Source organism: Acinetobacter sp. WZC-1, assembly GCF_052544965.1.
In genome coordinates this window covers 1,441,789-1,499,459 of record NZ_CP199370.1, presented here as the reverse complement: position 1 = coordinate 1,499,459, position 57,671 = coordinate 1,441,789, and the positions used below count along the sequence as shown (strand labels likewise).

The window sequence follows — 57,671 nt, the reverse complement described above, 5'->3', positions numbered from 1 at the left end:
ACAAGAGAAAGAAAGAGAAAAAAAACGCATAAAAGAATGATTCCGAAAGCTTCAGTATATGTCATGTGGAAATCCATTTTTTCTCCGTTCGCGCCTACGGACGCTCTAGTTCTACTGTTTAAAATCATAAGGGAGCTTGTAATCATGAAGAAGAGTTTCAATGTTTAAATTGCTACTCGTCACTCGTAGACACTCGTTTAGAATGCATTATTAAATCCCTGAACATCATTGGCACCATTCGTAACTTTAGCTTGTAAATGCGGTTCTACAACATTATTTGCAAGTTCTACTTTTTGCGGAATATTTCGTTGAGTAGCTTGTTGAACAGAGTCCGAACTACTGCTTTGATTATTGATTTGAGCATTGTTTTGTACCTGTACTGGTGATTTAGTATAGTCAAATAGTCTTTCACCATTTAACCATCTCTTACAGTCAGCTTGTGAAACAGTAGGCATTCTATTGCCCTGTTGATCAAAAGCATAATATTTACCATCATATTTTGAACAACCATTTAATCTAGGATAATCAACTACTTGAATCTTAGCTTGTGGTTTAAAATCATATGGTTTTGAAGAATCATAGCTAACGGCACCATCGTTTGTTATGGAAGCATTGTTTTTAGACATGTCATTAAACCACTGTACACATTCAGGCTTTTCGACATTCACACCTTTTCTACAATCTTGCTCAAGTACTAAAGGTTGTTGTGTTGACGAATTGGCTTGTGTTGGAATTTCCTGTTTTATGCTTTGCTCTTTCTTTGTTGTTTCTTCTTTTTTATCAGGTTGAGATTTTACCCAGAGCCAACCAGTCGCACCGATCACGAGAACAAGCATCCAAACTGCATTGATAATTTTCATCGGGATTTTGATTTTTCCGTGAGAATCATCACCACCATTGGAACTTTTATACATGCCAAAAAGGTTTTTCGGGTATGTAAATGTTCCAGAATCTTCAGCATCGGCTTTAGTTGATTTGGTATTTGGATTTAAGACGTGATAACGCCAAAGCCACCAAGTAGCCATCTTCATTCCCATTGGACGGTGCAAGTGATAGTGCATGCCAACCATATCTAAAACGTCAGCATGTAGAAGCCTTGGAGCTTGAGTAATAAAAATAATATCTAAAAAATCAGCATGTCGATGGGTTTGTAAAAACTCTACTTCAGGATGAAATTCATTCTTAACCGGATGCTTATATTTTTTTGAGAAATGCGTGATCTTTTGCGCTTCATCAATGACAACCAATGAACGTGCTGGATAGTCCTCAAATTTGTCTTTAAGCGGTTGTGCAGTATCTAAACGTAAACCATCAATATTACTAAAAATGTTCCATGGATCAGCTTCATTGACACGCTTAAATATCTCATTCACCGCCCAAAGGGTTTTACCTGAGCCTGGAGTGGCTGTAATTAAATAAATCATTTTATTTACCCTTGCTAAATGAAAGGTTTGAACTTGAAATCATTGCACGTGCAATAAGTGCTGAAATAACGATAGAGATACATTGATCTAAACCGCCAACACCAACTAGTGAGGCTAGATCACCAACGACAAAGAAATCAGACATAAATTTGCTAATTAAAAAATTTATAATTCCTAGAATAACGGTACCCGAAACAAGTGAAATACCAGCACCCTTGATAGCTCTATTTAAGAAACCATCACCAAAGCTATCTAATAACTGTTTTAATAATTTACCCATTTCTTGAAGCCCCTATAATGATGTAGCCTTGAATAGCCACTAAGAATCTAGATACACGCCAGCTTCATTTCATAAAACGTCTCGAAGTCCTTTGGCGACCGCTGGTCGTTAGCACCATGGCGACGTTTCACGTTGTAGAACATCTCAATATACTCAAATATATCTGATCTAGCTTCAGCACGCGTTGAATATATTTTCCGTTTAACTCTTTCTCGTTTCAGTAATTGGAAAAAGCTCTCTGCCACAGCATTATCGTGACAGTTGCCGCGACGGCTCATGCTGCTTTCCAAACCATGTTGCTTCAGAAAGGCTTGCCATTCATGACTGGTATATTGGCTACCTTGGTCAGAGTGAACCAATACTTTATTTGTTGGCGATCTACGCCAAACTGCCATCAATAAAGCATCAAGAACTAGCTCTTTAGTGATCATTGGTTTCATAGACCAGCCAACGACTAACCTTGAGAAAAGGTCAATCACAACAGCTAAATACAGCCAGCCTTCATGAGTACGGATATAAGTGATATCTGTTGCCCATGCTTGATTTGGCTGTGCAGGATTAAACTGCCGATCTAATGTATTGGCTTGAACAATAGGTTGATAGCCCTTTGAATATCCTGGTTTTCGATAGCCACGTTGGGATTTCAAGCCTTCCTGTCGCATCAGTCGATGTACACGATTAACTCCACAAGGCTCACCAATATCACGCAAGTCACAGAAAATCTTGCGATAGCCATATACACCGCCTGACTCTAACCAAAACTGTTTAATCAGGCCTGACAGTTGTTTGCTACGTTTGGCTGTAGCACTCAAAGGTTGTTTCAACCATGCATAATAGCCACTGGGATGAACCTCCAGTACCGAGCACATTCTATAAATTGACCAGACCTGCTGGTGATCCTTGATAAAGGCGTACCTCATTTTGACTGGCTGGCGAAGTACGCCGCGGCCTTTTTTAAGATATCACGCTCTTCTGTAACTCGTTGCAGCTCTTTCTTTAATCGAGCCAACTCTTTGGTTTGATCTTCAAGAGCAGTAGCTTGGGGTGTTTTAGGAAAGTATTTCTTAACCCAAGCATAAACACTATGGGTCGTTGTGCCTAATCTTCCCGCAACCTCTGCAACACTGTAGCCTTTCTCAATGACTTGCTGCGCTGCTGCAATCTTGAACTCTTCGGTAAATCGTTTGCCACTCATAAAAACACCTCTTAATTAGCTATTTTATCTAACTATTCGGTATCGACAAACTTAGTGGCTATTCACCTGCATATAAATAAGAGCATGCAACTAAAGCAGGTCGAGCAAATTCAAGGACTTTACACAAAGGTGTTAGATCAAAAGAGAAATTTACTGAAACACCAGATAATGAAATTGTGTGTTGTTCAGGTATTGGACATTGCCGAGATACTGAGAAACGATCAGTTCTAAATATTGAATTATCAAAGGGTTCAGGCTGTTCGGTTTCCACGTCATTATCGTTATCATTATTTTCTGGAGGTTCTTTTGTCCAGTCTAACCAGTCTTTAACTTTTTGATAAAATGGAACTTCCTCATTCTCTCTATGTTGATCAGTCTTTTTAGAATCTTCTTGATATTTTTCGTACCAAGCACACATTGTAGTTGCCCATTCACAAAATGCAGGCAAAGTAAATTCTTCACCAGCACTTGGTAGCGCAGGATCGTAAGTATCAGGAATCCCATCGCCATCAGTATCCTTATTAGGCTTTGGTTTAGTATCACCATTGGGTTGAGTTTCAGGCTCTGGAGCTGCTTTATCAATTGCATCAGAAGTAGTTTTAGGCGCAGTACCGCCCGCAGGATTATTAGGATTATATACATCAGGTAAAATTTGCGGAGCTTGTGGAGAATTATTAACTTTATCGCCAAGTTCTGTATCAGGTACAGGAATATATTCAGGCTCTTCATTAGGATTATTGGACTGCTCCCAGTATCCTGGACACGAGACAGCCTCATTTTGAAGCTGCCTCAAATGCTTCTGGGCTCATCCCATCAAGATGCGAATGACGTCTGATTCGATTGTAAAACATCTCGATATAATCAAACACATCTGCACGGGCCATTTCTCGAGTTTTATAGATTCTCTTTTTAATTCTTTCCTTCTTCAGGCTGCTGAAAAAGGATTCAGCAACGGCATTGTCCCAGCAATTTCCGCGACGACTCATACTCGGAACCAAATTATGCTTCTGACAGAATTTCTGCCAGTCTGCGCTGCTGTATTGTGAGCCCTGGTCTGAGTGTATGATCACAGGTTCATTGGGTCTGCGTCGCCATACTGCCATTAAAAGCGCATCCAATACGATATTCCTGGCAAGCGTAGGTTTCATTGACCAACCGATAACTTTTCTCGAATATAAATCAAGAACCACAGCCAGATATAACCAGCCTTGCCAGGTGCGAATGTAAGTTATATCAGTCACCCAGGAGGTGTCAGGTGTGTTTACGACAAACTCTCGATTTAAATGGTTTGGTGGAACAATCTGAGGACGACCGTGACTATGGCTTTTATGCTTCTTATATCCTCGAACAGCGGTAATACCATTGTTCTTCATGATCTTCAGCACACGATTAGGTCCACAGCTTTCACCCAGCTCTTTAAGATCCAGCGTGATGCGACGATAACCATAGATGCCATAACTGGCATCATAAGAAGAACGGATGAGCTGTAATAATCGCTTATCTTCAATAGTCCTGCCTGATTCAGGTTCATGCAACCAAACGTAATAGCCAGCACGGGCAATCCCAAGAACCCGACACATCGTTTTAATCTTAAATTGATGGCTGTATTCAAGAATAAACTGATACTTTACTCGGGCAGGCTTGCAAAGTACCTTGCGGCCTTTTTTAAGATATCCCGTTCCTCTTCAGTCTGTTTAAGCTGACTTTTAAGACGCAGGATTTCTTTCTTTGCCTCAAGCAGTTCATGTTCATCCGGGTTGCTGCGTAAAGGCTGTACTGCCTTTAGCCATTTATAAATGCTGTGCTGTGATACCCCTAAACGTTCTGCGACATCAGTGACAGAATATCCACGTTCAGTAATCAATTTAACAGCTTCATCTTTAAATTCCGGGGTGTATCGTTGTCCGCTCATAATGTTCTCTCCTATGCAAAAATAATAGACGATATTTGTCCAGGAGAGTGGTGGCAGTCCAATAATAGACGATATTTGTCCAGGAGAGTGGTGGCAGTCCATATACTTTGGGTTTTTGACTCTTAAAATATAGGCATAATCAGAATTGGCAGTACCGTAATAATAAAATTTTGCAGTCTCAGAAATAGTATGAATACGAAGTAGTTTTTTATTATATTTAGATGCATAGTAAGACCATGCAGCAGACTCTGAAACAAAGCTCAAATCATTCTGATTGGCAAATTGCCAAACATATTGATAACTAGGATCAGGATTATTTGAATCTTTTCTCTGTACAACCATACCATTTTTGATAAGCCAGCCAGCTCCAGAAATAACACCAGCAACAAGCGCACCAGCAATGCCCATCCTTACCATAGCAGCAACAGTAGAACCAGTAGCATAAGGAGTAACAGGAATTGATGCACGACGTTGCATTGTTTTATCTGCAATTCTATCAAGTGTGGTTGCTTGAATTACTTTCTCTAATGGGTCGTAAACAATTGTTTTAACATTATAATTTTTGGATGCAAATGCAAGAGATGGCATAAAACATATTGATAAGGACAATAAAAACACAAGGAATTTTTTCATTTTCATTTCCTTAGCAATAGATAAAAACAGACAGACATAAGAATTAAGTAGAAGAACCCGAAAGACATTTTTTTGATCTCCAAATAAAAATGGGGAGCGAACTCCCCAAGTTTATTAAGTACGGTTGAAGGCTTGTTTGACGTAGCCCCACACTTGGATTGTTGCGTTTGGAATGATCTTTGCTGCACCGATTAAAGCGATAACAGCAACACCAGTAGCAATTACAGCAGTACCCGCAGAAACGTCTGGCCCCTCAGCGAATGCACTTGTTGAAGCTACAACGGGAGTAGCAACAATCAGAACTTTTTGAGCGAAGTTAAGACCTTTTTTTGGAGTTTGGTTTTGATTTTTCATGATTATTTACCTTTAAATGCGTCATTTATGACGTTGTAGAGAAATACAGTTGCAAAGCAAACAGCGACTTGAGATAACAATAAATTCGCATCTGCAACCGATATATTCAGTAAGTTAAACTCAGGTTCAACTTGCTGAATCCAAGCGACACACGTGGAAACACCGTTAACTAATTGGATTGATTCACAAACGTATGCCATGTTCTAAAATCCTTTAAGCTGTTTTTTGAGCTTGTTTTTCTTCTAACTGGAGAGGTTTACCGTCACCAGTTGTTTTGTAATAAATGTTTCTGTCCATTGTCGATTGCTCGATTGGCAAATAAATTTCACGGCCACGATACGACAGATAAAAATCTTTCATATGATGATGATCTTCAATCACTTTGACGTTTTGAGAACAAGGAACCATTTTTTCTAAACCACGGTCGAAGCGTTCAGATTCGAAGATCAGGCGCATGTTCAGCCCCTTTTCATTCGGTGTTAAATCAACATTGATGAGTTTTGCTTTGAAGATAAGTTGAGACATGAGATTCACCTTAAGATACGAGTTTTAATTGACGTTGATTGAATGTAGAGACAGGCTCTATAAAGTTTGGCGGTACTTGAGTTTCGAAATTGATTTCTACGAGTTTGATAAACGGTATGACGTTGTTTTTAGAGTCAATATGTAGGTTTTGGTGGACTGCCACCACTCTCCTGGACAAATATCGTCTATTATTTTTGCATAGGAGAGAACATTATGAGCGGACAACGATACACCCCGGAATTTAAAGATGAAGCTGTTAAATTGATTACTGAACGTGGATATTCTGTCACTGATGTCGCAGAACGTTTAGGGGTATCACAGCACAGCATTTATAAATGGCTAAAGGCAGTACAGCCTTTACGCAGCAACCCGGATGAACATGAACTGCTTGAGGCAAAGAAAGAAATCCTGCGTCTTAAAAGTCAGCTTAAACAGACTGAAGAGGAACGGGATATCTTAAAAAAGGCCGCAAGGTACTTTGCAAGCCTGCCCGAGTAAAGTATCAGTTTATTCTTGAATACAGCCATCAATTTAAGATTAAAACGATGTGTCGGGTTCTTGGGATTGCCCGTGCTGGCTATTACGTTTGGTTGCATGAACCTGAATCAGGCAGGACTATTGAAGATAAGCGATTATTACAGCTCATCCGTTCTTCTTATGATGCCAGTTATGGCATCTATGGTTATCGTCGCATCACGCTGGATCTTAAAGAGCTGGGTGAAAGCTGTGGACCTAATCGTGTGCTGAAGATCATGAAGAACAATGGTATTACCGCTGTTCGAGGATATAAGAAGCATAAAAGCCATAGTCACGGTCGTCCTCAGATTGTTCCACCAAACCATTTAAATCGAGAGTTTGTCGTAAACACACCTGACACCTCCTGGGTGACTGATATAACTTACATTCGCACCTGGCAAGGCTGGTTATATCTGGCTGTGGTTCTTGATTTATATTCGAGAAAAGTTATCGGTTGGTCAATGAAACCTACGCTTGCCAGGAATATCGTATTGGATGCGCTTTTAATGGCAGTATGGCGACGCAGACCCAATGAACCTGTGATCATACACTCAGACCAGGGCTCACAATACAGCAGCGCAGACTGGCAGAAATTCTGTCAGAAGCATAATTTGGTTCCGAGTATGAGTCGTCGCGGAAATTGCTGGGACAATGCCGTTGCTGAATCCTTTTTCAGCAGCCTGAAGAAGGAAAGAATTAAAAAGAGAATCTATAAAACTCGAGAAATGGCCCGTGCAGATGTGTTTGATTATATCGAGATGTTTTACAATCGAATCAGACGTCATTCGCATCTTGATGGGATGAGCCCAGAAGCATTTGAGGCAGCTTCAAAATGAGGCTGTCTCGTGTCCAGGATACTGGGAGCAGTCCATGGAGGTAAGCTTTTGAATAACCTGCAAGAAGTAAATCTTTGACATAAGCATAAAATCTAGTTTCTGAATAACGCTTTTTCATAACATAGAAACCATGCGTTTCTAATGCACAATAGAAGTTAAATAGATTACGTGCTTTGGTATAGCGTACCTGTCCAGTTGGAGTTATCGACTTGTGAACATTGCATAAATTTTCATAAATTGAATCATGATCAAGAGCTTTCATAGAATGACCCTCAAGGGCTTTAAATATTTCAGAGTTTGCTTTGACCCATAGGTCTTTTAAAAAAGTAGGATTTTCACGTTGATAACGTATAAGTTGAAATAAATTAGTAGGTAAACCGAGTTCTTTTAGAACATACTTTTTGATACCTGTTTCAAAGCGGAGAAGCCCTTTCGCCCATGCTTGTAAATCAGGATCAGACATAACTTTGACAACACGTAAAGCGCACTTATCATTGGCTTTAGAAAGCTTGATTTGTTCTTCTAATTGGTTTTGAAATTCATTAAATTTGCCGTAAACCTTACGTGCATAGCGTTTTGAACGTTCAGAACCGAAGTAAATAGTGTTTTTATAAACAATCTCTTTTTCTGATTTACGAATATGTCTAGAGGACATATTGCGCATAAAATCGAGAACTTGAGCAACTTGGTTTTCATCTTTTAAACGAGCTGAATAAGTTGCATCAAGCTGTAAAACTTCGGTTTCTGAAATACAAAGCATGGAATAGAGCGTAGGATGAGATTCAGCAAGATAACCAAGCATTTCCATTGCACCCTCCTCAATCCAATCAGAACCATAAACGTTATGACCTTGCAAGATTTTTGCAGGGGAAGCCTTAAGTTCTACATGGGGGTAATAACGTCCTTCATGAAAGAATTTAAACGCCATAGCTGTATGCGATGTGGGTAATCGTTCCCAACCATGATTTAAAACACGATGTTGGGTAGTACCCTCCTCATCCTTGTAAACATCCCATGAACCAACTTTTTTAAGATCAAGATCCAGCATGTCAAAACCTAAAATGCAATGATTGCCATCTTCAGTGATATCAACCAAAGACGCATCTATAGGAATGTGCATTACGATCTTGTCTAACATATCTAAGTATCCACATGCATGCAAATATGCATAAGGCGAAACTTAACACAAATATGCAAGTATGCGCAATACATGCATGCAAAAATACATGTATGATTTTCCACATGTAGACTTATGGTATGAAAAAGATGGTTCAAAGCGTCAGAATTAACGATCAAGAACAGGAATTGTTAAGAAAAAAAGCAGTTGAATTGAACAAAGTTTTGATTCAAAAAGGACAGCAACCACTAAGAGATAGTGAATTAATACATATACTAGTTGATCAAGGGTTAGAACTTTTAGAGGTTTCTAGTAGCGGTACTGTAAAAATAATAAAGTAGTGAATACTCCCATTTTCGGGAGTTAAGTCCACACTAGAGATGGTGGACTTTTTTCGGGCTTTCCGCCTCTTCCTCGTCGTTGTCCTCGTACCTCGTCCGCCTCCTCGTCATCGGAGGCGCACGTATTAATAAATATGAGATACTTTAAGACATAAAAAATCTTAATAAAATCGTTATAAATGAGTATTAGTAAAATTAAGTTATTGTTTCGGCTCTGTATTTCGCATAACTTAATTTTATGTTAAATAGGATATCTGAGACTGTAGCCTACGCAATACTGTTTGCAGCTACAGCTCAGCAACGTGAATATCTGCGATTATAATTCACGTTGCTGAGTATCCCAAGTAACATAATATAAGTTATGCAGAAATCAGAATCTTGTCGATTGGCGAATTTGAAATGATCTTACGCCAATCGACAAGAATTGACCTAGACCCTGTTACTTGTAATGAATTCTAGTGAAAATGGATTTGATGGAATGATGGGAATTTTAGGAATTATTGATCAAAATTTGTATACCTTTTCCCGCATATTATAGGATGCGGGAAAATTCTTGCTCTGCTGATATGGTATGGAAAAAAATTATATCTTGTCGCAAGTTTCGCTTAATTAACTTCAACTCTTCGAGATTGTAGTTAATTAAGCGATTTAAGTTTCTTTCTATACATAGCCAATTCTAAAGCTTCATCTTCGGTTAATTCCCATGATTCATTATTCAAAAATCTATGCATTTGTGTATCATAAATTGCATAGATTTTTTTCTGAATATCATTAAAACCATATTGATTTCGCATTTTTTCTTCAAATTCATGCAGTTTTTTGATGGAAAATTTAGTTTTTATATCCGTTCTTAAATTCTCAATAACTTTAATCATATTTTTATCATCAAAGTCTTGATTCATATAGGCAATGAATAGCTCTTCAAATGTATTAAAAAGCTTTTTTTGTTCAATATCTTCAATATCTTGTTGAATAAATTTATTAAATTGATAAATTTCTTCTAAACTTAACTCAGCGTATGCTTCGACTGCTTTTTGCAAATTTGGTGATAAATTATCATTAATCACAATAAAATCCTTATATATCAGTTACATTCTATCTATATGATGATCTAGTTTGATAAAGAAAATTTTTAACTTGTCAATTTCATCATGATTATTAATTGGTACGGATTGAAGATAACTCAAGTAGTTTTCTAAAGAATTTCGAATAAATTCATAATCTTTTTTATTCAATGAACCAATATTTCTATTATATGAAACTGTTCTCCAAATCGGATTTTGTCTTCTAAAGTTCATTATATTGACCAAAATTCAGTTGCCTAAAAGTGAGGTAATACGCCAAATTGAGGTAACAAAAAAAAGCGTAAACTTTTAGGCAGGTTTAAATTATAGGATTAAATTCAATAAATTTCACAATAATATTGATTAAGAGTAACGTCAGTAAAAAAAGAAGTAACATCACAGGCAGTATTAAGCGCATTATTTAGTCCTAGATATAGACAAAAATTCAGTTATGAATAATTGGGTGCTTTGTAAGAAACCATTGAAGATGAATTGGAACTTTGATTTGAAGTCATCTGATTTTCATGAGAAATTTCATTGTAATGACTATTCGGTAATCCATCCTTATAAATTTCTCGCTTATATCTTGATGTTTCCATACGTGAGTTTTTTCTTGAAAGCATTCTGCAATCATCAATTTTCATATTGATAATTTGCCCATAAGAATTTCTTGCGTAACAATCATCATTTGTTTCAATAACCATCGCTACCCTTTTATCCTCATCCTGTTTTAGCTGATCCATTGGATCAATTTTTTGAGTGGATGAAGAAACAGGTTGTTACTTAACAGGTTCATTTATCTTTGGTTTATCATAAACAATCTCAGTTTCTTCATTCTTATGACCAAATAATGGATCTAGCCAAAAAGATCGAGCGACATAAGCAGGAATACAAATGAAAACTATAAAAATAACTAGCAAGTATTTAAGTGGAATACCGCCTTTATGAGTATCAATTTCTGTCGATGTATAATATTGATAAAGTTGTTTGGGAAACTTCCAAATCGTCTTATTTACAGCATCATCACGGGTTGATTTCGATACTAATACATGAGCTTCAGGAAACTCATAAATAGTTGCACGTTTCATTTTATAGACACGTCTTAAATATAAATGACAACCCACATCGGCTAAAACATAAGGTGCTAATTTTTTTGGACTTTGTGTTATTAGAAAAATATCAAATCCAAAATGACGATGCATACTTAATGAATATCCAATATCACGGACTTCTTCTAATTTTTCTTTGTCTTTAATCAAGTTTTTTTCAGCAAAAGCAGGATGTTCATGTGCTTCATCATAAAATACGGCTATTGGCATCTTAGACATTTCAGGATTAGAACGCCTAAAGTGATCTAAATCACGCCAATCTTGATTCGTAGGAATGGAAATTACACCAGGTATTTTTAAACCAATAATATTCGTAAAAACAATATAACCCTTGTTTAAATGTTCGAAAATAAGTTCTATAGATTTTAATGTTTTACCACTTCCGGGCGTTGCACTAATTAATGTAAGCATTTCACACCAATATTTATTTTAAATTTAGTTTTTGCTCGATCGGTCAGTCGGTTCCTCTTCCTCCTCGCAAAAACTAAATTTGTCTTGTCACAAGAAGACGCATAGATTTCAAATACATAACAGTTGTAAACGCCCCAAAAACAATTGAGATATATTTATCAAAGCCAAAAAGACCTAAAATCGAAATTACGGATGGTGCTAAACCTGTTAAGGCATCTCGCATAGAGTTTGAAAGGCTTGTCATAATTTCATTTAAGAAATACATAGAAAAAATTCCAACACCCAAAGAACTCAAAATTTTGAATACTAAACTTGCAGCAAAATATGAAAGCAATCGAAGAAGTACACCTGCCATTTCTAGCTCCTAAATAATCCTGCAAAAATAAAAGCAGCATGAAACCAAGCAGCTAAAATCACAAATGGACGAGCATCAGTTGAAAAATTACAAAGTGATGTATAAGGAATATCAATAGTTTTAGAAACTAAACCTAAATCCAAAGAAAATGATGCAGGTGGTGGGCATGAGGCATTTAAGCTAAATTGTGGTCCATCAGGTAATTTAGATTTATCTAACTCTTCAACTTTATAGTTTGGATCATCAGGAATAGCTGAATCGTCTTTAAACCAATCTATAAAAGAACAAACAGGTGTCGCCCAATCACAGAAATTAGGAAGAGAAAATCCATTATTTCCCGATGAACCACCTGAATTATCAGGAATAGGTTTAACAGAAGTATCTGTTGAATCTTCTTTTATATTTTTATCTGCAACATCATAATTAGGGTTATTTATTAACTCATAATCATCTACAGGTGTAAAAACATCAGTGACACCAACCCAAGTTGGTCTTTGAAAATTCGGAAGATTTCCCATCATATAATCCCCCAAATCTTTTTCAGATACTTCACGATTCGGTTGTGGATTGGACTCTTTAGTCTGTGATGTAAAAACATACCATTGCATACGATCAGAAATACCACCTACATAAGATCCATATATGTAGTCAGCATGATCTAATGAACCTTCTTCGAGCTTTTTAGGCAAAGTCCCTAATCGCTTATCTTTATAAATTGAAGATAGGTAATCCTCATAGCTGTAACAAAGAAAAGTCTGAGGTAGTGACGTTTTATATGTTGATTCATCAGGACGTGAACCATAAGCAAAATTACACGCATCATATGGCGAATTGAACCAATTAGTGGTATCTAAACTATATTGAGTATCCGATGTTTGTTTGGGGTAGTAAATTTTTCCATCTACATCATCAATAATAAAACCATCTGATTTTAGTGCAGCAGATACTGCAATCACTCCTAATAATGCTAAATTCTGAATAGCCACTAAGTTTGTCGATACCGAATAGTTAGATAAAATAGCTAATTAAGAGGTGTTTTTATGAGTGGCAAACGATTTACCGAAGAGTTCAAGATTGCAGCAGCGCAGCAAGTCATTGAGAAAGGCTACAGTGTTGCAGAGGTTGCGGGAAGATTAGGCACAACGACCCATAGTGTTTATGCTTGGGTTAAGAAATACTTTCCTAAAACACCCCAAGCTACTGCTCTTGAAGATCAAACCAAAGAGTTGGCTCGATTAAAGAAAGAGCTGCAACGAGTTACAGAAGAGCGTGATATCTTAAAAAAGGCCGCGGCGTACTTCGCCAGCCAGTCAAAATGAGGTACGCCTTTATCAAGGATCACCAGCAGGTCTGGTCAATTTATAGAATGTGCTCGGTACTGGAGGTTCATCCCAGTGGCTATTATGCATGGTTGAAACAACCTTTGAGTGCTACAGCCAAACGTAGCAAACAACTGTCAGGCCTGATTAAACAGTTTTGGTTAGAGTCAGGCGGTGTATATGGCTATCGCAAGATTTTCTGTGACTTGCGTGATATTGGTGAGCCTTGTGGAGTTAATCGTGTACATCGACTGATGCGACAGGAAGGCTTGAAATCCCAACGTGGCTATCGAAAACCAGGATATTCAAAGGGCTATCAACCTATTGTTCAAGCCAATACATTAGATCGGCAGTTTAATCCTGCACAGCCAAATCAAGCATGGGCAACAGATATCACTTATATCCGTACTCATGAAGGCTGGCTGTATTTAGCTGTTGTGATTGACCTTTTCTCAAGGTTAGTCGTTGGCTGGTCTATGAAACCAATGATCACTAAAGAGCTAGTTCTTGATGCTTTATTGATGGCAGTTTGGCGTAGATCGCCAACAAATAAAGTATTGGTTCACTCTGACCAAGGTAGCCAATATACCAGTCATGAATGGCAAGCCTTTCTGAAGCAACATGGTTTGGAAAGCAGCATGAGCCGTCGCGGCAACTGTCACGATAATGCTGTGGCAGAGAGCTTTTTCCAATTACTGAAACGAGAAAGAGTTAAACGGAAAATATATTCAACGCGTGCTGAAGCTAGATCAGATATATTTGAGTATATTGAGATGTTCTACAACGTGAAACGTCGCCATGGTGCTAACGACCAGCGGTCGCCAAAGGACTTCGAGACGTTTTATGAAATGAAGCTGGCGTGTATCTAGATTCTTAGTGGCTATTCATTTTGATCTAACTGGCGATATTACTATAGGTTTGACAAAAGAAGATTATAAAAATATGAACCTATTTGATGCCAAAGCCGTTGGTATTAATGGGTACTTCTTAAATTATCATGCACTCAAATGCGCAATCTCGAATGAAGATGCTTTAAAACTCATAGAATTGGGTATTAAAGTCATTTAGAAATCTCATAGTGAGACAAGAGTCCACCATTAGATAACGTGGACTTTTTTATTTAATCTGAGTAAGTAAAAGAGATACCTCTATCAGATAATTTTTTATTAAAAACACTGATAGCTTTCATACTAAATGTAAAATAAATCATTAATAATTTATCAATAACCGAAACATTAGGCATATTCCAATGAACTTCACGATCATCAAATTGTCCACGCCATGATGGATCATCCATTTTGGGTATAGGTGAGCCATAAGTCGATATTCGGTCAATAGCATAACGAATATTATTTAACTCATCGTCAGTAATAGAGACATTAGTTTGATGTGCAAACTTATTTCTAATTCGATTAAATAAAGTAAAAACTTCTGCTAATTCAGCAGGAAGTCCTAATTTTTTAGAAATAGCTAGCTTTATATCAAACATAATAAATTTGCCTCTACCTAAATCAAAAAAATCATTGCAATGCGTAATTTTATCGCACCAGATATTTAGAAATTCTTCAAGACAAAAATGCACCCTTAATACAGCACCTAAAATGTCCTTGGTTTCAATTAAAGCAAATATAGTATCTAAATTATAAGCTGCTGCTATATCACCGCCTGCTCTAGTATGCGTGGTTGTATTCATATGGATTCCAAATATAGAGCAAATTTAATAGTATTTTCTGCCATGTTCTTCTCTTTAAGCCATTCTGAAGTCGCATAACTTCAAATTATGTTAAATAAGATATTTGACGACGGTGCACTACACACTGCTATGGGTCGGCACCGCACATTGACAGCTTGAACTGAAGCGCTGTCAAGTGTGGCCTAAGTAACATAATATTCGTTATGCAGAAATCAGATCGCTACTCGACTTGCGTTTCAGTCGAGCCTACGCAAGTCTGCGTGGCTATGACCTTCTATGTCTGGATCAATCAAAAATAAGTGAATTGGCACATCGTATATTGGATCGGTAATACCCCCATTTTTAATTGAATTAATGGGTAGAAAATCCAAAGCCCCTGTTATTGTTTAAAAATAGGTGGACAGCCATTTACTGACATATGAGGCCGTTCATGATTATAAAAGTACTGCCAGCCAGTTGTATAGTCCTCAACTTCGCTCAGATCTCGAAATAAATACTGATTTAGACACTCATAACGTACTGTACGGTTAAATCGCTCAACATAGGCATTTTGCTGTGGATTGCCTGGCTGAGTAAATACATGCTCAATACCATGCTGATCACACCACGTTTCCATTAGCTCACTGATATATTCCGGACCATTGTCGCTTCTAATACGTTTAGGTTTACCTCGCCATTCAATCAATTGATTAAGCCCTCTCAGCACACGTTCTGCGGGTAATGAAAAATCAATCAATATATCCAGTGACTCGCGATTATAGTCATCAATCACGTTGTGTACTCGATAGCTACGCCCATCACTGAGTTGATCATGCATAAAGTCCATGGACCATGATTCATTCTTAGCTGTCGGTACTGCAAGGGATTCAGGCTGTTCCCGTTTAATGCGCCTCTTTGGCTTGATACGTAGATTAAGTTCCAATTCCTTATAAATACGATAGATACGTTTATGATTCCAACCATATCCCCTGACATTGCGAAGATACAAAAAGCAAAGTTTAAAGCCCCAGGTCTGATGGTCCCTGGTAAGCTTTATTAGCCAGTCTGCGATCACCACGTTCTGCTGCTTTAATTGAGCTGCATAGCGATAGCACGTTTGACTGACATCAAAGATCAGGCAGGCCTTACTCACAGAGACTTGATATTGCTCAACAGCTTGTTGAGCAAGTAGTTTACGTTGAGCTGGCCTCACAACTTTTTTGAAAGTGCATCCTGAAGGATATCTGTTTTAAGGCGCTCATCAGCATACATGCGTTTAAGGCGGGCATTCTCGGCTTCAAGCTCTTTCAGTCGGGTTATCATGGAATGATCCATACCGCCATATTTGCTCTTCCACTTGTAGAACGTAGCAGAGCTCATACCGTGTTCTCGGCACAAATTCGGTACCGGGGTACCTGCTTCTGCTTGTTTCAAAATACTCATGATTAAGCTGTCTGAATATTTAGATGTTTTCATGGAAAATCTCCTTAAATCAAGGGTATTCGATTTTCTACTTTTAAGTTCAATTATTTTTGGGGAGTATTACCGATCAGGCAATCGAAGCGGCAGAAATATCATCGTCAGGTGAAATTATTATTATTCTAAACCAGGGTAAAAATCTCATTATGAGACAAGAGTCCATCATTAGATAGCGTGGACTCTTTTTATTTTATTCAGTAAACGAAAACTCTATGGGTAATACCCCCATTTTTAATTGAATTAATGGGTAGAAAATCCAAAGCCCCTGTTATTGTTTAAAAATAGGTGGACAGCCATTTACTGACATATGAGGCCGTTCATGATTATAAAAGTACTGCCAGCCAGTTGTATAGTCCTCAACTTCGCTCAGATCTCGAAATAAATACTGATTTAGACACTCATAACGTACTGTACGGTTAAATCGCTCAACATAGGCATTTTGCTGTGGATTGCCTGGCTGAGTAAATACATGCTCAATACCATGCTGATCACACCACGTTTCCATTAGCTCACTGATATATTCCGGACCATTGTCGCTTCTAATACGTTTAGGTTTACCTCGCCATTCAATCAATTGATTAAGCCCTCTCAGCACACGTTCTGCGGGTAATGAAAAATCAATCAATATATCCAGTGACTCGCGATTATAGTCATCAATCACGTTGTGTACTCGATAGCTACGCCCATCACTGAGTTGATCATGCATAAAGTCCATGGACCATGATTCATTCTTAGCTGTCGGTACTGCAAGGGATTCAGGCTGTTCCCGTTTAATGCGCCTCTTTGGCTTGATACGTAGATTAAGTTCCAATTCCTTATAAATACGATAGATACGTTTATGATTCCAACCATATCCCCTGACATTGCGAAGATACAAAAAGCAAAGTTTAAAGCCCCAGGTCTGATGGTCCCTGGTAAGCTTTATTAGCCAGTCTGCGATCACCACGTTCTGCTGCTTTAATTGAGCTGCATAGCGATAGCACGTTTGACTGACATCAAAGATCAGGCAGGCCTTACTCACAGAGACTTGATATTGCTCAACAGCTTGTTGAGCAAGTAGTTTACGTTGAGCTGGCCTCACAACTTTTTTGAAAGTGCATCCTGAAGGATATCTGTTTTAAGGCGCTCATCAGCATACATGCGTTTAAGGCGGGCATTCTCGGCTTCAAGCTCTTTCAGTCGGGTTATCATGGAATGATCCATACCGCCATATTTGCTCTTCCACTTGTAGAACGTAGCAGAGCTCATACCGTGTTCTCGGCACAAATTCGGTACCGGGGTACCTGCTTCTGCTTGTTTCAAAATACTCATGATTAAGCTGTCTGAATATTTAGATGTTTTCATGGAAAATCTCCTTAAATCAAGGGTATTCGATTTTCTACTTTTAAGTTCAATTATTTTTGGGGAGTATTACCTATGCTTCTGTCAGTAAATTCTTTATTAAATACACTCAAGCATTTCATACTGAATATAAAGTAAATTAATGTCAGGCGATCAAAAACATTAACATTTTCCATATCCCAAGAAATCTCTCGATTACCAATCAATCCTACGCAGTCAGGTGTTCCAATTGTAGGAATTGTTTCAGAACCATACGAGGGAATTCTGTTTATTGCATGACGTATATCATCCAATTCTTGATCCGAAATTTCCATATTAGTGTTATGCGCAAATTTATTTCTTATTCTATTTATTATCTTAAAAACAGCTTGTAACTCTATAGGCAATCCAAGTTTTTTAGCAATAGCGAGTTTCATTTCAAATGAGACACGATCATTAAAGTCAAAGAAGTTTTCACATTTAGTTATTTTGCTACACCATACATTTAAAAACTCCTCAAGACAGAAGTGAATTCGTAAAACCGCACCAATTAGGTCTTTCGTATTAATAAGTGCATTTATTGTTCCTGTATTATAAGCAGCAGCAAGATCGCCACCTGCTCTAGAATGTGTGGATGTAATCATATTTTTCTCAAGTATTAAGTCATTCCGAAGTCGCATAACTTCATTTTATGTTAAATCGAACACCTAAAGCCTCGCCCTACACAATTGGTCATTGGCGCCACCTGACAGTTTGAACTGGATCGATGTCAAGTATATCTTCAAGAAACATAACATAGAGTTATACAAAACTAAATACCTCCAATTAAGTGACACAGGCATTTCCTCTGGACCTTTAATCAGATCATGATTTTTACGATATAAATCAATAAAAAAATCACGTATATCATTCAATATATACGTGATTTAATGATTAAGAAATGACAGGATCAGCGTTTGATCCACGAACCATCTTCCTGTGCATCACTGGTCACTTGTAATGTGCGTAAAAAGCCGGCCAACATGGTATAGACACCCAATGTAATTAAGACATCACAAATTTGCTCTTCACTGTAGAACTGACGTGCAAGATTAACAATTACGCCTGGTGCCACACCATCACGCAGTACGGCTTCACCCACCTGCAGTAACGCCAGCTGTGCTTCACTGAAGTTTTTTGCATCACTGGTATGTCCTTCAGCAATTGCTTTAATCTGAGCTTCTGTTACGCCAAATGCCTGAGAAATAACTACATGTTGATCCCATTCATAGCTTGCATTGATGCGTGAGCTAACCAGCAATACCAGTAATTCACGGTCTGTATCTGTCAGGCTTAAGCGTTTAAAAATTGCATCGATAACATCCATCAGCTCCACAAAACTTCCTGAGCTATGGGCCATCATGTGAAATAAGTTGAGTTTGGTTGGTAATTGCTCCCAGCGTTTGCGAACAGCTTCCGGTTTGGTTGACATATCCGGAAAACCAACATTGACTTTAGACTCGTAGTTAAAGCTCATCGTTTTGTCTCACTTTTTTGATGCTATTGAAGTAAAATCAGTATAGTCAGTCCTTAGCATAACAACAGTGAGTTTGTTCGTGTATTCTGTACAAAATTAGTTGATAAATCACTAAAAAAACTCAACAATTAATAAAGTTTTTTTAAATAGCTCCCTCTAAACAGAAAGGTAGCACAGTCTATTCATCTGCATTCAGCTCTCCCCGAATATTGATGCTTTTACAGTCTGTCGATATGCATCACATGAAACCGGATTCGACCTGTCTTTTTGGGTGTTATTTTTGCATAATGTTGCTGCAAACATCATAAAGACTTCAGCTCAACATGCGTCATTCCAGGTCAGATCTCAGTGTGCTGCTGCCTGCCTTAAGGTGGTTGAAACACTATAATTCAGCAAAATTCAAATCTGATTTACTTGCAGCACTGATTGTTGTGGCCATGCTTGTACCTCAGGGTATGGCCTATGCCATGCTTGCCGGGCTGCCACCAATCACTGGACTATATGCCAGTGTTCTACCCATGATTATTTATGCCATTGCCGGCGGCAGTCTGACATTGTCCATTGGCCCGGTCGCCCTGATTTCCATCATGACGTTTGCCACTTTAAATCCACTGTTTATGGTCGGTTCACCGGTGTATATCCAGGCAGCCTGCCTGCTTGCACTGATGGTCGGTATCATTTCCTTTTTGCTGGGCATATTCAGATTTGGTTTTTTAATCCGGCTCATCAGCCATCCGGTCATTAAAAGTTTTATTACGGCTTCTGCAGTTTTAATTGCCCTGAGCCAGGTTAAATTCCTGGTCGATCTGCCACTGCAGGCTGAGAATATTCACACTTTCATGGCCAGCCTGTGGCCATATTTACCCTATATCAGTACAGCAACACTGGGCATCAGCTGCGTTGCCATCCTTTTCCTGGTCTTAACACCACGATTGATACATTCCAGTCGGAATATCAATCGTTACTTCAAGCCTGCAACCATTAATTTCTGGATAAAGGCACTGCCTTTGCTGCTGATTTTTATCAGCATTGCCCTGATGCATGCTCTGTATCCGAATTCCGGCATTAAAACTGTCGGGGAAATTCCTTCGGGTTTCCCGCCACTGAGCATGCCTGTCTGGAACTGGAATCTTGTTTTCCAGCTTTTGCCTGGCGCCGCCATGATTTCAATGATCAGTTTTGTGGAATCCATCTCCATTGCTCAGGCAACTGCATTTCAGCAACGCAGTGAACTGAACAGTAACCAGGAACTCATTGCGCTTGGACTGGCGAATATCGGGGCCGGCATAACATCCGCCTTTCCGGTTACCGGCAGTCTATCACGGACCGTGGTCAATGCCGATGCGGGGGCCAGAACTCCGTTATCCGGTATTTTATCTTCCATTTTAATTGTGGTGGTCAGCCTGTATTTCACAACTGTTTTTCAACAGTTGCCGTTGGCCATTCTGGCAGCAACCATTATTGTATCTGTATGGAAGTTATTTGATTTTCAGTCATTTATAAAAACATGGCGTTACTCCCGGGCAGATGGTATTGCCATGTGGATCACCTTTGCCGGTGTGCTCTGCCTGGATATTTCAACCGGACTGATGATCGGAATCATCTCCACCTTTATTTTACTACTGTGGCGGATCAGCCGGCCACATATTGTGGTCATTGGACTGATTCAGGGCACACAGCATTTCAGGAATGTCAGTCGACATCAGGTCATGACCTACCCTGACCTTATTTCCATCCGTGTTGATGAAAGCCTGAGCTTTTTAAATGCCAATACCTTAAAAGAGTTCATCATTACCGAAATCAGTAAAAATCAGCATTTAAAGCATGTCATTATCAACTGTTCCAGTATCAGCAGCATTGATTTAAGTGCGATGGAAACGCTGGAGGAAATTAATGCAGAGTTGATTAAACTAAATATTTTTCTGCATTTTTCAGAAATCAAAGGCCCTGTCATGGACAGGCTGCAGCGCTCCAGACTGTTGCAGCATCTGCATGGGAAAATCTTTTTATCGCACTATCAGGCCATTGCTGAGCTGGAACATGACTGAAATCCGACTGTATCGGAAATGAAATATTCTGTCAGTCCGCATGTATTTCTTTTTAAAAAACTATAAAATATAAAAAAATTATTTATATTTTAATGAGATATTTTTTATGACTGTTTTGTGTATCGGGTCCGCCTGATTTAGGTATAAAATAGCCCCCTTATTTTTTTCATTTTCAGCATATTTTCAGTATTTTTTATAAGGCTCAGTTATGTTCTCAGCCCTGACGAAATTAAGTCTGGTTTCACGTATTATGATTGCCATCATCCTGGGTGGCCTGGTTGCGTATTTTTTTCCGAATGTTGCACCTTATGTGAGTTTTCTCGGTGATCTATTCATCAAGGCACTAAAGTCCGTCGCACCGATTCTGGTGTTTGTATTGGTCATGGCCTCCATTGCCAATTTCAGAGTGGGTGAAGGTGCCCGGGATCTGAAGCCCATTCTGGGGCTGTATGCAATTGGCATGCTGCTGGCTGCACTTAGTGCGGTCATTGCAAGTATAGTATTTCCAAGTACTTTATTTTTATCCATTAATCCTGAAATGCAGTTACAGCCACCTGGCAGTGTTTCTGAGGTGCTGAGAAATCTGTTTCTCAGTTTTATTACCAACCCGGTGACTGCCCTGCACGAAGCGAATTTTATTGGGATTCTGGCCTGGGCTGCAGGTCTTGGGGTTGCACTGCGTCACGGCTCAGACACCACAAAAAAAGTCATTACCGATCTGTCTGATGCAGTAAGTTCCATCATTCGTATTGTAATCAGTCTGGCACCGCTTGGTATTTTTGGTCTGGTGATTGCGACTTTTGCCGAAGCAGGACTCGACACCCTGGAAAATTATGCCCATCTGATTGTTGTACTGGTGGCCACCATGTTGTTTGTCGCCCTGGTGATCAATCCCCTGCTTGTTGCGCTGGTCATGCGTAAAAACCCCTACCCGCTGGTTTTTAAATGTCTTAAGGAAAGTGGAATCACCGCATTTTTTACCCGCAGTTCCGCTGCCAACATTCCGATCAATCTTGATCTGGCCAAACGGCTAGGCGTCTCTGAGACAACCGCCAGTGTTTCCATTCCGCTGGGAGCGACCATCAATATGGCCGGTGCTGCGGTGACCATTACCGTTTTAACACTGGCTGCCGTCAACACACTGCATATTGATGTAGATCTGATCACCATGCTGGTGCTGTCGGTGGTTGCTGTCATTACCGCCTGTGGTGCTTCCGGTGTGGCAGGTGGTTCACTGCTGCTGATTCCAATTGCATGTGGATTATTTGGTATTTCTTCTGATATTGCCATGCAAGTGGTTGCCATTGGCATGGTCATCAGTGTTTTACAGGATTCAACGGAAACTGCGCTGAACTCATCCACGGATGTCCTGTTTACAGCCGCTGTGGACTTATCCAGAAAATAATCCATGCCACTTCAGCGTTTACCCCTATGGATTCAGGCTGCTGCCTTCATGCTCGCCATGAATGCAGGCATGATCAATGTATTGGGCTTAATTACCGTTTTACATCAGTCTGTTTCGCATATGACCGGTAATGCCAGCCTGCTGGCGCAGGCATTGGTACATCAGCAATATGATGTAGTCATCTATCTGTTGCTAGTGATTGCCTGTTATCTGCTGGGCTCAGGTTTCAGTGGCTATATTCTGGGCAACAGCCATTTTGAACTGGGGCGCCGTTATGGTTTGCCCCTGAGTCTGGTGGCTGTGTTTATCTTTTTATGCTGGTTATTCATTCCCTGTTTCCCACGTTATGCATTGCTGTGGGCCAGTGCGGCCATGGGTATTCAGAATGCGATGGTGAGCCATTATCAGGGCACTATTATTCGTACCACCCATCTGTCCGGGGTATTGACTGATCTGGGACTGGCACTGGGATACCGACTCAGGGGGTTAAGGGTTGAAAACAGACGTGTTATCCTGCATATGCTGATACTGACCGGATTTATACTGGGAGGCATGATTGCCTCATTGGTGTATTCTTATCTGCAATGGCATGCATTCCTGATCCCTGCCGGCTTCAGTCTGATGTTATGCGTGGTCTATTGGCTGGTCTATCTGAACGATGATTTTAAAGCATCGTTTTGAAATATAATGCTGAAAAATGGTTTTGTTCAAAAATGACTGGAATTCAACATGGTTAAAAACGCATTACAGGCACAGTTATTAAAAACAGGGCTTGTTGACAATAAAAAAGCAAAAAAGCTGACCAGACAGGCTCAGCATCAGCAGCGCACCGGTGAAAGTGATGAGGCTGCACTAAAAGCAAAAATTGAACAGGATCAACAGCAGAAAATCGCCAGGGACCAGTCTCTGAATATGGAGAAACAAAAACAGCTGGATGCAAAGGCGTTAACAGCCTCGATTATTCAGATGATTGATCAGCATAAAATTAAAAATACAGCGGGTGATGTGCCCTATCAGTTTATTGATCATACAAAAATCAAGAAAGTATATGTCAATCAGCAGATTTACAATGCGCTGGTGGCAGGCAGTCTGGTGATTGCCCGGAATCATCAGTCCTACGCCTTTTTACCGGAAGCACTGGCAAAGCGTATTGATGAAAAAATGCAGGGCTTCATGATTGTGAATCAGTCACAGAACAATGAAAATGTCACAGATGAAGAAGACCCTTATGCAGCCTATGTCATTCCTGATGACCTGATGTGGTAATACAGTAGCCTTAACATGGCGCAATGCAGAATGCATAGCCGGAGATTGAAAGCAGTGCTGTTTAAATCTCCGGTTTTTTTGATGGGCTCATCTGAATGATACGACTGCTGATGAATTCAAAAAGCGTTAATTTTAAAATTATTCATTCAAAAATCATGCAGCAACAACAGACAGCCCAGCACTCCAAGACACAGTCCAGTCATTTGATTCATCTTCTGCTGATGACACAGAATTTTTGTTCTGACCGGCTGCGCTGAAAATAACAGTGAAACCAGGCTGAACCAACCCAGATGCGCCAGTGAAATAAACAACCCATAAGCCACCAGTGTCAGCACCGAAGCACTGGGACTGATCATTTGCGTAAACAGGCTGATGACAAATAATGCAGTTTTGGGATTCAGGGCGTTGACCAGCAAACCCTGCATGAATGCCTGTCTGTTGTTCATGCATTGCCCCTGCCTATCATATTGAGCCGGTTTTCGGTGATAAGTCTGCCATGCAAGATAGATCAGATAGGCCGCCCCCAGATACTGGATTACCGTTACGATTTCCGGCAGCGCATGCACAGCAAAATATAAAAAAATCAGGGTATATGAAACATGAATCCAGACCCCCAGCGCAATACCGGTACTGGTCAGTATTGCTGATTTCCGACCGAAAAAATAACTGTTATTGCTGACAATGGCAAAATCGGCGCCTGGACTGATCACTGCCAGCAATATAATCAGAACAACAGCTGTCATCTCAGACATTGTATTTTTCCATCCGTTTTCCGTGCATGAATTGACCATGAATTTAACTCATACCCTGGCCGATTTTCTGACAAATTCATGGTGGGCTCACATACCATATGAAAACTGCCATACGGTTTTTTATTAGTATCATGGTGTTTAATGATTGAATATTGATGCATTTACATCTATCCCGAAGGCTAAGATTGGCCTATTCTTGAATAGATGCCTGGAAAATAAAATGGAAAAAAATTCACAATCATGATGAGGATATGGAATGATTGAAAGAATATCGTTGAACTCAATTAAATTTTTTTATTATGTGGCCCGTTATCAGCGGGTGACGCTGGCTGCTGCCCGTTTATTTGTCACTCAGGGGGCAGTGAGTAAGCAGATTAGAAACCTTGAAGTGCAGCTGAACGTGAATTTATTTCTGCGGCAGAATAACCGACTGATTTTAACCCGGGAGGGTCAACAGCTTTTTGAATGCTGTGATCATATTTTTCAGCAACTGGATCACTGTATGCATCAGCTCCAGGTTTCCGGCAAAGAGAAAAATAACCTGGTGCTGTCCTGTGAGCCAACACTGGCCATGAAATGGCTGATTCCCCGCCTGAACCGGTTCAATGCCATGCAACAGGATTTTGGGATTACCCTGCTGACGGCCGGTGGCGATGTCAATTTTCATGAACAGCAGATTGACCTGGCCATTCGCAGAAATGATTTTAAATGGCAGGACCACATTCACAGCGCACATATTGCAGATGAATATATGCTGGCGGTCAGTCACCCTCAGGGCCATAACAACACAACATTTTTAATCTCTTCTTCGCGTCCGGAAACGTGGCAGGTTTTTAGCAGAAAAAACCCTGATTTTATTGATGATGACACATATCAGCAAAGCACACTGGAACATTTTTATTTATGTATTGAAGTCTGGGCAGCTGCATCAGCTCAATTTACATGCTGGAAAAAGAGCTGCAATATCACATTCTGGTGCCGGCTTCTCCGGTGTATGCAGATGGTTCAGGCTATTATTTATTGTCTGAACATTCATTTGAATCTGATGACAGAAAGCAATTCTTCAGACAATGGATCAGCCAGCAAATGCATCAGAGCCAGCAGGAAGTTTTTAACCTTTTTCCTGAAAAAGTCAGCTTCGGAGCATCTGAATAATATGGTATAAAGAGAAAAATTTGTGAATGATCAGAGGTTTTAGGCTTTGGATAAGCTCCCATTCATCCAGAATATTCAGAACTGGGCCAATCAATATCAATGGCTGGAAATGCTGACATCACTGGTCATTCTGGTCTTCCTCGCTTTTTTGGCCAATTTCATTGCCAAACAAATAGTGGTCCGTGGAATTCGTAAACTCATTATGAAAATGAAGTTTATACATCATGATATTTTTTCCCAGCATAGTGTAATTAAACGCATAGCCAATATCGTTCCGGCCATTGTTGTGATGAATGGTATTGCCACTGTTCCGCATTTATCGACAAAAATTATCAGTCTGGTACAAATGGCTGCACAGGCGTTTATTTTCCTGACCATTGCGCTGGCGATCAGTGAATTTTTAAATGTTTTTAACCTGATTTATCAGCATAATCCCAAATCACGCAATAAACCGATTAAAGGTTATCTGCAATTGGTTAAACTGATTTTGTATATTGTCTGTGGCCTGATGATTCTGGGGACCTTTCTGCAACGGGACGTGTTCACCCTGCTTGCCGGTTTTGGTGCCATGGCAGCAGTATTAATGCTGGTTTTTCAGAATACCATTTTGTCACTGGTGGCATCGGTACAGATTTCTTCTTATGACATGGTCAGAATTGGTGACTGGATTGAAATGCCGACACTGAATGCGGATGGCGATGTCATTGATATGTCATTACATACCATTACCGTGCAGAATTTTGATAAAACATTTACCACCATTCCGACCAATAAGCTGGTAACCGATACCTTTAAAAACTGGCGAGGCATGCGGCAACTGGGGGCAAGACGCATTAAACGCGCCATATTTATTGATCAGGCCAGTATTCGTTTTATCAGCCATGAAGAACAACAGAAATTGAGAGCATTTTTATTACTTGACCAATATCTGAACAGTAAACAATCTGAACTGGATCAGTTTAATCAGCAGTTTGAAAGTCAGTCCGCTTACAATCAGCGTCGTTTAACCAATATCGGGACTTTCCGGGCCTATGTGGAGTTTTATCTGCAACAGCACCCCGGCATTAACCCGAACCTGTCACTGATCATCCGTCAGCTGCAGCCGACCAGTCAGGGGCTGCCACTTGAAATCTATGCCTTTGCCAATACAACCGTATGGTATGACTATGAAGCGATACAGTCCGATATTTTTGATCATCTGATGGCCATTATTCCTGAATTCGGTCTAAAAATTTATCAGGCCGCTTCCGGTGCGGATTTACGCTCATTGTCTGATCGTCCTGAACAAAAGCAATAATAAATAACGTTCATCCCTGACTAGATGTGTTCCATGGATGGAAACACACCGGACTGGACTATAACGCACGTATTATCCAGCCCAGCAATTAAAACAAGTGATCAGTGCCTGGAAGTATTTGTCCGTTCTTATGCAATGGCCTGTAAATAACGTTCGTTGACCTTATTCCAGTTCACCACGGTCCAGAAAGCCTGAGTATAATCTGCCCTGCGGTTCTGATATTTCAGATAATAGGCATGCTCCCATACATCCAGGGTCAATAAAGGCTGACCTTTCACCTCCGCCAGATCCATCAGTGGATTGTCCTGATTCGGTGTGGATGTCACTGCCAGCTGGCCGTCGGCGGTCAGCACAAGCCAGGCCCAACCCGAACCAAAACGGCCGGTAGCAGCATCATTGAATGCCTTTTGAAACGATTCCAGTGAACCAAAATCCTGATCAATTTTTTGTAATAAGGCCACTGCCGGTTTGCCTGCATGGTCTGTCGGCGCCATGCTTTCCCAAAAGAAACTGTGATTAAAATGCCCACCGCCATTATTTCTGACAGCAACACTGTATTTTGAAATCTGTGCCTGAATATCTTCAAGGCTCAGCCTGCCCAACTCGGGATAATTGTTGATCTGGGCATTTAAATTATCGACATAGGCCTTATGGTGCCTGCCATAATGAATTTGCATGGTCATGTCGTCAATTGCAGGTTCCAGTGCATCAGTACGATAAGGCAATGGCATTTGCTGAAAACCTGTATAAGCTGTCGCGCCTGATGCTGTTTCTGCTGTGGTGGAATCCCTGGTACTCAAATTCATGCTAAACCCTCATATTGATAATGAAAATCATTATCAAAATTATATGGTTTTGATGACCGAGTCAAATATTCCGCAAGGAAAAATAAAAAGCCACCTTTGAATCGGTGGCTTCTTATCTCAGCACTGGATAGACAAAATACTGCGGTTATAAACCCTGGTATGCAGTCTGTCCAATGTTATAGACCAGGAGTGTTAATACAAAATACATCATTGTAAATACAATAAAATCCAGTGATTTCATTTTCATGATGACTATAACCTCTATTTATTATTTATTGTTTTTCATTTATACAATTTTCGTTAAATTTAAGCAATTGAAATTTATTCATGTATTTATGAAAATTTTTTACTAATTGTTTCATTTTCAATGGATAAGGGGGGCATGGCTGTCTATGTCCATAGCACAAAAGTACTGACGGGAATCACGTCTGGTAATGGTATGCCACAGTAGCCTGTTCAGGGGCAGCGCGCCCTTCTGTCAGGACCAGGTTGCCGGTAACATGCACAGTGAAAAAACCAGATAGCGTAATAAAGCCAATGGTGTCCATGGCTCCACCGACAAGGGTTAAAACTGAGATCACGGCAGCTTTGTCATAGGATTTCTGTATGATTCTGCTCAGCGGGGTTATGCTCAGAATGGTGCTGCATTTCATATTCCCTGTATTGTGTGTTTTTATCGTGCCTGCATTCTTCTGCGTGACAGAAGAGCAAAAGAACGACTTAATCTTTCTTATATTGTTCCTTTTTCCAATAGGCAAGTAACATCAGCACTGGCGGTACAATGAAAATCCAGATCAAGGCAAATTTATAAACGATGGCTGCTACGGCACATCCCAGTGCAAAACTGAACATGGTGGGTAAAATTGATCTGAATCGTGCGCTGAGCTGCCCCCGATTGTTTTCCGGGCGTTTTGAAAAAAGATCAGCAACATCAATCATTAACTGTGTGGTGGAGCCAGTCATGACCGTCGTCGGTGTTTCCTTTAACCAATGAATGCGATGCACGGCATTCTGAATGGCCATTGCGCCCACCAGTAACATGCCGGTAATAAAAGCGGCCCAATTGTCATCATCAGGAAAAGGTAAATAAAACAGCGAGATGACTGCTGCCAGCGTAAACAACAAAAACATACTCTGCAGTAAAAAATGATAGGAACTTTTCTGTATATTGACAAATTTCAGATCAATAAAACGCACACTGAACACCATCAGACAGAACATGGGTAAGGCAAACAGTTTTGCCATGGTCCCGGTATGGTTATCGCTGACCAATGCTGCGCCCAGCGTCACAAAGTTACCGGTGACATGGGCTGCAAATAAACCATGAATGGCCAGGAAACTCGCCGTGTCGACATAACCGGCATTAAAACTTAAAATTTTACTGAGATTCAGGTTCATGGATTTTCCTTATGGGGAATACCGCCAGGTGATTTTGATTTACACAATGTATCGTGGCAAGGGTGTATTTTCAAATACAGGACCGACGTTTATCATAAACAACGGTCCGATGCATCTGCATGTTATACCTACATGAATACACTTTTTATCCAGGGAATAAGCTGTTCGCCAATGACCATGCCCAGCAATCCGGTCAGTGCCACCAGTGGTGGTGCAGGTGATTTCACATTCAGCAGATAATACAGCACACCAACCAAGAGCCCGACTGCAAGTGAAAGAATATAGATCTTCATAAAAACACCTTCCCGGCCTGATTCATGCAGAAATCGATCAAGCAGGCTTCATCGGTTAAAATGCAAAACATGAACAACCCAGTGCACCCCAGAAGGATTGTTTATCCTTCACTGGAACATCAAGCATCCAGGCATGACTGTGCCCATGCATATGACAGCTGTTTGAACAGGCACACATTGCCGAAACAGATTGCAATGGTTGTAATGATGGTGCATTGCGGTTCTCAGCTTTGCGCCATTGACCGCCATGATGCCTGACAGGGGACCAGTCCGGAGATGCCGGTGGCAAAGGTGGATTATTCTGTCTGAATTCAGCAGCTGCATATACCACCTTGCCGCCCAGCACGGTCAGCACCGACTCAATCTGCTGAATTCCCTCATCTTCAACTGTAAAATAGTCATCCGATAAAACCACCAGATCTGCAAATTCACCGGCCTTCAGGGCGCCCTTACGGCATTGCTCTCCTGAAAACCAGGCGGAACCTTTCGTCCAGAGCTGCAGAGCAGTTTGTCGGTCCAGGGTGTTCTTTTCATCATACAACGGCAGTCCACCCACGGTTTTCCCTGTGGTCAGCCAGTATAAACAGACCCAGGGATTATACGATGCGACCCGGGTTGCATCCGTTCCGGCACCAACCGGCACCCCCAGTTCCAGCATTTTTTTAACAGGTGGGGTTGCCCGGGCAGCTTCTGCGCCATAACGCTGTACAAAAGTTTCCCCCTGAAATGCCATACGGTGCTGAATGGCAATCCCTCCGCCCAGTGCCCCAATACGTTCAATATTCCGTTCAGACACTGTTTCTGCATGGTCAATAATAAATCGGGTACTGAATGGCTGTCTGGCATTAACCCGCTCAAAAACATTCAGAAAACGGTCAATACTTTCGTCATACGTTGCATGCAGACGAAATGGCCACTTTTTTTCAGCCAGTAATTCAACAATTCTTTCCAGTTCGCCTTCCATGGGTGCAGCAAGATCGGGACGTGGTTCAGCAAAGTTTTCAAAATCACCGGCGGACCAGGTCAGATTTTCCCCGGCACCATTCATCTGTAGAAATGAATCTCCGTCTCCGGGAAAGGTCATTTCAGTCCATTTCTGATAATCCTGATATTCCTCTCCGGCTTTTTGCGCAAATAAATTATAGGCAATACGGACTGTCATCTGATTCTGATCATGCAGTTCACGAATCACATCATAATCATCCGGATAGTTCTGTCCACCACCGCCGGCATCAATCACCGATGTGATGCCCAGCCGATTCAGTTCACGCATAAAGTGCCGGGTGGAATTGAGCTGATCATCATGCGATAAGACTGGCGCCTTGCCCAGGGTCGAATATAGAATCATGGCAGAAGGTGTTGCCAGTAACAGACCAGTGGGCTGGCCATGTTCATTTCGCTGAATTTTTCCTCCGGCCGGGTCAGGTGTATCCTTATTGAAACCCAGCGCATTCAGCGCGGCCTGATTCAACAGTGCGCTTGAATATAAATGCAGAATAAATACCGGCGTGTCAGGTACAGCCCGATTAATCTCTTCCAGGGTGGGCAGGCGTTTTTCAGCAAACTGAAATGCTGACCATCCTCCCACCACCCGGACCCATTGTGGTGCCGGTGTTTTGTCTGCCTGCTCTCTTAACAGACGCAAGGCATCAGCCACCGATGGAACCCCTTCCCAGCGCAGCTCCATGTTGTAGTGCAGACCACCACGGATCAAGTGCTGATGGCTGTCATTCAGACCTGGAATAACCCGGCGACCATTTAAGTCGATTACTTCTGTTGATGAACTGGCCAGCTTCATAATGTCACGGGTGGAGCCTGCCTGAATAATTTTGCCATCTGCAATGGCAATGGCCTGTACTTCGGGTGACTGAGTATCCAGTGTGGTCATTTTGCCATTTTTTAAAATCAATTGAATATCAAACATTGCTGCCTCCACTCACATAAAATGATCATTCAATCCATAAAGATGCCTGCATGGCATCCTTATGGCTGTGCTTTTATTTTGCTGCAATCGGCGCCAGCACCGGATGATGATGCTGGGCTCGTTGCGGTGCTTTATGAACCATGGTGTAGGTATAATCCACACCCATGCCATAAGCCCCTGAGTGTTCACGTACGATATCCATGACAGCATCGTAAGTATCGCGTTTTGCCCAGTCACGCTGCCATTCAAGTAAAACCTGCTGCCAGGTGACAGGAACCACACCGGCCTGAACCATACGCTGCATGGCATAATCATGCGCTTCCTTTGAAGTACCACCGGACGCATCGGCCACCATATATATTTCATAATCACCTTCAAGCATGGCGCTCAGGGAAAATGACAGGTTACAGACTTCAGTCCACAGTCCTGATACCAGGATTTTTTTGCGCTTATTTGTCGCCAGTGAATCCCGGACTTTCTGATCGTCCCATGAATTCATTGAAGTCCGTTCCAGCAGCGGAGCATCCGGGAACACATCCAGTAACTCAGGATAGGTATGACCAGAGAAACTTTCAGTTTCAACCGTGGTAATTGTGGTTGGAATCCCAAATACTTTTGCCGACTTTGCCAGTCCAACGGTATTGTTCTTCAATACCTGACGGTCAATGGATTGCACCCCAAAAGCCATCTGTGGCTGATGATCGATAAAAATGATCTGGCAATTTTCTGGAGAAAGCTGTTCTAAAATAGATTTGTTCATCTCAAGTCCTTACGTTCGTCATCGGTTACGGTAGGTTTATAAAGACATATAAAAATGTAATGAAATAGTCCCTTTGTTTTAGCCAGTATGTATTCAATATGAATACAATGAATATCCACGGCCTTTAAAGCCCCTCTCCTGTACTGCTATACTGTCAGACAGATTCTGAGTAATATTCTTCAGTTAAAAAAACGTCAGATGGAAACCAGGGAAAGATGGATCGACTGGATTGTATTAATGCTTTTGTCAATGTGGTTGAAACCGGAAATTTCAGCAGCGCTGCCCGGACGCTGAATATTACCCGTGATCTGGTGGCCAAAAGAGTCGCCTATCTGGAACATGATCTGAAAGTCACCCTGTTGGTACGCACGACCCGTAAAATGAATTTAACCCCATGCGGCGAAAAATTTTATGAGCACAGCAAAGTCATACTCGGCGAGTTCGACTGGGCAAAACATGAAATTGGATATGACCAGCTGTATCCAGAAGGTGAATTGCGAATTAATGCACCATTGTCCTTCAGTCAGACCTTTCTGACCTCCATCATTTCTGAATTTATTCTGCATTATCCTGACATTAAAGTGGATTTATTTCTGACCGATAGCTTCGTGGATATTTATGACAGTAAATTTGATCTGACTTTAAGAGTCGCTGAAAACCCGGTGGATGCTTTTGAAAACACCATTATTGGCACCTATCAACGGAATTTTTATGCAACTCCGGCTTATTTTCAGAAATACGGAACCCCGCAGACGATTGATGAACTGAAACAGCATAAGCTTTTACTGTATCGGCAGACCGCCAGTCATAATAAAATTTTTCTTTCAAAGGCCGATCAGACGACCTCCATCCAGTGCTTCCCAAAATTTACCTGTAATAATGGCCGTCTCTTGCTGGATATGTGCATTAAGGACCACGGCATTACGTTTCTGCCAGACTTTATTGCTGCTAAATATTTACAGACCGGGCTGATTGTTCCGTGCCTGGAAGAATACCAGAGTGCCCCGATTTATTTTTATGCGGCTTATCCCGATAAAAAGAAAGTTCCCAGGAAAGTGCAGTTATTCATCGATTTTTTAATTGCGGAAAATCGTCGCTGAGCAGCGCTGTTATGGAGTGGAAACAGAGCATAAAAAAGCACCTGTTTAACAGATGCTTTTGATCTGTAATGATTCTGCTATTCCGCAGCGATGTCCTCAAATAAAACAGAAGACAGATAGCGTTCCCCGCTGTCCGGTAAAATTACAACAATGGTTTTATTTACATTTTCAGGTCGTGCAGCCAGTTGTGATGCTGCGGCCAATGCAGCACCGCTGGAGATTCCAACCAGAATTCCTTCCTGAATCGCCGTCTGACGTGCCCAGGAAATGGCGTCTTCACTGCTGATTGCCAGAACTTCATCCACCACATTCATATCCAGGTTTTCAGGAATGAAATTAGCCCCAATGCCCTGAATTTTATGCGGAGCTGGGGTAATAGCCTCACCACGTCTGGCCTGGCTGATAATCGGAGACTCTGCCGGCTCTACCGCTACAGCATAAATCGGCTGATTTCTGACCTGTTCAAAATAGCGGGAAACTCCTGTAATGGTTCCTCCGGTACCAACTCCGGCAACCAGAATATCCACTTTACCGTCGGTCGCCTGCCAGATTTCAGGACCTGTGGTCTGTTCATGAATCTGAGGGTTGGCCGGGTTATTAAACTGCTGCGGTAAAAAATACAGCTCAGGTTGCTGCCGGCATAATTGCTCAGCGGCTTCAACCGCACCTTTCATGCCCTTTGCCGGCTCAGTCAGAATAAGATTTGCCCCCAGTGCTTTCAGCACTTTTCTGCGCTCGATACTCATACTGGCCGGCATGGTCAGGGTAATGTCGTAGCCCTTTGCTGCTGCCGTAAAAGCCAGAGCAATCCCGGTATTGCCACTGGTCGGTTCAACAATATGCATTCCTGGCTTTAATACACCCTGTTTTTCAGCATCAGCAATTAAAGCTGCACCAACCCGACATTTGACTGAAAATGCAGGATTACGACTTTCAATTTTGGCCAATACGGTTGCGCCACCTGAAATCACCCGATTAATCCGTATCAGTGGTGTATTACCAATGGATTCTGCATTGTCTGCATAAACAGCAATTCCCCGGTTTTCAGTCTGTGGAAAATCTGGATCTATGGACATGTCCGCTCCTTGAAAATTATTAAGATGACAGCAGCTATCATATCGCTTTTTGAATGACTTGCTATAGGTCCGTTCAGACACTGCTGAAATTCCGGGAGCGATAAATTATATTGATTTATTATGGCTGATCAGGAAATTGATATACATTACAATTGGAGTCAAAACTGCCAACTGATTCCCTGAAAACAACCATAGTCCAGGTACTTGTTTTCTGAACCCTTAACTGAATATCGATCGATTAAACACAATCTGTACTTGCAGGCCTGACTCAGCTGGATAAAATGGCAAGGGAGTCTACCAGCTGGAATAATGAATTTGCGCGCCTTTTTAAGCCTATGCTTTTTTTCAATTTTATCGATCAGTTTACCCGCTCAGGCCAATGATGGTTTTTTGCCCGCTGATCAGGCATTCAAATTCTCTGTGGAATCCATCAGCAACCAGAAAGCACAGCTGCAATGGAGCATCGCACCACATTATTATCTGTATCATAATCAATTTAAAGTCATGGTCAATGACCGCCGGATCCAGCTGAACTTACCTGCCGGCCATGAAAAGAATGATCCAACCTTTGGGGTGACCGACGTACATTATGATCAGGTCATGGCTGATATGAATGTTCGGCCGAATACCCGTTATCAGGTCAACTGGCAGGGCTGTGCTGAGGATGGCCTGTGCTATCCCATGCAGCATATGATCATTCAGACCGATGCTGACGGCTTATTTCCGCAGAATTCAGCAACAGCTTCAAAAACATTATTTGCAGCCGGCCGCACAAACTCAGCCACGGATTTAAATACCAATACTGCTGAGCCATCCTCTGAAAAGCTTTTAACAGATTCAGATCAACAGAATAAAACAAATATAGCCAATGGCCAGGACAATAATGCGCACAATAAGATTCTGAATCAGACTGCAACAAGCCTGCAAACGTCTGCTGTAACAGCATCAACACAGGCGCAAGTCGTGCAGGATAGCTCTTTAAATGAGCATGCAACGTCATTACAGTGGAATGACGATCAATCATTTTTCAATTTATTGTCCAGAGATTCGTTTTTACTGAATCTGCTGGTTTTCTTTGGTCTGGGTATTTTACTGGCATTTTTACCCTGTTCCCTGCCTTTAATTCCTATATTGTCCGGCATTATTGTCCAGCGGGCGACCGGTTATAAGGTGGTTGCCATTGCCTTAAGTTTTATTGTCAGCATGGCAGCAGTGTACAGCCTGATGGGAATTGCCGTGGCTGAAATCGGTTATAGTTTTCAGCGCTGGTTTCAGAGTCCTGTGGTCATTTCCATTTTTGCCATTGCATTTGTGGCACTGGCTTTAAATTTATTTGGGGTTTATCAGCTGTCCCTGCCACAACGGCTGGTTCAGAAACTGGGGAGCTTACAGGACCGGCAGAAAGGCGGAACCATTACCGGTGCAGCAGTTATGGGTGCATTGTCTGCCCTGATTGTTGGACCATGCATGAGCGCGCCACTGGCCGGGGCATTGTTATTTGTTTCACAGACACACAGTGCGGTACTCGGCGGGCTTTATCTGTTTATTCTGGGTCTGGGTATTGGCTTGCCGCTGTTTATTGTCAGTGTCTTTGGTTCCGGTCTATTGCCAAAACCCGGTGTGTGGATGGATCGCCTGAAAGTCAGTTTCGGCTTTGTCATGCTCATGATGGCAGTTTATTTTATCCGACCGATGCTTCCATCTGTCATTTACGCCGCCACCCTGGCGTTATTGTGTGTGGCACTGGCCATTTACCTGTTCAGAGCACTGAAGGATATCCAGAAAACCATCCATAAAGCGCTATTGGCTCTGATAGCGGTACTTTGTATCGCAGCGGCAGCCTGGAATATAAAACAGAGTATTGAAGCATACCAGGTGGAACATACGGTTTCTGAACGTTTAAACTGGAATAAAGTGACCACTGCCGAACAGCTGGATCAGACTTTACAGCAGGCCAGACAGACTGGACAGCCCATTATTATTGACGTATATGCGGACTGGTGTGTGGCCTGTCAGCCCATTGAAAAAGAAGTCATGCCCAGGGCAGATGTTCAGCAGGCATTACACGGTTTCAGTCTGATTAAGCTCGATTTGACCACTTATGATGCATCTCAGGACAGCATTTTAAAGACACATGAAATTCTGGGTCCACCGACCATGCTATTTTTAAATGCAAATGCCAGGGAGATACGTCCATTGCGCCTAACCGGAACATTTACCGCCCAGCGGTTGCTGCAACAACTGCAAAAAGCCGCGCGTTAACAATGACAGTTGAGCAGGCGGCAGTGGCTTTTGTTGCTCAGGATTGAACTCTATCTACCAGCAGATATTGCTGAATTGCCTGTAACACAGCAGCAGGCTGTTCAGCATGCAACCAGTGTCCTGCCTGCTCAATGGTCTGCAACTGCGCATCTGAAAATTGCTGATGAATGGCATCCCGCTGCGGACCTTTAATGTAGGCAGAATTTCCACCGCGCAGGAACAACACCGGTTTATGCCAAACTGGAATATTCTCCCAGGATAGAATTTCTGCATAATGCTGATATATAGCGTCCAGATTGAAACGCCATTGCCCTTTATCGAATGACTTCAATAAAAACTGAATGACCATGTCTTCACGTAAAATCTGACGCATAATTTCAGTGGCTTGCTGACGTGTTTCAGCTTTGGCCTCCCTGACCGCAAATAAGGCTTTAAATATCCAGTCATGATGATTTTCCTGATAGGCAAATGGCGCCATATCCAGCACCACCACCTGTTCAATCCGATCTGTTGCCGTTGCAGTTAACTGCATGGCCAGCTTGCCCCCCATGGAATGACCAATCACTGAAAAACGCTCAATATGCAAATGATCCAGCGTTTCAACAATATCTACCGCCATTTCCGGATAACTCATTTCATCTGAATGTGGAGAACGGCCATGGTTCCTGATATCCAGCTGGACAATATCATGCGTCTGCTGAAAACTCCGGGCAAGCATACCAAGATTGCCAATACTGCCAAACAAGCCATGAATCAGCACCAGTGGAACCCGGTGGTTTGTGTCTGAAACCTGTTTGTATTCATGATTCAGCAGCATGCTCAGTTTCTCTCTTTAATATTGGATATCCGTCATGTTCTCATAATTTTCAGGTGAATCAAGCCTATTTTTATAGGGTGATTGCTGTTTGTATGGCCTGTGACAATGCCTGAGAACTTTCAGATCTACTGCAGATACAGCCGCTTTCAGCCATGTGCTGATCGGTTTTAAACCAGTCAATACTGCGCATCCTGTAAAACAGACTGGACTTAATATTTAACTCATCCGTATTTAACCTGATCCATAACATCAGACACCGCAATAATGTTGTCTTTGCTGTTGAGTCATGCCCTGAATTACCTATATGATCTGAGGCTGAATACCCCGTTTAATTCAGGACAATAAATGCCATGTTCCAGTATGTAGATTCTTATGCAGGTGATCCGATTCTTTCACTGATGGAAGAGTTTAAGAAGGATGAGCGCACCCAGAAAGTAAATTTAAGTATTGGCTTATACTACAATGAGGATAACATCATTCCTCAGCTTGAAGCAGTAAAAGCAGCCTGTAAAAATATTGCACCGGGCAATGATCAGGTCAAACCCTATTTGCCTATGGATGGCTTGAAGTCCTACAACGAAGCTACACAGTTACTGGTATTGGGTCAGAACAGTCAGGCGCTTAAGGATGGCCGTGCCGTCACCATTCAAACGCTCGGTGGATCCGGCGCATTGAAGATCGGTGCCGATTTTCTGAAAAATTATTTTCCTGAATCTGATGTGTGGATCAGTCAGCCCAGCTGGGAAAATCATATGACCATTTTCAATGGTGCCGGGATTCAGACGCACTTTTATCCTTATTTTGATGCAGAAACCAATGGGGTAAATGTGCCTGCCATGCTGGCAGCACTTGACCAGCTGTCTGCAAAAAGTATTGTCCTGCTGCATCCCTGCTGTCATAACCCAACCGGGGCCGATTTAAGTCCGACGGAATGGGACCAGGTCATTGAGGTTCTGCAAAAACGGGATCTTATTCCATTTCTGGACATTGCCTACCAGGGCTTTGGCCAGGGACTGGAACAGGATGCCTACGCAATCCGGGCACTGGACCGTTCGGGAATGAATTTTATTGTCAGTAATTCATTTTCCAAAATTTTCTCATTGTATGGTGAACGTATCGGTGGTCTGACATTCGTCTGTGATGATCAACCCACAGCACAGAATGTACTGGGACAGCTGAAAGCCTGTGTGCGCCGGATTTATTCAAGTCCGCCAACCACTGGCGCCCTGCTGGTCAGTACGGTCCTGCATGACCCTGCCCTGAGTGCAAAATGGCAGGCTGAATTACAGCAAATGCGTGAACGTATCCTGCAGATGCGTCAATTGCTCAGAGAAAAACTCAGTCATGCTGTGTCCGGACGTAATTTCGATTATCTGCTGACCCAGCAGGGTATGTTCAGTTATACCGGTTTAAGCGCTGAACAAGTGGATCAATTAAAGGAAAAATATGCAATTTACCTGGTTCGCAGTGGTCGTATGTGTGTCGCAGGTTTAAATCTGAATAACATTGATTATGTTGCAGAATCCATTGCTGAAGTGCTTCAGACAAGTTCCGGAAGCTGAGTGCTGCAATGATAAAAATGGGCTTATCGATTTGCCCCAATAAGTTGGATAGTTAATTAAGCAGCGTTTAAGGACTGAGTTCTGTACTGTACAGGGCTTAGTCCTTTTAATTTAATCCTGCTTCTTTCATGGTTGCAAGAAGCTATTCCAAGTTTTATATCAATTGAAAATTCCTGTAATTTATATTTAATAAACATATAGTATATATATTTGAGTACACTAAACTTTAAAGAATATCCAATGAAAAAAATTACTATATTGGTGGTAATATTATTAGCCTTAGGCTTAAATGCCTATGCAAATAATAGGCTTCTTGCGAAAGTATAATTTTTAATGATTTGGGATGTTAAAAATTCCTGAAAAATCATAATTTATCGTTGTACAAATTTTGACCTTTGCAAGAGTTCTAATCTTAATACTAAAACGTACAGTACCAATCAAACTATGGAATTGGCATCTCCTGGGATATAAATAAATTGAGTTTAACTGTCTGGATATTATTATTTTGCATCAACTCTTTATGCTGGAAGTGGATTATTTCCTGGGGAGGAGCAGAAGTAATCAAAGGATGGGCGGCAGGTATATTTTTTGATTGGCTTGTCTCCGATTTAAATGCTGAGCAAATTAGGGCTTATTCTTTATTAGTCTGGATAGGTTCAGGAATCTGGTTCATTTTTGGACTATTTGTTCCTGAAGTCAGGTTTTATAATTTAAATCAATAAGCCCTTTTATTACCTCATATTAAAGCTTGAGCCATCGTTATACTCTGGCTCATTCACTTCTTTAACTTCGACACTTGCATTTCGAGCACTTGTAATTGCCTGGGCAAGGCTTCTTTTGTGCCCTGAAGCCCTGCAACTGATTGCTCAAGCAAGTTTACATGCCCTACTAATGGGTACAGTTCATATTGCCCGTTTTTATATTTGGCGCATTCAAGCAGCAAATTAAAAATGAATCACACTGCGGATGGATTTGCCTTCATGCATTAAATCAAAGGCTTCATTAATTTTATCCAGGGTCATAGTGTGTGTGACAAAAGGTTCAAGCTGAATTTCACCCTTCATGGCATCTTCCACCATTCCCGGTAACTGACTGCGGCCTTTTACACCACCGAATGCAGTTCCCCGCCAGCTGCGACCGGTCACCAGCTGAAACGGCCGGGTTGAAATTTCCTGCCCGGCACCCGCCACCCCAATAATCACCGACTGGCCCCAGCCACGATGTGCGCATTCCAGTGCTGAACGCATGACATTGACATTACCAATACATTCAAAGGAATGATCCACTCCCCAACCGGTCATTTCAACAATCACCTGCTGAATCGGCTGATCATAATCCTTAGGATTTAAAAAATCCGTAGCACCGAATGATTCCGCCAGTTTAAATTTGTCAGGGTTGGTGTCGACCACAATAATCCGGCCGGCCTGAGCCTGGCGCGCACCCTGTACCACAGCAAGACCTATGCCCCCCAGACCAAACACCGCTACAGAATCACCCGGTTGTACTTTGGCGGTATTATGTACCGCACCAATGCCTGTTGTGACACCACAGCCCAGCAGGCAGACCTGCTCATGACTGGCTTCAGGATTAATTTTCGCCAGCGAAACCTCGGCAACCACGGTATATTCACTGAATGTTGAACAGCCCATATAGTGGTAAATCGGTTTACCCTCATAGGAAAACCGTGTTGTACCATCCGGCATGACGCCTTTACCCTGAGTGGCACGGACCGAAACACAAAGATTGGTTTTGTCTGATTTGCAGAAAATACATTCACCACATTCTGCAGTATAAAGCGGAATAACATGATCACCCGGCTGAACCGAAGTGACACCCTCACCGACCTGGACAACCACACCGGCCCCTTCATGCCCCAGAATGGCCGGGAAAATACCTTCCGGGTCGTCACCGGACAAAGTAAAGGCATCTGTATGACATACCCCGGTATGTGTAATTTTGACCAATACCTCACCGGCCTGCGGTGGCGCCACATCAATTTCCACAATTTCAAGTGGTTTCCCTGGACCGAATGCAACAGCTGCACGTGATTTCATTTCCCTGTTTTCCTCGCTGGTCTTTGTCATTAACAGTTCAACTACAGTAACCTTTTTTACTTTACAAATCCAGGATGTAAGCTAATGCTGTGAGCTGATCAGCCATTTATAGAACTCAATAATGAAATCAAAGCTCAGATGACTTTAATTATATCTATTATGCAGTTGTTTGCCTGAACAGGATCCTGTTTATTCATGAATCAATTAAAAAAAGATTTGCCCATGACTGCACATGCAGCCTACTGGATTAACGAAAACGACGCAGAAGACAAACTACAACAAGGGCTGACCGCCTATCTGGTCATGAAGGAAGCCTTTCAGAGTATTGCCGCCCGATTACACCTGATCCGCAAGGCACAATGCACGCTTGATCTGCAATATTATCTGTGGGGAAATGACTTTATTGGCAATTTCATGCTGGCTGAGCTGTTAAAGGCCGCGGATCGCGGGGTCCAGGTCCGCCTGCTGCTGGATGACCAGAATGGTACCCGGATTGACCGTCAGCTTAAGGCGCTGATGGTTCATCAGAATATTCAGGTTAAATTTTATAATCCCTATCGCTGGCGCAGATTCCGTCTGCTGGATTATCTGTTTCGTTTAAAAAAAATCAACCATCGGATGCATAACAAACTGATTATTGCAGATGGGGTCATTGCAGTAACCGGCGGTAGAAATATCAGCAGTGAATATTTTGATGCCAGTGAATTTTTCCAGTTCTCAGATATGGACATCCTGTTTTTTGCCTATGCCGTTAAAAACGCCAATTCGGTTTATCAGCAATTCTGGGATCATCCACTCAGCCATCCGGCACATCAGATCATCCGCAGAAGTAAGCCCCGGGATCTGCTGGCATTACGACTGAAATATATAAAACTGGAACGCAATCAGAACCCGGTGGATGACAAGGTCAGCGCCGAACAGGAAGAGCTGGCCAATGAACTGAGTCAGAATCATATTCAGTGGGCACACGCCCATTTTCTGGCAGATTCACCGGAAAAAAGCCTGGGTAATGCTCAGGGAGATGCACTGATTTCATACCAGATTCAGGACCATATGGGACATCCTGAAGTCAAAATGGATCTGATTTCCGCTTATTTTGTACCGACTGAGTCCGGTACGGCTTATCTGACGTCATTTCCAAAGCGGGATATTCAGGTTCGGATACTGACCAACTCACTGGTTGCCAATGATGTGGCACTGGTGCATGCATTTTACCAGAAATACCGGCTTGCCTTACTACAGGGCGGTGTTCGGTTGTATGAATTTAAGCCCTATATTGAACGGAAGCGGCGAACCTGGTATGAGGTGGTGACAGGAAATGTGATCCCCAAAAAGGGCAAAAATACCTCCAGCCTGCACGCAAAGTTCATTGATATTGATCATCAGGTGTTTATTGGATCGTTTAATCTGGATCCACGCTCCTTCAATCTGAACACTGAAGTAGGCCTGGTGGTGGAATCCAGGCAATTACAGACCCAGATTTCTGCATTACTGGACGATACCCTGCTGATGGTGGCCTATGAATTGAAGCTGGATGACCAGGGTCAGGTGATATGGCTGGATCATCATGCGGATGGCACTGTAGTGAAATATCAGCATGATCCGGAAACCACCCGCTTCCAGCGATTCATGATGCAGATGGTTTCCTGTCTGCCGCTTGAATGGATGATGTAATCTGACATCCTGTCAGCGCTGTAAATCCGGCTGAAACGTCTGCATCGCCTCTGCCAGCACATCGAAAATCCGTTTATCAATACACTGAGCGACATTAAAACGCATAAACTGCCCTGCACTGCCGGCCTGACTGAAGGAGCTGCCCGGCGCAAGAATCACCCCTTGTTTCAGACAGATTTTAGACAATTCAGATGCATCAACATGTTCAGGTAGCCGGCACCAGAGAAATATTCCAGCTCTGGGAATGATCCACGGATGAATATTTAAATTTTGCAGCCTTTTAACTGCGTCATTCATCGACTTGATCAATTGTTTTTTTAACCACTCCAGATGTCTGGGATAACCGCTGTCCATCAGCGCCTGATAAATAATTTCAGCATTCAGATGGCTACAACTGAAATGCGTTGCAATATTTAGATCAATCAGCTTATCAATGATGTCTGAATGTGCCACCACATAGCCACTGCGTATGGAAGCAGACAGGGTTTTTGAATAACTGCCAATCTGAATCACCTGTTCAAAGCCCATGAACGAAGCATAACGTGGCGCCGGGGCATATTCAAAATCAGCAAAGATATCATCTTCAATAATAATCAGGCCGGACTGTTCTGCCAGTTTTGCAACCTGGTAAGCGTTCTGAACGGAAAGACAGGCCCCTGTTGGGTTGTGAATGCCAGAATTGGTCAGATAAACACGCGGTTTCAAGCTCAGCGCCTGTTCAAAGTGGCCGAGGTCCGGCCCGGTTTCAGTAAAGGGAACTGTAATAACCCGTAAGCGATGCGCCTTGATCAGGGCCTGAAAGTTGAAATAACATGGATCATCAATCAGTATAATATCGCCCGGTTGCAGCAGTAGTCTGAAAATCAGGTCAATGGACTGGGTGCCTGAGTCGGTAATTAAAATCTGCGACGTATTGATTTTTAAACCATGATTTTCTTTTTTACGGGCAATATATTGTCTTAATCCCAGATGCCCATAAGGTTCCATATAGCTGATTAATAAATGAATATCGGCACGTGCTGTCTGTTTTAATGCCTTTCGGATGCTCTGCTCCGGCATCCATTCAAGCGGTAGCCATCCACAACCGGGCTTCAATACATCCTGCCGTGCCTCAAGTGATTGTCTTGACACCCATAACGGGTCCACTTCACGGTCATATTGCGTTTCAGTTTCCACAAAACCTGACGCTGACGGTTTTCCCAGCACGTAATAGCCTGAGCCGACTCTTGATTCAATCACACCTTCGGAAACCAACCGGGCATAGGCCTCAACCACTGTGGAAACTGAACAGTTGAGCTGTGTTGCAAACTGACGCACCGAAGATAAACGTGAACCAGGCAACAGGCTTTTTGTGGCGATCTGATTCTTAATCACCTGTATGGTCCATTCAATTTTTGTCATCGCCATATCTGATTCACCGTGATCAATACAATTAAAACCGTACTGCTTAAATAACCATAACAGTAACTTTAAATTGTACTGCATTGTATCTATGAATAATAGCTGAATCCCCGTTTAATCAACATAAATTCAATGAGTGATTCAGCATGAATGAAAGAAATACCGGCTGGTTAAATGGTCTGGCAGGCGTCATTATTTTTGCAGGCTCCATGCCTGCCACCCGAATTGCCGTGCAGGAGCTCAGTCCGGAGTTTTTAACGGCTGCCCGGGCAGTCATTGCAGGCATCATTGGATTATTCTGTTTAATACTGTCGCAGCAGCCCCGACCCTCATATCAGCAGCTGAAATCACTGCTGCTTGTGATCTCCGGTGTAGTTATTGGCTTTCCACTGCTGACCGCACTGGCACTGCAAACCATCAGTTCTGCCCGTGGCCTGGTTTTTGTAGGTTTGCTTCCACTGGCAACAGCCATTTTTGGTGTACTCAGAGCCAGAGAACGGCCTGGCATTCTATTCTGGTTCTTTTCAGTCATGGGCAGCTGTTTTGTAGCCAGTTTTATGATACTCAATCATCATGAACAGCACTTTCAGATGGGTGATCTGTATATGCTTGCCGCAGTGCTGATCTGTGGTCTGGGCTATGCAGAAGGTGGGCGTTTATCCCGTGAAATGGGAGGATGGCAGGTGATCTTCCGGGCACTGGTGGTTGCCATGCCGCTGATGCTGATATGCATGTTGTACTATTTCCCGCCGAGCACTTCACAGATCAGCCTGAGCACTGTATTGGGACTGTTATATGTTTCCCTGTTCAGTACGCTGATTGGGTTCTTTTTCTGGTATAAGGGGCTCGCGCTGGGAGGAATTGCCCAGGTGGGACAGATTCAGTTATTACAGCCTTTTATTGGCCTGACCTTATCTGCGGTTTTACTCAGGGAATATGTCAGTTTGTCGATGATTATGGTCTGTGCTGCAGTGGTTGTCTGTGTAGCAATGGCCAAAAAATTTGCATGATCCATATGGCCGGGTTCATAGTTTAAGAAATTAAAGTTTAACCAATATAGCATATCCATTCCGGTTTGGTTCTGTATTTTACTTACTTATAGTAAGCCTATTTCCAAAAATAACTCCCGGTATGCATCAGCTTTCTGGTCCAGTGCCAACGGATAGGCCCGGGAGGAAGACGGCATGCGATGCAATCTGATTTCACGCTCAGCAAAATACGTCGTTACAGATGAACCAATTAAAGGCTTTTCGGTTCCTGCAGGCATGGACAACAGTAATGTATCGGTGGCTTTGTCACCGGTTGTCATAATATGCCGGCAACAGGGAATGTCCTGCATGAGTTGGTATACATCAGTTGGCGTATCAATCTGTAAAAACTTATCCGAAGCATTGCCTTTTAAACGGGTCACCCGGTAAGCCGTATCAAATATGGCAATGCCCTGTTCCGTCAGAAAATCACGGATCAGTTGTTGTTTAAAGTTTTTATTTGGCACATCCAGGAAATAATCTTTATTCTGAAAAAATATCAGCCCAAATATTCGCCACATATCATTCTGATAATTGGGATAGTAAAACTCCATTTTCCAGCGCTCCCTGGGCGGTGGAAAGCTACCGAGCATCAACAACTTTGCTTTTTCAGGCAAAAATGGTTGAAGTGGGTGGGTTTCTATTTCAGATTCAGACATTTATATATGAAAGCGATGGAAAGTTGAGATGAAAATTATAACATGGTAATCAACAGTAAACTTTTCATTTTGATTCTTTTCCATTTGGAAAATATTACTCTTGACTAAACTAAATATCTTTTTACTGAACGATAAACATTCCAACCACAAATAATAAAAACTCTCATTTAGTAGAGGAAACTCTTTTTTTATGCGTCCATCCCAGCTTATGAAGTGTTGCCAATATGACATCATATAGCAAAATGCATTTTTTGAGCTACAATGGGTAAAGTCCTTTAAATTGTTTATGCATATGCCAAAGATATATTCAGAAGATTTACGCCGGAAAGTCATGGAATTCTACCGAAAGAGTGGTCATAAATCGAATACCTGCACAACTTTCAATATCGCCCGGACAACACTGGATGACTGGATTCTGCTTGAACAGCAGGCAGGACAGCTGGCTCAGCCTAAACTTGTCAATGTCGGCAGACCTTCAACCATTAGGGATCTACCTGCTTTCAAAGTATTTGTTGAAAATACAAAATTCTCACAGGCAAAAGACCTGGTTCCACTTTTTAAAAACCAGTTCGGATATGCAGTTTCCTATGATGTCATACTGGCAACACTTCATAAGCTGGGATGGACGCATAAAAAAAGAGTGAATAGCCACTAAGAATCTAGATACACGCCAGCTTCATTTCATAAAACGTCTCGAAGTCCTTTGGCGACCGCTGGTCGTTAGCACCATGGCGACGTTTCACGTTGTAGAACATCTCAATATACTCAAATATATCTGATCTAGCTTCAGCACGCGTTGAATATATTTTCCGTTTAACTCTTTCTCGTTTCAGTAATTGGAAAAAGCTCTCTGCCACAGCATTATCGTGACAGTTGCCGCGACGGCTCATGCTGCTTTCCAAACCATGTTGCTTCAGAAAGGCTTGCCATTCATGACTGGTATATTGGCTACCTTGGTCAGAGTGAACCAATACTTTATTTGTTGGCGATCTACGCCAAACTGCCATCAATAAAGCATCAAGAACTAGCTCTTTAGTGATCATTGGTTTCATAGACCAGCCAACGACTAACCTTGAGAAAAGGTCAATCACAACAGCTAAATACAGCCAGCCTTCATGAGTACGGATATAAGTGATATCTGTTGCCCATGCTTGATTTGGCTGTGCAGGATTAAACTGCCGATCTAATGTATTGGCTTGAACAATAGGTTGATAGCCCTTTGAATATCCTGGTTTTCGATAGCCACGTTGGGATTTCAAGCCTTCCTGTCGCATCAGTCGATGTACACGATTAACTCCACAAGGCTCACCAATATCACGCAAGTCACAGAAAATCTTGCGATAGCCATATACACCGCCTGACTCTAACCAAAACTGTTTAATCAGGCCTGACAGTTGTTTGCTACGTTTGGCTGTAGCACTCAAAGGTTGTTTCAACCATGCATAATAGCCACTGGGATGAACCTCCAGTACCGAGCACATTCTATAAATTGACCAGACCTGCTGGTGATCCTTGATAAAGGCGTACCTCATTTTGACTGGCTGGCGAAGTACGCCGCGGCCTTTTTTAAGATATCACGCTCTTCTGTAACTCGTTGCAGCTCTTTCTTTAATCGAGCCAACTCTTTGGTTTGATCTTCAAGAGCAGTAGCTTGGGGTGTTTTAGGAAAGTATTTCTTAACCCAAGCATAAACACTATGGGTCGTTGTGCCTAATCTTCCCGCAACCTCTGCAACACTGTAGCCTTTCTCAATGACTTGCTGCGCTGCTGCAATCTTGAACTCTTCGGTAAATCGTTTGCCACTCATAAAAACACCTCTTAATTAGCTATTTTATCTAACTATTCGGTATCGACAAACTTAGTGGCTATTCAGTAGATTAGATTGGAAAGCATCAGACTACACGACGATTTGTAGACGACACAAACATATTAATATTGCCATTGGCTATCAAAAAAGCAGTGATGGACTTCAACTGTTAGTTGACTCTACAGGTTTGAAATTTTTAGGTGAAGGTGAATGGAAACGCAAAAAACATCAGCCTGAATATCGTCGGAAATGGCTTAAATTACATATTGCGATAGACGCTGAAACCTTACAAATACGGGCAGTTCAGCTGACAACAAACAATGTCAGTGATTCACAGGTACTCGGTGATTTACTCGATCAAATTCCACAGGATGAACCAATTAATTCTGTCTATAGCGATGGAGCTTATGATACGAAATGCTGCCGGCAGGTGATTTCAGATCGACAGGCGCATGCAGTGATTCCACCCCGAAAAAATGCCCGGCCCTGGAAAAATACAGGAATCAGTTCACAGCAAAGAAATGAATTGCTTCGGACAGTTAAGCGCTCAGGCAGAACCATATGGAAAAAATGGTCGGGTTACCATCGACAGAGTCTGGTCGAAACAAAGGTGCTGCACTGTATCAGATTATTGGAAGATACTCAGTGCAGGTAACTTTGAAAGCCAGGTCAATGAAATTCATGCACCTTGCGCAGCAGTGCTGCTCAGATACTGAATAAATTTACCGAATTACGCAGACCTCATACCCAAGTTATATCTTAAATTTGGTAGGTTTAGAAGAAATATGCCTTTTAAATCTTTGTGCAACAAAGCCTATTCAATACCTCAGCTTTGCTGATCTGAATATGCGGAACGTCTGAGCGGCATTTAAGAACTGGTACAGAAATCCGGCTGATACTGATAAACAAACTGAGTCTTGCTTAATGCGCTTGCTGCCGCATTATATTGACTCAGCTCCTTCAGCGCGCCAAAACCTGATGCAGCCCGTCCAACCACTTTTTTGGTATATTCTGCATTTTTGTCTTTGTACTTAAATGAGACTTCAACCAATGTCGGTTTCAAACCCGAATAAGGTTGTTGCGTATACCATAAACTGAGTTCCAGATCGGCGTCAAACTCACCCAGGTCAATGGTTGCGCCGCTATAGGTCCGCTCATAAACCGTCAGACCACCAACGGTTTGTAGTGCCTGACTGTTACTGAAACTGTAGTTGTTTTTAAAACCTGAAAATAAGGTATTGATATCTTCAAAGTCATTGATAGTCCGTTTGGTGGGTACAGTGGTTGATTTACTGGCTGCAACCAGGAAGCCTATTCCCCCACTACGGGTAATATCATCTTCAAACTTGGTTTTTGCGCCGGAAACATCACTGCTGAGATCTTCAAAACTGGCCAGATAATGGTCATACCCCCGATATTTTAAAGTCACTTCCTGTTTACCATCTTCAACCCGTTCACGCAGACTGTAGCCCATGGCATTTAAAGGACAACTGCCTTTGGTATCGTAAAAGCGGACTTCCCGTTGTTTATCAAGCGTTAAATCACCTGTGACATCACGGTTAATCTTATTTTGAATCGCAGTTCTGGCTTTCTTAAAATAAGCATTGACATTGTTTGCTTCGTCACTGTAACTGAACTGTTCAGGTTTGAGTAACAGCTTATATTCCCGTGAGGTCACTGCCGGAACATCAGCATAAAGCTGCGCCGAGAATAAACTCAGACTGATCAGTGGAACCGCCATAAGTGTCTTGTGCATGTTCTGTATCCTCATTATTGATAAAATTGGCATCATGTTGTGTTTAATATGATTTTATTTTCCGGATAAATTCAGTTGATCCACAATATAAAGGGTTGAAGCATCCATACGCTTACGGCCCGTATCCAGATATTTTTGTTCCATGCCTTTTTTGTTTGACCATAAACCAAAGTCATCATCATTGACGAGGCCCAGATGCTGATTGTCGATCAGCCATAGACCTTCCATTTTGTCATGCGGATAATTCAGCCGTTTGCCAACGTCCAGCACCAGGCTTTTACTGACCGGTTGAATGTTCAGCGCCTGTAAACCCTCCCACCCTTTGTCCAGTACGTATTGTTCCAGGGTTTTACCGGCAATGGTCAGGCCGAGCTTATCATCCTGCTGCATATCCCCCTGTGCGGTTATACTTTCAAGGTCAGTTGCTTCGCTCAGGTCAATTCTGTACACATGTTTCATAATGTTCGGCGTGTCCCGTAAGAACAGGCCATCCCGTTCCAGGACCAGAAACTGTTTATCGCTCAGAGCCACAATGGCTGAGTTTGAGTTTTCGTTAATTTCCTGACGATACAGATACTGCCCGATTTTTCCTGTTTCCAGGTTGATGGTCACAATACGGGTTAAGGTGGATTTATTGACTGTTTTGTCAGGCAGGTTCATGGTGGACTGCATGATGCCCACCAGGGTTTTCTGATCCGGTGTGACGGTCAGACCTTCCATGCCCCGGTTGGCCCGGCGATAACTGAATTCATTCGGTAGATTAAAGGTATTCCGCTGATCTGCTGTAAATGGATTGATCCGGCCAATTTCCTTACCATCTGCATCATAATGCACAATATGCGGGCCGTATTCATCACTTACCCAGAACGTACCATCGTTCATGGCCGCCAGACCTTCACTGTCCAATCCATAGTCATCCAGTTTGACTGGATTATTTACCGGGTCATATGGCCGGGTGGCATCAACAGTAATGACCTGACCATTTACATCATAAGGTGTTTCACCTGTTCCCCCCAGGGCTGCGGTATTAGGTAATCCGCTGATTGCCTTGCCGTCGCGGTCTTTTAAGCGAATGGTTTTAATCAGTTGAACCGTGCCATTGTCCTGCACTTCAAATAAACCAATCTCCGGGGTATAGTCCGGCACCGGGAAAATCTTGCCTGCACCATGGACACCATCGTCATAATCAGCATTGGGTCCACGATCCGTCATTGCATAAAATTGTTTTTTATTGGTTGGATGCGCCGCAACATCAGAGCCAAAACCACCGTGGTGTATTTCAAAATCGCTGTCAATGGTGCTGCCATTGGCGCTATACCGGGCCAGTATGGTATAAGGCAACACGGCACCCTGGGCAAAGAGATTCGGTCCGCACTGAGCTGTACTCTGCTGAATTTCATCCGGGTCCAGCAGGCCATTTTTATTTTTATCCAGGCCGCTGTCCATACGTGTGCCTGCGGTCCAGCACTCATCATTGCCAAGTGTCAGTGCTGTCTGATTAATCAGGCTGTTCAGACCATCCTGGCCATTGTCGCCGTCAGAACATGCAGTGATCAGTGAAGTGCCCAGTAATGCTGCCATCAATGCTGCTTTTTTCATTTTTCTCATTAACTTTCCATTAAAAACCAACCTTATGTTAGAAAGCTAAAATGACAGTCTCATGAATTGAGAACACTGGCAGATGATAAATCGCCCACTGTGAATCAGCCTGGTCTCAGCCCGACTCTTTACCAAAACAGGCAGCGTCCATACTGGAAATATGGGATATTTATTGCAATTCACTGAGAATGGCTGTTTATTTTGTCGTTTTTTATTAGAATATAGCGGTTTTTTTAACATTTTCCATAGAAAATGATGATTTTTTAACATAGGTTGAAGAATGAGCCCTTTTGATACTCAGACATATAAAGATCACCCCTTTTCTCCTAAAGGGCGTTTTACCCGCCTGTCCTATCTGGCGTGGTATTTTATTTCTGTCATAATATATAGCATGGCATTGCTGGTTATATTGCCACTGATCGCCATCAGCTTTTTCATTCCCACAGGCCAAAGCTTCCCCCCGACTGCAATGATCGCCCTTGTACTGGTTCTGATCAGCGTGGTGGGCTTTATGGTTGCGACGGTTTGTATCACCATTCGCCGTTTACATGATCTGAATAAAAGCGGCTGGTTGTGGTTGCTCACCCTGGTTCCATTCATCAATCTGATTTTTATGATTTATGTCTGTGTGGCCAGAGGGTCGACCGAAGCCAATCAATATGGTCCATTCCGGGCAACCGAACAGTCTGAAAAATTATTGGGGTCCATTTATGTTATTTTTATGGCCCTGCTATTAGTACTTTATGTGGCAATAATGAGCTCGTATGTACTGTTTCATGATCAGGTCAATCAGTATTTCACGGAAATGAGTAAAGCCAGCATGGTCTATGGTGATGAGTCGTCTGCAATTACGGATGATGAAGATGAACACCAGCCCGATTCAAAAACATTCTGACTTTTGTCAGTTTGAACAAATACTAAAAAAATGGCCTGATTGATCAGGCCATTTTTATGGAATCCATTCACTGTGGTTCCCGAATGAACAAATTCAGGTATACAAACCAGCTGGCGCTGAAATCATACAGATCAGAGATACGCCAGCTGAATCAGCAATCTGAATGCCCCTGCGATCACCGCCAGGCCCAGAAAACCGGCCAGCCACAGTAAAATAAACCACTGGGTTTTAGAGAGTTTGTCCGAAATTTTCATTTCGCTCACCTCCTGCTTCATTGTATGGATAAAAACAGGGCTTAATGATAGCCATCATCCCCAATACGTACCTTATGTCGAAAGACCCAATAGGACAGCCCGGTATACATCAGGATGATCGGAATCAGAATCAGTGCGCCAATGAGTGTAAACAGCTGACTGCTTTCTGGTGCTGCGGCATCCCAAATGGTAATGGAGGGCGGAATGATATAAGGCCACAGGCTGATCATAAAGCCTGTATACGCGAGAAACACCAGCGCCAGAGTGTAGACAAATGGGCTGAGTTCATGGTGATTTTTACATGCACGCAAGGCCAGTACCGTAAACAGGATCACCAGCACCGGCACAGGACTGAAATACAGTAATTGCGGCAGACTGAACCAGCGTGCTGCAATTTCAGGATGCGCCAGTGGTGTATAAATACTGACTGCACCGAAAATAATGAACAATGCAACGATCAGCTTTGGCATGAGCTGATACATTTTCTGCTGTAATGCCAGTTCGGTTTTAAAAATCAGCCATCCACAGCCCAGTGCTGCATAAAGCACAACCACGCCAATTCCAGTGAACACTGAAAATGGTGTCAGCCAGTCCAGACCACCACCGGCATAGATATGATTTTCAACTTTAATGCCCTGAATATATGCACCCAGAATCATGCCCTGGAAAAAACTCGCCAGGATGGACCCCCCAATAAACGCCTTGTCCCACAGGTGTTTTGTACGGTTTGCCTTAAAACGGAATTCAAAGGCCACACCACGGAAAATCAGGGCAATTACCATCAGGATAATTGGCATATACAGCGCCGATAATACGGTTGCATAGACCATTGGGAAAGCGGCATACAGTGCTGCACCACCCAGCACCATCCAGGTTTCATTGCCATCCCAGACAGGGGCAACGGTGTTCATCATGACATCACGTTCCTGCTGTCCCTGAATAAATGGAAATAAAATGCCAATGCCCAGGTCAAAACCATCCAACACCACATAAATAAACACGCCAACCGCAATAATGACGACCCAGATTAAAGATAAATCAATCATGATTTGTTCTCCTGCTGGTCAGATTCAGAGCTTGTCGTGGTATTCTGATCCAGATTTTCTTCCACACTGCTCAAGGGGCGTCTGGATGCCTGAATGACCGCAACACCACCATGCGCAACCGGATCTGCATGCACAAATTGAGGCCCCTTATACATTAGTTTCAGCATGTAATAGATGCCAATACCAAAAACCACACAATACACGATGACAAAAATCACCAGTGTCAATCCGACCTGCTCAGCAGAAACGGGAGACAAGGCGTCCTTTGTCCGCATGATCCCATAAACCACCCAGGGCTGACGTCCCACTTCCGTGGTAAACCAGCCGGCGAGTAAGGCAATTAATCCAGACGGTCCCATGACGAATGCAAAACGATGCAGCCATTTATTTTCATAAAGCCGACCACCTCTGCGCAGAAAGAGTGCTGCCACGGCCAGCAGAATCATCAGCATGCCCAATCCGACCATAATGCGGAAACTCCAGAAAATCACCAGCGAATTCGGGCGGTCCTCCGGTGCAAACTCTTTCAGTCCTTTAACCTCACCATTCATGCTATGCGTGAGAATCAGACTGCCCAGATTCGGAATACCGACAGCATATCGGGTCTGTTCCGCCTGCATATCGGGTATACCAAACAGATACAACGGCATCCCCTCATCCTTATTGGTTTCCCAATGGCCTTCCATTGCTGCCAGTTTTGCCGGCTGATGTTTCAGCGTATTCAGGCCATGCTGATCACCAATCATGGCCTGTAAGGGTGCAAGTGCCAGCAACATCCATAGCGCCATGGAAAATGATGTTTTCACCAGCGTATCACGGCGGCCTTTCAGTAAATGCCATGCTGCTGTTGCAGCCACCAGTAAGGCGGTGACCAGGAATGCAGCGGCTGCCATGTGTGCCAGGCGATAAGGAAATGACGGGTTAAATACAATGGCAAACCAGTCCTGTGGCACAATAATGCCATTTTCAATACTGAAGCCCTGTGGCGTCTGCATCCAACTGTTGGATGACAGAATCCAGAACATGGAAATACAGGTACCCACTGCAACCATAACCGTTGCAAAGAAGTGCGCCCGCGGTCCGACACGACCCCATCCAAACAGCATGATTCCCAGGAAGCCGGCTTCCAGGAAGAAGGCACTCAGAACTTCATAGGTCAGCAATGGACCGGTGACACTGCCGGCAATCCGTGAAAATTCACTCCAGTTGGTACCGAACTGGTAACTCATTACCACCCCGGAGACCACGCCCATTCCAAAGGAAACTGCAAATATTTTGACCCAGAATTTAAATAAATCCTGATATACGGGATTCTGTGTTCTCAGCCATCGCCATTCCAGTACAGCAAGAAAACTTGCCAATCCGATGGAAATGGCCGGAAAAATAATATGGAATGAGATGGTAAAGGCAAACTGGATTCTGGCCAGTTCAAGCGCTGTAAAACCTAAAGTCATGGCATCACCTCCCGTATTTTCAGTCGTTGAATGGCTATATCCACTGTATGGGCCAGGCACTCTGGTCCAGGTTTTTCAGCATCTGTCTGAAATATATTAAAATAATGCTGTTTTACAGGGGATGGATTTTTCTGCCTGAAAAAAGTATGAATTGGTTGTCCCTGCACATTCAGGAAAAATTGGCTCATCATGATTCGTCTCTATTTCACAGTAATACATTATCGATTTAATTTTCATTGCATCGGATGATAGATTTACGTAAGGATCAGAGGTGGGGCCCGGCCCTGAGGAATCAAAAAAAGACGTTGTAATTGAAAATAAATATGCTGGAATGTTTCAGCAAATGCCAGTAATCGTATCTGAATACGAACCAGAATTTCCTGCATGACCAGTTCAGGTGGTAAAATCAGATTGCCGTAGAATGTACAATACGGACACTCATGCCTGATATCATGGTGATGATCCGATATCGAGTCTTCATGCAGCTGGTCGGCCTGTAAATGCCGGTGATTTAAATGGAACTGCCCAGTCTGGTCATGCAATGGACTGGAATAATGACGCAATAGCGAATGCTCAATCGTTTCGCAGACCGGAGAAATCTGATATTGCTCAGGAAGCAGCGGTTGTAAAAAAACTGCAAACTGTAAAAATATTGTTGCAAATGCAAGCAATAAACCACTGCGTTTCAACACACCCATCATCTCAAACCGATTCTGTTTTCGACTACTGAATCACCAGCCAATAACACGATTAAGTACAGACTGAAGAAACTCAGGCCTGTTCATACCCTTGTTTTTACCACTATAGTGGATCATCGTTTATTTTTAAAGTGTTGTGTAACAATTGCTGGATTTATCCTGCATAGTTTTTATAAAAAACACGTCCTGTGTAATAAATACTGAAATCCGCTATTTTAATGACCGTATCAAACAACAAAATTTCAAATACTTAAAATCCTGATAGTGTTTCCCTTTAAATGGCTGAATCGAGCTGAGTTTATTTGTAAATGATCGCTCATCATCATAGCCTTGTGTGTGGTGCCGGGAAGCATCTTTCCTTCAGTAAGCTGCACCATTCCTGCCTCATTGGCAAGGCCGACTCTGGAAGACCTGAATAGATGGCACATTGAGTAGTATCGCCAGGTTGAGGTGGAACATTTTCTTCCAGAGCCGTTTCTGATAGCCAGACAAGAGGATAAATGATGAAAGCAGAAGGCCTTTTTTCATCATATTCATTCTATTTTTTCATGTACTGCTCAAAATCGACTACGCCATTTTCCTGGGTATATTTGAGATATTTTTCGCGCAGAAGTTTGACCAACTCAGGATGTTGACTATAAACATTATGTTGCTCATTAAAATCCTTTTCCAGGTTGTAAAGTTCCCAGCCATGACTTTTAAATTTTGATGGTGAATTTTCAACCAGTTTCCATTCATCATTTTTAGCGTAACGGCTACCATGTAACTCTTTGAAGTCGTAATAATTGACAGGACGAATGCGTGCTGTATTGCTTTTTAAGGCTGGAAATAGACTAAAACCAGATGGTTTGATTTTCTTGCTGGTGGTTGAGTAAATATCCTTCGCTTGAATGCCTGCAAGTTCCATGACGGTTGGGAAAATATCTCTCACAGTAGCAAAGTTATTATTGATCCCCCGATCTTTAGAAATTTGTGATGGGTATTTGACCAGAAGAGGGACACGTACGCCTCCTTCAGATGCAGCAGACTTCCAATAGGTGAAGGGGGTACTGCTGACTTCTGCCCAGCGTGGTCCCATATAGACATAAGATGTTGCATTTCCAATATTTTCATAACGGTTATCGGCATCACCCATTGGGAAATTGTAATCTCCTCCTTCAGCACCGTTATCAGACATAAAGACAATCAGAGTATTATCATACTGATGATTTTTTTTGAGATAGCCAATCACATCACCAATACGGTCATCCAGTTGTTTGACCATACCCGCATAAACTTCCATTTTTCGGGCCTCGTATTTACGCTCCTGAGGCGTTAATTGTTCCCAGCTTTTGGTCGAAAATGCCTGATTGCCACGTTCGACCGGATACTCAGCATTCAGTGGAATTAGACCAAGTTTTTTTTGTCTTTCAAAGCGTTGCTTGCGAATTGCATCATAACCTTGATCATATTGACCCTTATACATATTGAGATAAGGTTCCGGAGCCTGAATTGGCCAGTGTGGGGCTGTATATGCCAGATAGGCAAAAAATGGTTTGCCTGATTGATTTTTATCCAAATATTGTAGTGCTTTTTGAGTGAAATAATCAGTAGAATAATAATGCGCTGGCAGAGTGACTTTTTGCCCATTTTCAGTATATTGCGTAGTTCGTGGATAGTTTTCTGGTTGATTTTTGAAGTGTACATCAAAACCATCCATCAAAGCATATGACTGGTCAAAACCACGTGCTTTCGGATTCTGTTCTGGAGCATAGCCCAGATGCCATTTGCCCACCATAAAGGTGTAATAGCCTTTGGTCTTGAGCATTTCAGCAATCGTATAGGCATTTTGAGTTAAATGTCCTGAATAACCATCTATTTTTAACAATGAGCGTGGACTATCGGCTCCGACAACAGCTTCCTGACGTTTAGATGTTTCATACATTGCTCCTAAACCTACCACGTGGTTATCAGCACCTGTCATGAGTTGGGCTCGGGTTGGTGAACACATGGAAGATGCATGGAAATTGAAGAGCATTTTGCCTTGCTTAAGCAGGCTATCTATATG

55 protein-coding genes and 4 pseudogenes (1 of these 59 running past the window's edge) are annotated in these 57,671 nt (G+C 42.2%); 18 read left to right on the top strand and 41 right to left on the bottom strand.

Features of this window, described 5'->3' with window-relative positions:
- Positions 1-197: 197 nt before the first annotated feature.
- The 8 genes and pseudogenes from ACT6PV_RS06930 to ACT6PV_RS06895 form a co-directional block, all read right to left on the bottom strand.
- Positions 198-1,424: a zonular occludens toxin domain-containing protein gene (locus tag ACT6PV_RS06930; RefSeq protein ID WP_445115681.1), complete on the bottom strand. Its 1,227-nt coding sequence runs from the start codon at positions 1,422-1,424 to the stop codon at positions 198-200.
- A gap of 1 nt (position 1,425) precedes the next feature.
- On the bottom strand, positions 1,426-1,704 hold the full coding sequence (locus ACT6PV_RS06925; protein WP_445115680.1) for a DUF2523 family protein: 279 nt from the start codon (positions 1,702-1,704) through the stop codon (positions 1,426-1,428).
- 47 nt (positions 1,705-1,751) lie between these two features.
- Positions 1,752-2,899, bottom strand: a protein-coding gene (locus tag ACT6PV_RS06920) for an IS3 family transposase (protein ID WP_445114756.1) whose coding sequence is annotated in 2 segments (ribosomal slippage) — positions 1,752-2,653 and positions 2,653-2,899 — 1,149 coding nt in all. Because the reading frame shifts where the segments join, the coding sequence is not laid out codon by codon here.
- Positions 2,900-2,957: 58 nt separating this feature from the next.
- A complete protein-coding gene (locus ACT6PV_RS06915) occupies positions 2,958-3,692 on the bottom strand; it encodes a virulence factor TspB C-terminal domain-related protein (RefSeq protein ID WP_445115679.1) in 735 nt (244 codons plus the stop codon).
- Positions 3,673-4,811, bottom strand: a protein-coding gene (locus ACT6PV_RS06910) for an IS3 family transposase (protein WP_445114732.1) whose coding sequence is annotated in 2 segments (ribosomal slippage) — positions 3,673-4,553 and positions 4,553-4,811 — 1,140 coding nt in all. Because the reading frame shifts where the segments join, the coding sequence is not laid out codon by codon here. The genes ACT6PV_RS06915 and ACT6PV_RS06910 overlap by 20 nt, the downstream gene beginning before the upstream one ends.
- Positions 4,812-5,558: 747 nt before the next feature.
- A complete protein-coding gene (locus ACT6PV_RS06905) occupies positions 5,559-5,798 on the bottom strand; it encodes a hypothetical protein (RefSeq protein WP_445115678.1) in 240 nt (79 codons plus the stop codon).
- Between the two features lie 213 nt (positions 5,799-6,011).
- A complete protein-coding gene (locus ACT6PV_RS06900; protein WP_445115677.1) occupies positions 6,012-6,323 on the bottom strand; it encodes a hypothetical protein in 312 nt (103 codons plus the stop codon).
- Between the two features lie 10 nt (positions 6,324-6,333).
- Positions 6,334-6,474, bottom strand: a pseudogene (locus tag ACT6PV_RS06895) (phage/plasmid replication protein, II/X family); the annotation flags it as partial.
- Positions 6,475-6,536: 62 nt separating this feature from the next.
- Between ACT6PV_RS06895 and ACT6PV_RS06890 the strand changes: the two are divergent.
- Positions 6,537-7,675, top strand: a protein-coding gene (locus ACT6PV_RS06890) for an IS3 family transposase (RefSeq protein ID WP_445114732.1) whose coding sequence is annotated in 2 segments (ribosomal slippage) — positions 6,537-6,795 and positions 6,795-7,675 — 1,140 coding nt in all. Because the reading frame shifts where the segments join, the coding sequence is not laid out codon by codon here.
- Here ACT6PV_RS06890 and ACT6PV_RS06885 read toward each other — a convergent pair.
- The gene (locus ACT6PV_RS06885) at positions 7,614-8,813 is read right to left on the bottom strand and encodes a phage/plasmid replication protein, II/X family (protein WP_445115676.1); all 1,200 of its coding nucleotides are present in this window, start codon (positions 8,811-8,813) and stop codon (positions 7,614-7,616) included. The genes ACT6PV_RS06890 and ACT6PV_RS06885 overlap by 62 nt on opposite strands.
- A gap of 119 nt (positions 8,814-8,932) precedes the next feature.
- On the opposite strand from ACT6PV_RS06885, the gene ACT6PV_RS06880 reads away from it, so the two are divergent.
- Positions 8,933-9,133 carry a hypothetical protein gene (locus ACT6PV_RS06880; protein ID WP_445115675.1) on the top strand — a complete coding sequence of 67 codons (201 nt, stop codon included), beginning with the start codon at positions 8,933-8,935 and terminating at the stop codon, positions 9,131-9,133.
- Positions 9,134-9,768: 635 nt separating this feature from the next.
- On the opposite strand, the gene ACT6PV_RS06875 is transcribed toward ACT6PV_RS06880, so the two are convergent.
- From ACT6PV_RS06875 to ACT6PV_RS06855, 5 genes are all read right to left on the bottom strand, one after another.
- Positions 9,769-10,200, bottom strand: coding sequence for a hypothetical protein (locus ACT6PV_RS06875; RefSeq protein WP_445115674.1), 432 nt, complete (start codon positions 10,198-10,200; stop codon positions 9,769-9,771).
- A gap of 446 nt (positions 10,201-10,646) precedes the next feature.
- A complete protein-coding gene (locus ACT6PV_RS06870) occupies positions 10,647-10,940 on the bottom strand; it encodes a hypothetical protein (protein ID WP_445115673.1) in 294 nt (97 codons plus the stop codon).
- Positions 10,941-10,976: 36 nt separating this feature from the next.
- The gene (locus ACT6PV_RS06865) at positions 10,977-11,717 is read right to left on the bottom strand and encodes a zonular occludens toxin domain-containing protein (RefSeq protein WP_445115672.1); all 741 of its coding nucleotides are present in this window, start codon (positions 11,715-11,717) and stop codon (positions 10,977-10,979) included.
- Between the two features lie 73 nt (positions 11,718-11,790).
- Entirely contained in the window at positions 11,791-12,072 is a 282-nt protein-coding gene (locus tag ACT6PV_RS06860) for a DUF2523 family protein (protein ID WP_445115671.1), read from the bottom strand.
- Between the two features lie 2 nt (positions 12,073-12,074).
- Positions 12,075-13,058 (bottom strand): virulence factor TspB C-terminal domain-related protein, encoded by a 984-nt coding sequence (locus ACT6PV_RS06855; protein WP_445115670.1) that lies wholly within the window; start codon positions 13,056-13,058, stop codon positions 12,075-12,077.
- Between the two features lie 54 nt (positions 13,059-13,112).
- Here ACT6PV_RS06855 and ACT6PV_RS06850 point away from each other — a divergent pair.
- Positions 13,113-14,260, top strand: a protein-coding gene (locus ACT6PV_RS06850; RefSeq protein WP_445114756.1) for an IS3 family transposase whose coding sequence is annotated in 2 segments (ribosomal slippage) — positions 13,113-13,359 and positions 13,359-14,260 — 1,149 coding nt in all. Because the reading frame shifts where the segments join, the coding sequence is not laid out codon by codon here.
- 251 nt (positions 14,261-14,511) lie between these two features.
- Here ACT6PV_RS06850 and ACT6PV_RS06845 read toward each other — a convergent pair.
- The 5 genes from ACT6PV_RS06845 to ACT6PV_RS06825 form a co-directional block, all read right to left on the bottom strand.
- Positions 14,512-15,084, bottom strand: coding sequence for a hypothetical protein (locus ACT6PV_RS06845; protein WP_445115669.1), 573 nt, complete (start codon positions 15,082-15,084; stop codon positions 14,512-14,514).
- A gap of 379 nt (positions 15,085-15,463) precedes the next feature.
- A protein-coding gene (locus ACT6PV_RS06840) for an IS3 family transposase (RefSeq protein ID WP_445114685.1) occupies positions 15,464-16,539 on the bottom strand; the annotation gives its coding sequence in 2 pieces (ribosomal slippage) (positions 15,464-16,287 and positions 16,287-16,539; 1,077 coding nt in all).
- Between the two features lie 271 nt (positions 16,540-16,810).
- Positions 16,811-17,886 (bottom strand): IS3 family transposase gene (locus ACT6PV_RS06835; RefSeq protein WP_445114685.1). Its coding sequence is split into 2 segments (ribosomal slippage): positions 16,811-17,634 and positions 17,634-17,886, totalling 1,077 coding nucleotides; the frame shifts between segments, so codons are not numbered across the junction.
- A gap of 50 nt (positions 17,887-17,936) precedes the next feature.
- Positions 17,937-18,506, bottom strand: a complete 570-nt coding sequence (locus ACT6PV_RS06830) for a hypothetical protein (protein ID WP_445115668.1) — start codon at positions 18,504-18,506, stop codon at positions 17,937-17,939.
- Between the two features lie 305 nt (positions 18,507-18,811).
- Positions 18,812-19,378 carry a carboxymuconolactone decarboxylase family protein gene (locus ACT6PV_RS06825; protein ID WP_445115667.1) on the bottom strand — a complete coding sequence of 189 codons (567 nt, stop codon included), beginning with the start codon at positions 19,376-19,378 and terminating at the stop codon, positions 18,812-18,814.
- Positions 19,379-19,701: 323 nt separating this feature from the next.
- Here ACT6PV_RS06825 and ACT6PV_RS06820 point away from each other — a divergent pair, with 323 nt between their 5' ends.
- The 4 genes from ACT6PV_RS06820 to ACT6PV_RS06805 all read left to right on the top strand — a co-directional run bounded on the left by ACT6PV_RS06820 (position 19,702) and on the right by ACT6PV_RS06805 (position 24,097).
- Positions 19,702-21,426: a SulP family inorganic anion transporter gene (locus tag ACT6PV_RS06820; RefSeq protein ID WP_445115666.1), complete on the top strand. Its 1,725-nt coding sequence runs from the start codon at positions 19,702-19,704 to the stop codon at positions 21,424-21,426.
- A 208-nt stretch (positions 21,427-21,634) separates the two neighbouring features.
- Positions 21,635-22,831 (top strand): serine/threonine transporter SstT, encoded by a 1,197-nt coding sequence (gene sstT / locus ACT6PV_RS06815; RefSeq protein ID WP_445115665.1) that lies wholly within the window; start codon positions 21,635-21,637, stop codon positions 22,829-22,831.
- A gap of 3 nt (positions 22,832-22,834) precedes the next feature.
- Positions 22,835-23,512 (top strand): YoaK family protein, encoded by a 678-nt coding sequence (locus ACT6PV_RS06810; RefSeq protein ID WP_445115664.1) that lies wholly within the window; start codon positions 22,835-22,837, stop codon positions 23,510-23,512.
- Between the two features lie 48 nt (positions 23,513-23,560).
- A complete protein-coding gene (locus ACT6PV_RS06805) occupies positions 23,561-24,097 on the top strand; it encodes a DUF2058 domain-containing protein (RefSeq protein WP_445115663.1) in 537 nt (178 codons plus the stop codon).
- A gap of 146 nt (positions 24,098-24,243) precedes the next feature.
- Here the strand turns inward: ACT6PV_RS06805 and ACT6PV_RS06800 are convergent, their stop codons facing one another.
- Positions 24,244-24,849, bottom strand: a complete 606-nt coding sequence (locus ACT6PV_RS06800) for a LysE family translocator (protein ID WP_445115662.1) — start codon at positions 24,847-24,849, stop codon at positions 24,244-24,246.
- A gap of 256 nt (positions 24,850-25,105) precedes the next feature.
- Between ACT6PV_RS06800 and ACT6PV_RS06795 the strand changes: the two are divergent.
- Positions 25,106-25,959 (top strand): annotated as a pseudogene (locus ACT6PV_RS06795) (LysR family transcriptional regulator); the annotation flags it as partial.
- On the opposite strand, the gene ACT6PV_RS06790 reads toward ACT6PV_RS06795, so the two are convergent.
- Positions 25,941-26,066, bottom strand: coding sequence for a sortase B protein-sorting domain-containing protein (locus tag ACT6PV_RS06790; RefSeq protein WP_445115661.1), 126 nt, complete (start codon positions 26,064-26,066; stop codon positions 25,941-25,943). The pseudogene ACT6PV_RS06795 and the gene ACT6PV_RS06790 overlap by 19 nt on opposite strands.
- Here ACT6PV_RS06790 and ACT6PV_RS06785 point away from each other — a divergent pair.
- A complete protein-coding gene (locus tag ACT6PV_RS06785; RefSeq protein ID WP_445115660.1) occupies positions 26,051-27,301 on the top strand; it encodes a mechanosensitive ion channel family protein in 1,251 nt (416 codons plus the stop codon). The two genes, ACT6PV_RS06790 and ACT6PV_RS06785, sit on opposite strands and share 16 nt — an antisense overlap.
- A gap of 128 nt (positions 27,302-27,429) precedes the next feature.
- On the opposite strand, the gene ACT6PV_RS06780 is transcribed toward ACT6PV_RS06785, so the two are convergent.
- From ACT6PV_RS06780 to ACT6PV_RS06755, 6 genes and pseudogenes are all read right to left on the bottom strand, one after another.
- Positions 27,430-28,032, bottom strand: a complete 603-nt coding sequence (locus ACT6PV_RS06780) for a superoxide dismutase (protein ID WP_445117053.1) — start codon at positions 28,030-28,032, stop codon at positions 27,430-27,432.
- Positions 28,033-28,586: 554 nt separating this feature from the next.
- Positions 28,587-28,736 (bottom strand): annotated as a pseudogene (locus ACT6PV_RS06775) (DUF1275 family protein); the annotation flags it as partial.
- Between the two features lie 91 nt (positions 28,737-28,827).
- Positions 28,828-29,505 (bottom strand): YoaK family protein, encoded by a 678-nt coding sequence (locus ACT6PV_RS06770; RefSeq protein ID WP_445115659.1) that lies wholly within the window; start codon positions 29,503-29,505, stop codon positions 28,828-28,830.
- A gap of 128 nt (positions 29,506-29,633) precedes the next feature.
- The gene (locus ACT6PV_RS06765) at positions 29,634-29,798 is read right to left on the bottom strand and encodes a DUF1427 family protein (protein WP_445115658.1); all 165 of its coding nucleotides are present in this window, start codon (positions 29,796-29,798) and stop codon (positions 29,634-29,636) included.
- A gap of 55 nt (positions 29,799-29,853) precedes the next feature.
- Positions 29,854-31,722 (bottom strand): amidohydrolase, encoded by a 1,869-nt coding sequence (locus tag ACT6PV_RS06760; protein ID WP_445115657.1) that lies wholly within the window; start codon positions 31,720-31,722, stop codon positions 29,854-29,856.
- A 73-nt stretch (positions 31,723-31,795) separates the two neighbouring features.
- Entirely contained in the window at positions 31,796-32,482 is a 687-nt protein-coding gene (locus ACT6PV_RS06755) for a hydrolase (RefSeq protein WP_445115656.1), read from the bottom strand.
- 215 nt (positions 32,483-32,697) lie between these two features.
- Between ACT6PV_RS06755 and ACT6PV_RS06750 the strand changes: the two genes are divergently transcribed.
- Complete coding sequence (locus ACT6PV_RS06750; RefSeq protein WP_445115655.1) at positions 32,698-33,582, top strand: LysR substrate-binding domain-containing protein; 885 nt, start codon at positions 32,698-32,700, stop codon at positions 33,580-33,582.
- Positions 33,583-33,659: 77 nt separating this feature from the next.
- Here ACT6PV_RS06750 and cysK read toward each other — a convergent pair whose 3' ends face one another.
- Positions 33,660-34,658, bottom strand: coding sequence for a cysteine synthase A (gene cysK, locus ACT6PV_RS06745; protein ID WP_445115654.1), 999 nt, complete (start codon positions 34,656-34,658; stop codon positions 33,660-33,662).
- Positions 34,659-34,967: 309 nt separating this feature from the next.
- On the opposite strand from cysK, the gene dsbD reads away from it, so the two are divergent.
- On the top strand, positions 34,968-36,920 hold the full coding sequence (dsbD, locus tag ACT6PV_RS06740; RefSeq protein WP_445115653.1) for a protein-disulfide reductase DsbD: 1,953 nt from the start codon (positions 34,968-34,970) through the stop codon (positions 36,918-36,920).
- 37 nt (positions 36,921-36,957) lie between these two features.
- Here dsbD and ACT6PV_RS06735 read toward each other — a convergent pair whose 3' ends face one another.
- Positions 36,958-37,737, bottom strand: a complete 780-nt coding sequence (locus ACT6PV_RS06735; protein WP_445115652.1) for an alpha/beta fold hydrolase — start codon at positions 37,735-37,737, stop codon at positions 36,958-36,960.
- A gap of 350 nt (positions 37,738-38,087) precedes the next feature.
- On the opposite strand from ACT6PV_RS06735, the gene ACT6PV_RS06730 reads away from it, so the two are divergent.
- Entirely contained in the window at positions 38,088-39,299 is a 1,212-nt protein-coding gene (locus tag ACT6PV_RS06730; RefSeq protein WP_445115651.1) for an amino acid aminotransferase, read from the top strand.
- A gap of 56 nt (positions 39,300-39,355) precedes the next feature.
- Here ACT6PV_RS06730 and ACT6PV_RS06725 read toward each other — a convergent pair whose 3' ends face one another.
- A complete protein-coding gene (locus tag ACT6PV_RS06725) occupies positions 39,356-39,490 on the bottom strand; it encodes an IS3 family transposase (protein ID WP_445117052.1) in 135 nt (44 codons plus the stop codon).
- A gap of 285 nt (positions 39,491-39,775) precedes the next feature.
- Here ACT6PV_RS06725 and ACT6PV_RS06720 point away from each other — a divergent pair, with 285 nt between their 5' ends.
- Complete coding sequence (locus ACT6PV_RS06720; RefSeq protein WP_445115650.1) at positions 39,776-40,021, top strand: hypothetical protein; 246 nt, start codon at positions 39,776-39,778, stop codon at positions 40,019-40,021.
- 222 nt (positions 40,022-40,243) lie between these two features.
- On the opposite strand, the gene ACT6PV_RS06715 is transcribed toward ACT6PV_RS06720, so the two are convergent.
- On the bottom strand, positions 40,244-41,353 hold the full coding sequence (locus ACT6PV_RS06715) for an S-(hydroxymethyl)glutathione dehydrogenase/class III alcohol dehydrogenase (RefSeq protein WP_445115649.1): 1,110 nt from the start codon (positions 41,351-41,353) through the stop codon (positions 40,244-40,246).
- A 195-nt stretch (positions 41,354-41,548) separates the two neighbouring features.
- On the opposite strand from ACT6PV_RS06715, the gene ACT6PV_RS06710 reads away from it, so the two are divergent.
- Positions 41,549-43,027: a phospholipase D family protein gene (locus ACT6PV_RS06710; protein ID WP_445115648.1), complete on the top strand. Its 1,479-nt coding sequence runs from the start codon at positions 41,549-41,551 to the stop codon at positions 43,025-43,027.
- Between the two features lie 12 nt (positions 43,028-43,039).
- Here ACT6PV_RS06710 and ACT6PV_RS06705 read toward each other — a convergent pair whose 3' ends face one another.
- A complete protein-coding gene (locus ACT6PV_RS06705) occupies positions 43,040-44,434 on the bottom strand; it encodes an aminotransferase-like domain-containing protein (protein ID WP_445115647.1) in 1,395 nt (464 codons plus the stop codon).
- Positions 44,435-44,574: 140 nt separating this feature from the next.
- Between ACT6PV_RS06705 and ACT6PV_RS06700 the strand changes: the two genes are divergently transcribed.
- A complete protein-coding gene (locus ACT6PV_RS06700) occupies positions 44,575-45,438 on the top strand; it encodes a DMT family transporter (RefSeq protein ID WP_445115646.1) in 864 nt (287 codons plus the stop codon).
- 86 nt (positions 45,439-45,524) lie between these two features.
- Here ACT6PV_RS06700 and ACT6PV_RS06695 read toward each other — a convergent pair whose 3' ends face one another.
- On the bottom strand, positions 45,525-46,115 hold the full coding sequence (locus tag ACT6PV_RS06695) for a uracil-DNA glycosylase family protein (RefSeq protein ID WP_445115645.1): 591 nt from the start codon (positions 46,113-46,115) through the stop codon (positions 45,525-45,527).
- 292 nt (positions 46,116-46,407) lie between these two features.
- Between ACT6PV_RS06695 and ACT6PV_RS06690 the strand changes: the two genes are divergently transcribed.
- Positions 46,408-46,770: a helix-turn-helix domain-containing protein gene (locus ACT6PV_RS06690; RefSeq protein ID WP_445115644.1), complete on the top strand. Its 363-nt coding sequence runs from the start codon at positions 46,408-46,410 to the stop codon at positions 46,768-46,770.
- A 4-nt stretch (positions 46,771-46,774) separates the two neighbouring features.
- Here the strand turns inward: ACT6PV_RS06690 and ACT6PV_RS06685 are convergent.
- A protein-coding gene (locus ACT6PV_RS06685) for an IS3 family transposase (protein ID WP_445114756.1) occupies positions 46,775-47,922 on the bottom strand; the annotation gives its coding sequence in 2 pieces (ribosomal slippage) (positions 46,775-47,676 and positions 47,676-47,922; 1,149 coding nt in all).
- Positions 47,923-47,992: 70 nt separating this feature from the next.
- Here ACT6PV_RS06685 and ACT6PV_RS06680 point away from each other — a divergent pair.
- A pseudogene (locus tag ACT6PV_RS06680) lies at positions 47,993-48,685 on the top strand (IS5 family transposase); the annotation flags it as partial.
- A gap of 105 nt (positions 48,686-48,790) precedes the next feature.
- On the opposite strand, the gene ACT6PV_RS06675 reads toward ACT6PV_RS06680, so the two are convergent.
- A complete protein-coding gene (locus ACT6PV_RS06675) occupies positions 48,791-49,663 on the bottom strand; it encodes a hypothetical protein (RefSeq protein ID WP_445117051.1) in 873 nt (290 codons plus the stop codon).
- Positions 49,664-49,732: 69 nt separating this feature from the next.
- A complete protein-coding gene (locus ACT6PV_RS06670) occupies positions 49,733-51,277 on the bottom strand; it encodes an esterase-like activity of phytase family protein (protein WP_445117050.1) in 1,545 nt (514 codons plus the stop codon).
- 280 nt (positions 51,278-51,557) lie between these two features.
- Here ACT6PV_RS06670 and ACT6PV_RS06665 point away from each other — a divergent pair, with 280 nt between their 5' ends.
- Positions 51,558-52,172 (top strand): DUF805 domain-containing protein, encoded by a 615-nt coding sequence (locus ACT6PV_RS06665; protein WP_445115643.1) that lies wholly within the window; start codon positions 51,558-51,560, stop codon positions 52,170-52,172.
- 131 nt (positions 52,173-52,303) lie between these two features.
- On the opposite strand, the gene ACT6PV_RS06660 is transcribed toward ACT6PV_RS06665, so the two are convergent.
- The 5 genes from ACT6PV_RS06660 to ACT6PV_RS06640 form a co-directional block, all read right to left on the bottom strand.
- Positions 52,304-52,426 carry a DUF2474 domain-containing protein gene (locus tag ACT6PV_RS06660; protein ID WP_445115642.1) on the bottom strand — a complete coding sequence of 41 codons (123 nt, stop codon included), beginning with the start codon at positions 52,424-52,426 and terminating at the stop codon, positions 52,304-52,306.
- A gap of 41 nt (positions 52,427-52,467) precedes the next feature.
- Positions 52,468-53,472 (bottom strand): cytochrome d ubiquinol oxidase subunit II, encoded by a 1,005-nt coding sequence (gene cydB / locus ACT6PV_RS06655; protein ID WP_445115641.1) that lies wholly within the window; start codon positions 53,470-53,472, stop codon positions 52,468-52,470.
- Entirely contained in the window at positions 53,469-54,926 is a 1,458-nt protein-coding gene (locus tag ACT6PV_RS06650; RefSeq protein ID WP_445115640.1) for a cytochrome ubiquinol oxidase subunit I, read from the bottom strand. Before ACT6PV_RS06650 ends, cydB begins: the two co-directional genes overlap by 4 nt.
- 254 nt (positions 54,927-55,180) lie before the next feature.
- A complete protein-coding gene (locus tag ACT6PV_RS06645) occupies positions 55,181-55,624 on the bottom strand; it encodes a DUF2946 family protein (RefSeq protein WP_445117049.1) in 444 nt (147 codons plus the stop codon).
- A 538-nt stretch (positions 55,625-56,162) separates the two neighbouring features.
- On the bottom strand, positions 56,163-57,671 hold the 3' portion of the coding sequence (locus tag ACT6PV_RS06640; RefSeq protein ID WP_445115639.1) for an arylsulfatase. Its footprint extends 171 nt past the window's final position; 1,509 of the gene's 1,680 nt are visible here — the last part of the coding sequence; its start codon lies off the right edge, out of view; the stop codon is at positions 56,163-56,165.

Coding starts and splice junctions, on each gene's coding strand:
- ACT6PV_RS06930 (WP_445115681.1), bottom strand. CDS start 1,424: ATGATTTATTTAATTACAGCCACTCCAGGCTCAGGTAAAACCCTTTGG.
- ACT6PV_RS06925 (WP_445115680.1), bottom strand. CDS start 1,704: ATGGGTAAATTATTAAAACAGTTATTAGATAGCTTTGGTGATGGTTTC.
- ACT6PV_RS06905 (WP_445115678.1), bottom strand. CDS start 5,798: ATGAAAAATCAAAACCAAACTCCAAAAAAAGGTCTTAACTTCGCTCAA.
- ACT6PV_RS06900 (WP_445115677.1), bottom strand. CDS start 6,323: ATGTCTCAACTTATCTTCAAAGCAAAACTCATCAATGTTGATTTAACA.
- ACT6PV_RS06885 (WP_445115676.1), bottom strand. CDS start 8,813: ATGTTAGACAAGATCGTAATGCACATTCCTATAGATGCGTCTTTGGTT.
- ACT6PV_RS06880 (WP_445115675.1), top strand. CDS start 8,933: ATGAAAAAGATGGTTCAAAGCGTCAGAATTAACGATCAAGAACAGGAA.
- ACT6PV_RS06870 (WP_445115673.1), bottom strand. CDS start 10,940: ATGGATCAGCTAAAACAGGATGAGGATAAAAGGGTAGCGATGGTTATT.
- ACT6PV_RS06865 (WP_445115672.1), bottom strand. CDS start 11,717: ATGCTTACATTAATTAGTGCAACGCCCGGAAGTGGTAAAACATTAAAA.
- ACT6PV_RS06860 (WP_445115671.1), bottom strand. CDS start 12,072: ATGGCAGGTGTACTTCTTCGATTGCTTTCATATTTTGCTGCAAGTTTA.
- ACT6PV_RS06845 (WP_445115669.1), bottom strand. CDS start 15,084: ATGAATACAACCACGCATACTAGAGCAGGCGGTGATATAGCAGCAGCT.
- ACT6PV_RS06830 (WP_445115668.1), bottom strand. CDS start 18,506: ATGATTACATCCACACATTCTAGAGCAGGTGGCGATCTTGCTGCTGCT.
- ACT6PV_RS06825 (WP_445115667.1), bottom strand. CDS start 19,378: ATGAGCTTTAACTACGAGTCTAAAGTCAATGTTGGTTTTCCGGATATG.
- ACT6PV_RS06820 (WP_445115666.1), top strand. CDS start 19,702: ATGCGTCATTCCAGGTCAGATCTCAGTGTGCTGCTGCCTGCCTTAAGG.
- sstT (WP_445115665.1), top strand. CDS start 21,635: ATGTTCTCAGCCCTGACGAAATTAAGTCTGGTTTCACGTATTATGATT.
- ACT6PV_RS06810 (WP_445115664.1), top strand. CDS start 22,835: ATGCCACTTCAGCGTTTACCCCTATGGATTCAGGCTGCTGCCTTCATG.
- ACT6PV_RS06805 (WP_445115663.1), top strand. CDS start 23,561: ATGGTTAAAAACGCATTACAGGCACAGTTATTAAAAACAGGGCTTGTT.
- ACT6PV_RS06800 (WP_445115662.1), bottom strand. CDS start 24,849: ATGTCTGAGATGACAGCTGTTGTTCTGATTATATTGCTGGCAGTGATC.
- ACT6PV_RS06790 (WP_445115661.1), bottom strand. CDS start 26,066: ATGGGAGCTTATCCAAAGCCTAAAACCTCTGATCATTCACAAATTTTT.
- ACT6PV_RS06780 (WP_445117053.1), bottom strand. CDS start 28,032: ATGCCATTGCCTTATCGTACTGATGCACTGGAACCTGCAATTGACGAC.
- ACT6PV_RS06770 (WP_445115659.1), bottom strand. CDS start 29,505: ATGAACCTGAATCTCAGTAAAATTTTAAGTTTTAATGCCGGTTATGTC.
- ACT6PV_RS06765 (WP_445115658.1), bottom strand. CDS start 29,798: ATGAAGATCTATATTCTTTCACTTGCAGTCGGGCTCTTGGTTGGTGTG.
- ACT6PV_RS06760 (WP_445115657.1), bottom strand. CDS start 31,722: ATGTTTGATATTCAATTGATTTTAAAAAATGGCAAAATGACCACACTG.
- ACT6PV_RS06755 (WP_445115656.1), bottom strand. CDS start 32,482: ATGAACAAATCTATTTTAGAACAGCTTTCTCCAGAAAATTGCCAGATC.
- ACT6PV_RS06750 (WP_445115655.1), top strand. CDS start 32,698: ATGGATCGACTGGATTGTATTAATGCTTTTGTCAATGTGGTTGAAACC.
- cysK (WP_445115654.1), bottom strand. CDS start 34,658: ATGTCCATAGATCCAGATTTTCCACAGACTGAAAACCGGGGAATTGCT.
- dsbD (WP_445115653.1), top strand. CDS start 34,968: ATGAATTTGCGCGCCTTTTTAAGCCTATGCTTTTTTTCAATTTTATCG.
- ACT6PV_RS06735 (WP_445115652.1), bottom strand. CDS start 37,737: ATGCTGCTGAATCATGAATACAAACAGGTTTCAGACACAAACCACCGG.
- ACT6PV_RS06730 (WP_445115651.1), top strand. CDS start 38,088: ATGTTCCAGTATGTAGATTCTTATGCAGGTGATCCGATTCTTTCACTG.
- ACT6PV_RS06715 (WP_445115649.1), bottom strand. CDS start 41,353: ATGAAATCACGTGCAGCTGTTGCATTCGGTCCAGGGAAACCACTTGAA.
- ACT6PV_RS06710 (WP_445115648.1), top strand. CDS start 41,549: ATGAATCAATTAAAAAAAGATTTGCCCATGACTGCACATGCAGCCTAC.
- ACT6PV_RS06705 (WP_445115647.1), bottom strand. CDS start 44,434: ATGGCGATGACAAAAATTGAATGGACCATACAGGTGATTAAGAATCAG.
- ACT6PV_RS06700 (WP_445115646.1), top strand. CDS start 44,575: ATGAATGAAAGAAATACCGGCTGGTTAAATGGTCTGGCAGGCGTCATT.
- ACT6PV_RS06695 (WP_445115645.1), bottom strand. CDS start 46,115: ATGTCTGAATCTGAAATAGAAACCCACCCACTTCAACCATTTTTGCCT.
- ACT6PV_RS06690 (WP_445115644.1), top strand. CDS start 46,408: ATGCCAAAGATATATTCAGAAGATTTACGCCGGAAAGTCATGGAATTC.
- ACT6PV_RS06675 (WP_445117051.1), bottom strand. CDS start 49,663: ATGGCGGTTCCACTGATCAGTCTGAGTTTATTCTCGGCGCAGCTTTAT.
- ACT6PV_RS06670 (WP_445117050.1), bottom strand. CDS start 51,277: ATGAAAAAAGCAGCATTGATGGCAGCATTACTGGGCACTTCACTGATC.
- ACT6PV_RS06665 (WP_445115643.1), top strand. CDS start 51,558: ATGAGCCCTTTTGATACTCAGACATATAAAGATCACCCCTTTTCTCCT.
- ACT6PV_RS06660 (WP_445115642.1), bottom strand. CDS start 52,426: ATGAAAATTTCGGACAAACTCTCTAAAACCCAGTGGTTTATTTTACTG.
- cydB (WP_445115641.1), bottom strand. CDS start 53,472: ATGATTGATTTATCTTTAATCTGGGTCGTCATTATTGCGGTTGGCGTG.
- ACT6PV_RS06650 (WP_445115640.1), bottom strand. CDS start 54,926: ATGACTTTAGGTTTTACAGCGCTTGAACTGGCCAGAATCCAGTTTGCC.
- ACT6PV_RS06645 (WP_445117049.1), bottom strand. CDS start 55,624: ATGGGTGTGTTGAAACGCAGTGGTTTATTGCTTGCATTTGCAACAATA.